The organism is Psychrobacillus soli, assembly GCF_006861775.1.
Taxonomy (GTDB): Bacteria; Bacillota; Bacilli; order Bacillales_A; family Planococcaceae; genus Psychrobacillus; species Psychrobacillus soli.
In genome coordinates this window covers 57,672-115,342 of the sequence record NZ_VDGG01000001.1, presented here as the reverse complement: position 1 = coordinate 115,342, position 57,671 = coordinate 57,672, and the positions used below count along the sequence as shown (strand labels likewise).

Sequence of the window (57,671 nt, the reverse complement as noted above, 5' to 3'; positions counted from 1 at the left end):
AATATTCCATTTTACGTGCCTACGATTTCATTATGTACAGATAATGCAGCAATGATTGCTGCGGCAGGAAATTCTAAGTTTTCTGCAGGAAAAACAAGTGATATGTCGATGAATGGTCGACCAGGAATGGAATTAAATAGTTGGAACTAACGGAAATCCTCTTTTCTTCGACAAGAAAAGGGGATTTTTTAACAGGTATATTTCAACTTGTCAATAGGGAACATTCGTACTTATGCACAGACTGGGGATAAGATGTGCATAAGTTTTGTATTTTCTATATATTGTGTCTCATTTGCACACAACTATGTGGATAGTCTAGTTTGAAATCTGTGGATAATGTGTATAAGTCTGTTGATATGTTGGTGTTACTAGTTTTTTCATGTGAATAAGATTGTGGAAAATGAAATCGAGAAAAAAAGTACTTGACCAACATATATAGACAAAATTCGACATTCAACTTTGCAATAAATAGTTGAACGTGACAAACTACAAAAAAGAGATTCCCTTCATAGGAATCCCTTTAGTTTGAAGCTATTTCTTCTATTAATTCTTGTAACTCTAGCCATTCATTTGACAATTCATCTTGTGTTTCTTTTAATGCATCCAGTTCTACTTGCAATTGTTGTACTGCTTCGTGGTCTTGGAATATTGCTGGATCACAAAGTTTTTCTTCTATAGAAGCTATCTTGGAATCCACTTTTGGAATCTGTGCTTCTAGCTCTTCCAGTTGACGACGTAATTGACGTTCCTTCTTTTTTGCTTCTTTATCAATTGTGGAAGTGTTTGCCTTCACAACAACTGTTTTCTCTATAACAGCATTTTCCGCTGCAAGCTCTTCTAGTTCTTCTTTCTTTTCCAAGTAGTAGTCATAATCTCCTAAGAAAAAGGTCGCTTGATCGCTAGATAACTCAATCACTTTAGTTGCGATTCGGTTAATAAAATAGCGGTCATGTGATACAAAAATAATGGTCCCTGGAAAGTCGAGTAATGCATTTTCAAGTACTTCTTTACTATCTAAATCTAAATGGTTTGTCGGCTCATCTAGTACAAGTGTATTCGCTTTTAGTAGCATTAATTTAGCTAGTGCAAGTCTTGCTTTTTCTCCGCCTGATAAGGTAGCAATTGTTTTTTGTACATCATCGCCGCTAAATAGGAAGCGTCCTAAAACAGTTCGGACATCTCTTTCATTCATCAGTGGCCATTCGTCCCACAGTTCTTGTAATGCGGTTTTATTGCCAGTGAGTGCGGCTTGTTCTTGGTCATAGTAACCAAATTGAACGTTTGTCCCATATTGGATTTTCCCAGCATTAGTATCCAATTGTTTCATCAGTGTTTTCAGTAGAGTGGATTTTCCAACACCATTCGGTCCGACGAGTGCAATTCGATCTTGTTTATAGACGGAAAATGAAATATTCGATGAGACTGTTTTGTTTGGATATCCAACGGAAACTTCCTCTAATCGTAATACATCATTACCACTTGGGCGATCGATTGAAAATCCAAAAGTAGCCGATTTTTCATCGCCATCTGGGGCATCCATCCAGTCTGTTTTTTCAAGGACTTTCCGTCTAGATTGTGCCATTTTTGTCGTGGAAGCACGTGCTAGATTTTTGCTCACAAAGTCTTCTAATTTTGCTTTTTCTTCCTGTTGTTTCTCGAATTTCTTTTTGTCGAGCTCATAGTTTTTCGCTTTGTCATCTAAATAAGCACTGTAATTCCCTACATATCTAGTTACATTATGGCGAGAAACTTCATATACAAAGTTCACGACTTGATCTAAAAAGTATCGGTCATGGGAAACGATTAAAATGGCCCCATTATAGTTTTTTAAATAATTTTCTAAAAAGCTAAGTGTTTGGATGTCTAAATGGTTCGTTGGCTCATCTAGGATAAGTAAATCAGGCTTGCTGAGTAACATTTTCGCGAGTGCCAGTCTCGTTTTTTGCCCACCAGATAATGCTTGTACAGGTTTCTCATAATCTTCAGGGAAAAACTGCATCCCGTGTAAAATAGAGCGAATGTCCGATTCGAATCGGTAACCTCCTGCTTCATTGAAAGCAAGTTGTAATTCATCGTACGCTGCAGTGACGCGTGCATAGCTTTCGGCATCTTCATATATAGAAGGATCTGCCATTTGTGCTTCTAGTGAACGCAGTTCTTTTTCCGAATCGATTAAATGGCTAAAAATAGATTTCATTTCATCCCATATGGAAAGCTTCGATTCAAGTCCTGCATGCTGCTCTAAATAGCCGAGGCGTACAGTTTTTGGCATGATGATATCGCCGGAATCATACGACATTTCACCGGCAATTATTTTAAGTAAAGTAGACTTTCCAGCACCGTTTCGTCCGACGAGTGCAACACGATCTCGGTCTTGCACTTCTAGCTTTACATTTGTTAATATATCTTCTCCGTTAAAGGATTTTGTTACTTGATTGACTTGTAAAACAATCACAATTATTCGCACCTCAATTCTATCCTAAGTGTAATAGATAGGACGGTACGTTGCAACGACCTAGCTTTACAAGGAAGGAAATGTCTAGTAATATAAAAACGATTTGTACCAATGAAATAGGAGGGTTTTTCATGAGACCTGAACTTCCAAGAATTCCTCAAGCAACAACGAAAAGACTTCCCTTATATTATAGATTTTTACAAAGCTTTCATAATGCAGGGCATAAACGAGTTTCTTCCCAAGAGCTAAGCGAAGCAATGAAAATAGATTCCGCAACGATTCGAAGAGATTTCTCGCATTTTGGTGCACTCGGTAAAAAAGGATACGGCTACGATGTGCAGACACTCCTAGAATTTTTCCGAAAGACTTTGGATCAAGACGAAGCAGCGCATGTAGCATTAATAGGTGTAGGTAGCTTAGGGACAGCATTCCTTAAGTACAATTTCCAGAAAAATCATAATACTAAAATTGTCGTTGCTTTTGACACGAAAGCACCAGTAGAAGGAATAATTAAAAGTGATATTCCTGTTTTTCATCCAAGTGTGATGGAAGCGAAACTTGCCGAGTATGGGATTGAATTAGTAATTTGTACAGTTCCAAGCCGCTCTGCACAAGAAGTAGCCGATCGTTTAGCGAAAACCGGTATTAAAGGTATTTTGAACTTTACTCCGGTTAGATTAGCTGTTCCAGAAACAATACGTGTTCATACGATTGACTTATCTGTCGAGGTGCAAACACTGATCTACTTAATACGAAACGAACATACTGAAGAATGAAAGAAAAGCCTTCCAACTGCTTGATGGAAGGCTTTTTTTAAGGCATTTGTGAATAGGTTTCTAGAAACTTTTGTATCGTTTCACCGTAAAATTGGACAATTACCACAAATCCATTCAGTAACATATGGGAAATAATTGATGCAATAATGCGTTTTGTCTTGTAATAAATAAACGCGAATATAAACCCAGACACCGCATATAGTAGGAGGTGTGTAAACTCAAAGTGTATGACTGCAAAAGCAATTGCACTAACAAGCGCCGCAACAAAAAAGTTGGTTTTAGGCAATAAAGAACCGAAAATGATACGGCGGAAAATTAATTCTTCTAATATAGGAGCGAAAATAACGATAGAAAAAATGGCAAAAGGGACACTATGCGCAATCTCTATAAATTGCTCCGTATTTGCAGAACCTGGTTCAACTCCAAGTACAAGCTCCAAATTCGCTGCAATAATTTGACCAAAAAAAACAAGGAAAAACCCAATGATACCCCACCCGATTGCTTTGCCTAAAGTAGCTTGCTGTCCTTTTAATGGGCGTAGGAACGTCTTATCTTTACGAATAATGAGCAGTGTAACGAGGGTGGCGATTCCCATACTGATGAATACCCACCAACCGAAAGTGGTAAGCACAGGATCTTTTACATCCATTGTTTGCATTAATTTATGGAGGAGTGGTACAAAAAGAGCTCCTGAAAGCTGCATCACACAGTAGATGATTAAAATGTATAATCCGGTTTTTTGTTGTTTCATGTAAAATGATTCCTCTCTATATTAACAATCTTCTTTTATTGTAAAGGAAATAAGAGATAAAAGAAAAAGTTAGCCTTCTTACTTGCAAAATGTTCTGTAATTAATTATTATTATAAGTGTGTTAGCACTCGAAGAGTAAGAGTGCTAATAATATAAAATTCGACAAATTTAGGGAGGTTGTTTCACTTGTTAAGACCATTAGGTGATCGTATCGTAATCGAATTAATCGAAGTAGAAGAAAAAACAGCATTCGGCATCGTTCTTCCAGACTCTGCTAAAGAGAAACCACAGGAAGGGAAAGTAGTTGCTGTAAGTTCTGGACGAGTACTTGATAACGGCACTCGTGTAGAATTGGACGTAAAAGAAGGAGACCGCATTATCTTCTCTAAATATGCAGGTACAGAAGTAAAATATGAAGGCACTGAATATTTAATATTACGCGAAAGCGATGTTCTAGCAGTAATTGGCTAATAAAAAATAGAGACAAAACTTAGGAGGTAACTAAATCATGGCAAAAGAAATTAAGTTCAGTGAAGACGCTCGTAGTGCAATGCTACGTGGGGTGGATAAACTTGCAGACGCTGTAAAAGTAACGCTTGGACCAAAAGGACGTAACGTCGTTCTTGAAAAAAAATTCGGTTCACCACTTATTACTAATGATGGTGTAACAATTGCAAAAGACATCGAGTTAGATGATGCATTTGAAAACATGGGTGCAAAACTAGTTGCAGAAGTTGCTTCTAAAACAAACGATATCGCTGGTGATGGTACAACAACTGCTACTGTTTTAGCTCAATCAATGATCCGTGAAGGATTGAAAAACGTAACAGCTGGAGCAAACCCAGTTGGAATCCGTAAAGGAATCGACCTAGCAGTTGCAGCAGCAGTTACAGAGTTAAAAGCAATTTCTAAACAAATCGAAGGTAAAGAATCGATCGCACAAGTTGCGGCTATCTCTTCTGGAGATTCTGAAGTTGGCGAATTAATCGCAGAAGCTATGGAACGCGTTGGAAACGACGGAGTTATTACAATTGAAGAATCTAAAGGATTCACTACAGAGCTTGACGTAGTAGAAGGTATGCAATTCGACCGTGGATACGCATCTCCTTATATGGTAACAGATTCAGATAAAATGGAAGCAATTTTGGACAATCCATATATCTTAATTACAGATAAAAAGATCTCTAGCATTCAAGAAATTCTTCCAGTGTTAGAGCAAGTTGTACAACAAGGCAAACCACTTTTACTAATCGCTGAAGACGTAGAAGGGGAAGCATTAGCTACTCTAGTTGTAAACAAACTACGCGGGACATTCAATGCTGTGGCTGTAAAAGCTCCAGGATTCGGAGATCGTCGTAAAGCAATGCTAGAAGATATTGCTATCCTAACTGGCGCTGAAGTAATTACAGAAGATTTAGGACTAGATTTAAAATCTACAGATATTACACAACTTGGACGAGCTTCAAAAGTTGTCGTTACAAAAGACAACACTACAGTTGTGGAAGGTAACGGAGAATCAGATCGTATCGCTAGCCGTGTAGGTCAAATCCGTGCGCAATTAGAAGAAACTACTTCTGAATTCGACAAAGAAAAACTACAAGAGCGCTTAGCTAAACTTGCTGGTGGTGTTGCAGTAGTGAAAGTCGGAGCAGCAACAGAAACAGAACTAAAAGAACGCAAACTTCGTATTGAAGATGCGCTAAACGCAACTCGCGCAGCTGTAGAAGAAGGTATCGTTTCTGGTGGTGGTACTGCACTAGTAAACGTGTACAACAAAGTAGCGGAAATCGCTGCAGCTCAAGAAGGCGACGTAGCAACTGGTCTAAAAATCGTACTTCGTGCGCTTGAAGAACCAGTTCGTCAAATCGCAAACAACGCTGGCTTAGAAGGTTCAATCGTAGTGGACCGTCTAAAACGCGAAGAAATCGGTACTGGTTTCAACGCAGCTAACGGTACATGGGTAAACATGATCGACGCTGGAATCGTGGACCCAACTAAAGTAACTCGTTCAGCACTTCAAAACGCTGCATCTGTAGCTGCATTGTTCTTAACGACAGAAGCAGTAGTAGCAGACATTCCAGAACCAGCAGGCGGCGGAATGGGCATGCCTGATATGGGTGGCATGGGCGGCATGATGTAATAAGCCGCTTCAACCCTTGATATGTATGGGTTTGTATGTAAGGTGAGAGTGAAATGCTAACATTTTGCTAACATAGAGGATAATTTAGAGGCTTCTCATGAGTTGTGCAAACTTTTGGGAAGCTTCTTTTTTCATTTCTTTTGTAACGTGGAGATAGACGTTTTTGGTGATTTGATCATCTGAATGACCAAGTCTATCCATAATTTGTTCAAGTGCTACACCCGCCTATACAAGAAGTGATGTATGGGTATGTCGTAAAGAGTGTGGGGTTAATTCAGGATTTAAATTTGCCCGTTTCAGCAGTCTTGCCATTCTAAGTTGTACCATTTTGATAACGATTGGATATCCAGGCTGTCGTTCAGTTTTTGCAAAGATAAAGTGCTGATTATTATAAGCATCTCCTAACTGTTCGCTGATTTTTTCTTGTTTTTCTTTGTGATCCTTTAAGGCCTCTATCACAACCTCATCGACAACGACTTTTCTTCTGGATTTTTTCGTTTTTGGTGTCACCAATAGAAACTTAACTGTATTATTATTGGGATTGCAATATGTTTTGGTAAAGCTGATTGTCTGATTCACGAAATCAATATCTTTCCACTTGAGCGCTACTAATTCCCCAACACGAATTCCTGTGTATGAGAGGATAAGGAATATTAAGTAGTCTAACTCCAACCCCTGCTTCTTAGCGGTTTTTAATAATATTGCAAGCTCTTCCTTTTCCAAGTACTTTGGTATTTCTTCTTCCTCCAATTGCTCGATTGTTTTTTTATCCTTTTTTAGATAGGCAAACTCAGTAGGGTCTTTCTTGATTAGCTCCAGCTCTAATGCTTTCCGAAAAATCATTTTTCCAGTTAGGTGTATTCCCTCCCTTGTACTATCAGAATATCCTCTGTCCTTTAAATCGTTCAATGCATCCTGGTATCTCTTACTTGTGATGTCCTTCAATTTCAGCTGAGAAAAGTAGGGCAACAACTTATTGATTTCATAAATCCGGACTCGAATCGTTCCGGGCTTCACATCTTTTGCTTCCTTTTACCAGTAATCGGATCTATTCCAATGTCGATTGTAAAGGCCCATTTGGAACCACAAGTACATCTTTTCTTCTTGCACGAACAACCTCTTTTGTAGAAATGTCCTTTCATTGAATGACCTCGCTTTCCATAGTATTTTTATTACTGATATCCATTATTTCCATTTTGAAGGTTAACGATTCCTATGATTAAAGTATTAATTAGCTAAAAATGTTAGAAAGAGAACAGACAAGTAAAAAAGAACATGTTTCAATGAAAACATGTTCCTTCTCTTCACTCGTATTCCGATAATTCTTCGTAATGTTCTTCTTCTGGGTATGAACCGAAAATACGTTTTGGGTAGTCCAATCCGCCATCAATACCTACTGCCTCACATGTGCATAAGTGAAAGTCATGAGTAGTTTTCGATTGTATCTCCACAATGTTTGCACCGTATTCGATTTCTTTTTAATTTTTTCTTCATCGTCTCTGCCACAGCTACTCTCTCTAAGTATAATTGTATTTTAAAATTAATGTAACTTAGTTGTACACAATAAATATTTTCTTTGAAAAGCTATTTTAAATACAAGGCTCATTAATCAGTTGTGGTCAGCCTGTGAAAAAGTATACTTAAAACTAACGGTTAGTTGAAGGGTGTTGTTTAACTTGTGTTCAACAATCGGGCCAGATTGTTGAGGAAAGTAAACACATATTTATAGCTAGTCAAACTATAAATTCGGTTTTTTATTGGATAAGCATAAAACTAATTTTTGTTATTGGTTAGGGACGTACCTAAAACAGTAGCATATGATAGTAAGAGAAATCTGTGAAGGGAGTGGGAAAAATGTATTATAATCCTTATGGGTATCCATATCAAAACCCTTACTATGTTAATGTGCCAATGTATAATTTTAGTGTAAAATCGAATTGCTGGACTAATCCTAATGAGATGATTCATGCAACTCAATTTGGTTCTCTTCATGCCCCCGTAGGTAATAATAGAATGGTATTAAGAGATTATGGACCAAACTCATTTGTCATTAATATTAATGAAGCAACGAAACAAAACAATACTTATAGAACTGCTATATGGACTGGAGATTATTTGCAGGTTACATTAATGAGTCTAAATCCAGGAGAAGATATCGGACTAGAAATGCATCCAGATGTTGATCAATTTTTACGTATTGAACAGGGGCAGGGTTTTACTCAAATGGGCAGGAATAAAGATAATTTAAACTTTAAAAGAAATGTACAGGATGATTCGGCAATCATGATACCTGCTGGAACATGGCATAATCTAACAAATACAGGTAATATTCCATTAAAGCTTTATTCAATATATGCTCCGCCTAACCACCCATTCGGAACTATTCATGTTACTAAAGCAGATGCGATGGCTGCGGAACAAGGTGAAGGCCATAGCAATGGAAATACAGTTATTTCTGGCAAGACTCCAGATGAATGGGTACGGTACATTGAATTTTTGGTAAATGAAGGATTAGAGGATGTTTCAAGAGGAATAAATGCTACTCATATTCTTCAAGAATTTATTCTAATGGGGGTTCTTGTAGGAAAAGGATATTCTCCTGAAAAAGCATATGAAACAGTGGAAGAATGGGAACGGACAGGGAATTCTAAACTTCTTCAACAAAGTAAAAATATGTAGAAAAAATGTAATAGATATAGCCAATAGATGAATTAGAATGTTAGAGTTTTATCTATTTGGCTAAACGTTTTAAATGCAGAAGATATTTTGAAGTAATTCATTTAAACAAATAAGTGCAATACTTGAACAGAGAAACACTTTTATCTTGTGTTTCTCTGTTTTATACTTAGAACACTTATTTTATGAGGATACCTTGTCACACAAAATTTGCTGAATACTGTTGGTGATTTTGATACATTTTACTGAGTATTCTGAATAATAAACTTTAACAACTTCTTTTGTTTCTCATATGTAAACAATTGTATGGTCCAAGCCACAATTAGTACCAATAAATTATCTAAAGATATTAGGTGTATTAAAATTAATAATTTAATTTGTTGACATTATACCTACAGGGGTATATTATGTGTATATCAGCAATGAGTAAATCTGTTAAGGAGGCAACTTACTTGAATTCATATGACGATAAAGTAAGAAATCGAGTGAAACGTATGGAGGGTCAACTTCGAGGCATCTTAAAAATGATGGACGAAGGAAAAGACTGTAAGGATGTAATCACTCAACTTTCAGCTGTCCGTTCAGGAGTGGATCGTTCAATTGGTTTAATTGTTAGTCAAAACTTAATTGAATGTATCCAAAATGCTAACGGTGATGAGGAAGCATTAAATGAATCGGTACAAGAAGCTGTAAATCTATTTGTAAAAAGTCGTTAATTTATTTTAATCGACTTTTAATTTTTAAATCATAAAATACCCTTGTAGGTATAAAGGAGAGATTAAATGGAAGCCTGGATAATCATAATAGTTGCGATTCTATTTATTGCTTGGCGAATGATACCAACGAAAGGTACAAAAACCATTTCAACTGATACTCTAAAGGGTATGTTGAATGATAAGGATAGAGTATTTGTGGATGTTCGTACTCCTACTGAATATAAAGGCAGAAACATACATCAGTTTAAAAATATTCCTTTAGGATCTGATTTATCGAAGCTCCCAAAAGACAAAGAAATAGTGGTGATTTGTCAGAGTGGGATGCGAAGCGTACAAGCATGTAAAAAATTAAAAAAGTTAGGTTATGAAAAAGTTACGAATGTCCGTGGGGGCATGAGTTCTTGGAGAGGTTAAAAGAAAATAAAGGAGGATTTAATCAATGAAAGAAATTAGTGCAAAAGAAGTTCAACAACATATAGAAAATGGCGAGAAGCTAAATCTAATTGATGTGCGTGAAGTGGATGAAGTGAATGCAGGGCATATTCCTAGTATTATTCATATTCCGCTGGGATTACTTGAATTCCGTACGCATGAACTTGATAAAAGTAAACCTTATATTATGGTTTGCCGTTCTGGTGGACGCAGTGGCCAAGCTACACAATATTTAGAAAGTCAAGGTTTTGACGTAACAAATATGACTGGTGGAATGCTTTCATGGGAAGGTAAAGTTGAATAAACTTTGTCTTCAATAATTTTTTGAATAAAATAATACCCTTGCAGGTATAAAGGAGTTGTGAAATATGGCTATTAAAGCTGATGTACAATTAGACGCAAAAGGCTTGGCTTGTCCAATGCCAATTGTGAAAACGAAAAAAGCAATTAGCAATCTAGCGGATGGTCAAATATTAGAAGTGCAAGCAACAGATAAAGGCTCAATGGCTGATTTAAAAGCATGGGCTGAAAGTGTTGGCCATCAGTATATAGGAACAGTAGATGAAAATGATGTGTTACTTCATTATATTCGTAAAAGTAGTAACGAAGAAATAGAAGAAAAAACATTTGAACAAACAATTTCAAATGAAGAGATTATAGACCGTGCATCTAACGGTGGTATGATTCTAGATGTTCGTGAAGAAGCTGAATATGCATTTGGTCATATCGAAGGTTCTAAATCAATTCCCATGAGTGATTTAGAAGCTCGTTTAAATGAGCTGGATAAAGACAAAGAAATTTTTGTGATTTGTCGTACAGGAACTCGCAGTGATTTAGCTGCACAAAAATTAGCTGAAAATGGATTTACGAAAGTATATAACGTCTTACCAGGAATGAGTTCTTGGAACGGCGATTTATCAAAAAAATTATAAAAAATTAAATTAACTGGAGGAATTTTATTATGTCTAACAAAGTAGCAATTATCGCAAGTAACGGTGGTCTTTTTGACGCATATAAAGTATTTAATATAGCAACAGCAGCAGCAGCAACAGAAAAAGAGATAGCTATCTTCTTTACATTTGAAGGGTTAAATTTAATCCATAAACAAGGAATGCAACAACTGCCTATGCCTGAAGGTCGTGAACACTTTGCAGAAGGATTTGCGAAAGCAAACGTACCAAGCATTCCACAATTAGTAGAAATGGCTCAAGAAATGGGTGTTAAATTCATTGGTTGTCAAATGACAATGGACGTCATGGGCTTAACAAAAGAAGACTTTATTGATGGTATTGAAGTAGGTGGCGCTGTAACATTCCTTGAATTCGCTAAAGATGCAGCTCCTACTTTAACATTCTAATACCAAGTATAAAATTATGAAACGCTTAATTTTAAATCGTTAGAAAGACTAGTGGAAGGGTAAACCCCTTCCACTTAAAAAATCACAAAAATAATACCTGTGGGGGTAATTTGATATGACAGTAATTAAAATGACAGCAGCAGAAGTAGCTCGTAAAGTTATTGAAAATAAAGAGTTATTTATTTTAGACGTACGGAACAAAGATGCTTTTGAAGACTGGAAAATTGAAGGACATAGCTTCGATTATTTAAATATTCCTTATTTCGATTTATTAGATGGAGTAGATGAAATTTTGCCGAAACTTCCAACAGATAAAGATGTATTAGTGGTATGTGCAAAAGAAGGATCGTCTCTTATGGTGGCTGAAATGGTTTCAGAAGCTGGAAGCGACGTGTTCTACCTTGAAGGTGGTATGAAGTCTTGGAGTTCTTACCTTGAACCAATTAAAGTTGGTGATTTAACGGGAGGCGGGGAACTTTACCAATTCGTTCGTCTAGGCAAAGGTTGTCTTTCATATATGGTCATTTCGGAAGGGGAAGCGGCAATTATAGATGCGGTTCGTTTCACAGGTGTATTCACAAACTTCGCAAAAGAGAAAAATGTTGATATCAAGAACGTATTTGATACACACTTACATGCCGATCACATCTCAGGTGGTCGCCATATCGCAGAAGCAACAGGGGCAACATATTACTTGCCGCCAAAAGACGCAGAAGAAGTCGTATTTAATTACACACCTCTAGAAGATGGTTTAACTGTGAAAATTGGTGCATCCCAAATTGAAGTAGGCGCACTTTACTCACCGGGTCACACAATTGGTTCAACCTCATTTATCGTGGATGGCAAATATGTATTAACAGGTGATATTTTATTTATCGATTCAATCGGTCGTCCTGACTTAGCAGGTCTTGCAGAGGACTGGGTAGGCGATCTTCGCGAGACATTATACCGTCGTTACCGTGAACTAGCAGAAGATTTAATTGTGTTGCCGGCTCACTTTATGATTATCGATGAGATAAATGAAGATGGTACAGTTGCAAAACGTCTAGGTGATTTATTTGCAGAAAACCACGGTTTAAATATTGAAAGTGAAGAAGAATTCCGTCACACAGTAACAGAAAATTTACCACCACAACCAAATGCGTATGAACAAATTCGTCAAGTAAACATGGGTAAAATCACGCCAGAGAATGAGGAACAAACAGAAATGGAAATTGGTCCAAACCGCTGTGCAGTACGTTAATGTAAGAATTAGACGTGTGTGATCGTTAAGCAAAAATTTCGGCAAGCAATTAAGAGCATTCTTTCCTTGCCACTACATTTTATGAATCTAAAGGAGACTGATTAAATGGAAGTAAATCAAGTTTTAGACGCAAAAGGTTTAGCATGTCCTATGCCAATTGTACGAACAAAGAAGGCAATGGATACACTGGAATCAGGTCAAGTATTAGAAGTGCAAGTAACAGATAAAGGGGCGCTAGCTGACTTAACTGCTTGGTCAGCTGCAGCAGGCCATACCCTTTTAGAACATAAAGAAGAGGCGGATGTATTAACGTTCTATATAAAAAAAGCGTAAAAAATAAAAGACTAAAGCGATTTGCTAATTTTAATTGAATAGAAAGAGGGAACAACATGGATATAAATTATGTGATTCTCCTTTTCGTTATAGGGTTTATTAGCTCATTTCTTTCAGGGATGCTCGGTATTGGGGGTGCAATTGTTAAATACCCGATGCTTTTAATGATTCCACCGGTGTTCGGCTTTCAGGCGTTAACAGCACATGAAGTTTCCGGTATTAGCGCACTTGACGTACTATTTGTATCAATTGCAGGTGTCATCGGATTTCGGAAGGGTGGCTATTTAAATAAATCATTGATTACTGTGATGGGGGCATCTGTTTTAGTTGGTACATTGCTCGGTAGTTTTGGGTCACAATATTTAACGGAAGAACAAGTAAACATTGTATACGGAATATTAGCATTATTAGCAGCCATCATGATGTTCATTCCAAAAAAGAAAATTGATGATATTCCTTTAGACGAAGTCACTTATAACAAACCGCTTGCCGCAATACTCGCATTTATTGTTGGGATTGGTTCTGGTGTGGTAGGTGCTGGTGGAGGATTTTTATTAATTCCTATTATGCTATTAATTCTTCGGATTCCTACGCGAATGACCATAGCATCCAGCTTAGCGATTACTTTTATATCCTCCATTGCAGGTTCGATTGGTAAAATATCAACAGGGCAAGTAGAATATCAGACAGCGGTTATTGTGATCATTGCCGGACTGATTGCAGCTCCTATTGGTACTAAAATCAGTAAAAAAATGAATACAAAGATCTTACAAGGGATTTTAGCAGTTTTAATTTTAGGAACAGCAATCAAAATATGGATGGATATATTGTAGAAAAAACAGTTGTGTTTGGAATGGAATCATAGGGATCTATATACTACGCTTCTGAGAAAGAAAAATAAAATAATAGGAGGATTTTATGGAATTTCACTATACAGTTCTAACAACTAAAACGATTGATGAAGCGATTGCATCTATTGAACAAAATCTTAAAGAAAATAAATTTGGGGTTCTTTGGCAACTTAACTTGACTGAAACTTTCAGAAAAAAGGCGTAGATAGTTATAAAAAGCCATACCGAATTCTCGAAGTTTGCAATCCAGTAGAAGCGGCACGTGTAATAGAGCATAATCCTTTAGTGGGTTATTTCTTACCTTGTAAAATTACCGTTTATGAAGAAGAGGGAAAAACAAAAATAGGGCTTCCTAAGCCAACTGCTATGATAGGTTTATTAAACGATGCTGAATTAATTTCAATAGCAGAAAAAATTGAAAAAATCCTCATAGATGTATTAGAAAAAAGTAAATAATTAATAATAGGACAGGAATGCAATGAAGTAATGCATACCTGTTTTTTCTTCTTATTAGCAAATGAACAGTTAAATCTATAAGAATTTGAAATTTAGTTGATATAAGTATATTACGGAGGAATGTACTTAGATTATGCCAGCTAATAGAAGCTGATTGTTATTCAATTAAAGGGCGCGATTGTGGAATAAGCATCTCAATTCTTCTAGGGAGAGGAATTTTATAATAAGTGATGCATTAAAATTCCTCAAGTAGATTATAATAGTTATACACAAAGTTATGACGGGTGGTTTTTAGGATTTAGCCTAAAAACCACTATTTTTTATCGTTAAATTTTTAATACGGATAATAAATGTATATAGAAAGCAAAAATAACTATTTTACTTTCTACTGCTTAATTTTCTATGCGAGTTTTTTTCATTAATTCACTAAATTTATCGGCAGCTTCTGTTTTCATGTCAGTTGTTACATGAAGATATACTTTTCTTGTCACGTCATCATCTTGATGACCTAATTGATCCATAATTTCTTCAAGACCTACTCCTGCTTCAGCGAGAAGTGATGTATGGGTATGGCGAAGAGAGTGTGGCGTGATATCAGAATTGAACTCAGTTTTTCCTAATAATCTAGTCATTCTAGTCTCCACCAATTTAAATAAAATTGGAAATCCGGGATGACGATTTATATTGGCAAATACATAATCACCATTGTTATATGAGTTACCATAATGCATAATGGGTTTTTCTTGTTCTGCTTTATGTTTAATTAATTTACCTATAATTTCATGGTCTACTACAATTTTGCGTCTGGATTTCTTTGTTTTAGGAGGAACTAATACATATTTTTTAGTATTATTATCAGGATTATAGTAAGTCTTTGTAATACTGATAGTTTTCTTTTTGAAATCGATATTTCTCCATTTAAGGGCTACCAATTCACCTACTCGTATTCCGGTATATGATAAAATTAAGAAGATTAAGTAATCCATATAGAGTCCGTATTTCCGAACTGTTTTCAAGAATAATGCGAGTTCATCTTTTTCAAAGTATAATGGCAACTCTTCCTCATCGTCTTCAATAATGACCTCTTCATCAGGCTTGATATAAGCATTTATTGTGGGATTGAGTATAATCATTCTCTTATCTGTGGCTAGTTTAAAAATTAATTTTGCAGTAGTATGATAACCTTCGATTGTATTTAAAGCATAACCTTTTTCTTTTAAATCATCTAATATTGCTTGATACATTTCTTCGGTAATATCTTTTAGTTTCACATTAGAAAAGTATAGTAAGAATTTATTGATACTATATTTTCTTAAACGAATTGTTCCAGGTTTGGGGGCGGTGCTATGGATATAGTAAGTCAACCAGTCATTGGTAAAGTCTTCAAATAATATATTCGATTCTTCTATATAGGTTCCTTTGTTTATTTTATTCAGCAAATCTGCTGCAGCAATTTCTGCATCTTGTCTAGTATTAAAACTTCCTTGAGATTTTTGACGTCTTTCCCTTGTGAGTGGATCTTTCCTAATATCAATTACAAATGTCCAAGTGCATCCGCAGTTTTCAATTTCACAAGTACAATCTCGTTTATAATAATGTCCCTTCATCGTTAAGCCTCTCTATCATTCTTTTGTTTATTTTCCTTTTTCATAGTGATCCAATTTTTAAAATCTGTTTTTTCATCTCGTTTAGATGCACCAATTTCAAAATTTGGTATTCCTCCGAAATCAGGATGAATTTGAAATAGCTCGTAGACTCTTCTTCTTGAGATTCCAAGAAATTCAGCAAGATGTTGAGCTGTTAATGTATCAGGTAAAGATTCCTAAGTTGTGTATTGTTTTGTATTTTATATATGCTCCATATTTGTGTTTGTAAATAAAAATTCCCGCATAAGGACAAAGCTAGCTTGTAGCTTTGTAACCTCTGCGGGATTCGCTTATTCTCGAACTTGTACGAAAATACTTAATTGCGATATTCTTATAAGTCATCATTTTTTTTTATTATTGCATCACTTGTTGTAAAAGTGCATCAAAAATAAATAGAAAGAACCATTATTGTTTATTTTATACGAAGAAAAGTTTGGCACAGAATATGCATTATATAGATGCAAAATGGAAGGGGTTATAGCTCTTAGAGTTATTGTAATATTTTATCCTAAAAGTAGGATGAAACTGGTAAAAGAGGATGATTGGGTTTATTCATTATGAAATCACAATGAAAATTCGGGAAACGCTTTGGACTTTTATGTAGACTTACTTGGTTTAAAATTGTTATCAACTTGGGTTGCAAATGGCAATTATATTTTCGATATCGCAGAAATTGCTTAAGGACACATTATTGAGAAAAGTTGACGTGTTTTGTGTACAAAAAAAAAATTCAAAGAACAGTTTTCATTCATTTTAATTAAAATTGGATACAATGTTTAAGAAAATTACCGTTGAATAAGTCAAAATTATCTGATATCGTTATTTTTGTATCCAATTTAAAGAGGGTGATGAAGATTTTGGAAGAGGGAAATAAAAATTCTACAGTCGTGTCTGTAGTGAAAAAAGAATTAAGGAGAGCAATTTTGGATGGCTCCTTAAAAAAAGGAGATCGTGTTATTCAATCTAAATGGGCCGAAAGATTAAATGTAAGTAGAATGCCGATACGTGAAGCTCTTACTCAATTGCAAGGAGAGGGTCTCGTTGAAATCGTTTCGCATAAAGGAGCGGTTGTTACTCCGATTACCCGGGATGATTTTGAGGAAATTTACCAAACAAGAGCTTTACTGGAAGGTTTGGTTGTTGAAAAGTCCTTGCCGTTTTTAACAAACGAAGATAAAGAGGAACTTGGACGGATTCTTAACCAAATGGAATCACTAAAACTAACTGATGAGACAAGCGATCAATACATTGCATTGAACGCCGAATTTCATGAAAGGATTCGAAAAGGTTGCCCATGGAGGCGCGTTCATAAAATTGTCGAAACGCTTGGTATTTCACCAATAGCACCGACTTTATTAATTAACTATTATGATAAAACTCAACAAGATCATCGAAGGATATATGAAGCAGTCATGAGAGAAGATCCGCTAGAGTTAAGATTGGCAGTGGAATACCATATTTTACGCACGAAAAATAATTTGATGGAGTATATGGAGAAATTGAATCAAGCAAAAAGCCTTGAATGTAGTGAAGCTGGACCGGACTAGCCGGTATGAACAATAATTTAATTATGGTGAGGGACAAATTGGATTCATAGAAACACTAACCAGGGGGAGTTCAATGTGTATGATTTTGCAGTAGTTGGTGGTGGCATTGTGGGTTTATCAACTGGAATGGCAATTTATAAGCGATTTCCGAATGCGAAAGTAGTAGTTTTTGAAAAGGAAGATAAACTGGCATTTCATCAAACGGGACATAATAGTGGCGTTATTCACTCGGGTATTTACTATAAGCCAGGCAGTTATAAAGCTCGTTTTGCCCGCGAAGGGAACAAGTCCATGGTCGCGTTTTGTGCTGAGTATAATATTAAACATGATATTTGTGGGAAAGTCATTGTTGCAACGAAGACAGAGGAGCTACCTCTACTAGAGGAACTGTATGAACGCGGCATTCAAAATGAATTGTTGATTGAGAAGCTGACAAGAGAGCAAATAAAAGAAGTTGAACCGCATGTAAAGGGCTTGGCGGCTATTCGCGTACCATCGGCGGGAATTGTGAATTATCGACAAGTAAGTGAGAAATTCGCTGAAATTATTAAAGAACACGGCGGAGAAATTCGATTGGGAACTAAAGTTGAAAAAATGGTGGAAGAAGATGATGGAGTAACGATTAAAACAAGCAAGGGAACCGAAAAAGCACGTATTTCGATCAATTGTGGCGGACTCCAAAGTGATCAAATTGCCCTAGCGACTGGGTATAAGACAGAAATGAAAATCGTTCCCTTCAGGGGAGAATATTTCAAGCTGAAGCCGGAAAAAAGACATCTCGTGAAGAATTTAATTTATCCAGTTCCGAATCCTAAATTCCCTTTTTTAGGTGTTCACTTCACAAGGATGATTGACGGAGAGGTGGATGCGGGGCCGAATGCGGTGCTGAGCTTGAAGCGGGAAGGTTATAAAAAAACAGATTTGAATGTCAAGGAATTAATGGATGTCTTAACTTACGGAGGGTTCTGGAAACTGGCTAAACAGTTCATGAAAGAAGGGATTAGGGAATATAGCCGTTCATTTAGCAAGTCTCGCTTTACAGCAAGTCTGCAAGAGTTGATTCCTGAAATACAGGTAGGTGATTTGATTGCTGCCCCAGCTGGTGTGCGTGCTCAAGCCGTCAGAGATGATGGGAGTATGGTGGATGACTTTCAAATCATTACCGGAAAGAAAACAATACATGTGTGCAATGCACCTTCGCCAGCAGCAACCGCGTCTATTGAGATTGGAAAAGAAATTGTCAACAGGATTCCTGCTCAACAACATTTGATGGATCTACTTAACTTTCAGAAGGTATAAGTATATTTCATAAACAAGGAGCGAAAATGAATTCCAATATTTCAATAGAATGATGATTATTTAGTGGCCATACTTAATTTTTAGGAGAGAAAAAGATGCAGAAATTCGTTTTTTTTTTTAACTTCACACAAATTACATATGGGGTGGAAGTGATTTATCTAGTTAAAAAATCGTTCTAGAACAGCAATTTAAAAATGTACTGATTATTACTGAGCCAGGAATTAGGAAAGTTACAAAATGCGAGCTAGGAGCTGAAGTAATAGTTAGCTAAACACAATGGTATCTAGGGTGACATGGAATTTTAAATAGGAATTTTCTTCATAAAATTTATTGCAAGTTTGTAATGAGAGAATTGAGATGACTATAAAAGGAGTAAGATATGAGCACAGAAAATTTTTTGGAATGGGATATTGAGACACTGTCCAATGCTTTTGCGAGTAGAACGCTTTCTCCTGTTGAGGTAACGGAAAAACTGTTAGCGAATATACAAAAAGATAACGAACTTTCAAATACCTATATTACCGTGTTGACAGAAAAAGCACGGCAAGCAGCTAAACAAGCTGAAATAGAAATACAGCAAGGGCGTATAAAAAGTATTTTTCATGGTGTACCTATTGCTATAAAAGACCTGATTGATACAAAAGATATTCGAACGACGATGGGTTCACGTATTTTTAAAGACCGGATTCCAGGTGAGGACGCTACAGTTGTCACAAAACTTAAAGAGGCTGGTGCTATTATCATTGGGAAAACAAATACGCATGAATTTGCTTATGGTGCAAGTGGAGATAGGTCGTACTTTGGCTCGCCCGTTAATCCGTTTAACCCGAAGAAAATGCCTGGTGGTTCTAGTAGTGGCTCGGGAGTAGCTTTAGCTAAGAATCTTTGTTATGCAGCGTTAGGCACAGATACAGGAGGATCCATTCGAATCCCAGCATCCTACATGGGGATTGTCGGTATGAAACCATCTTACGGCAGAGTAAGTAAATATGGTGTATTTCCTTTAGCGTGGACTTTAGATCATGTAGGCCCAATGACTCGAAGTGTAAAAGACAATGCTTTATTGTTAAATGTTTTAGTTGGTCAGGATAAACGAGATGCATTTGCACTGCCCGACGCAACCGAAGATTTCACACGTTTTTTAAATACAGGGATAGAAGGAACAAGTATAGGTGTGCTTGAACTATCTGGTTTTGTAGAGAATGAAGTACGTATGCAATTTGAGCAAGCAATTCAACACTTTCAGCAGTTAGGCGCTATGATACGTGTTATAAAAGTAGAGGAGTATGACGCGCTATTAGCAGCTTTTCGAACGACAATGCAAGCAGAAGCGTATGCAGTTCATACGACAAATATCAAGAATTATCCCGATGGCTGGGACGCAGAGGTAAAAGAGCGGATTGTCAGTGGTGTGACTGTGACGGCGAAAGATTATATCGAGGCACAGCTATTAAAGCGACAGATGATACAAACTTACACTGAGTTCTTTCGGGACTTGGATGTCATAATTACACCAACAGTACCTATTGTAGCGGCAGATGTGAATCAACGAATCGTACAAGTGAATGGTATAGAGTATCCTATTGGTTTAGTACTCAATCATTACACAGGGCCATTAAATTTGACAGGGTTTCCTGCACTCTCATTGCCAATAGGGATATCTACATCAGGATTACCTATCGGGCTGCAAATCATTGGTCGTCCATTGTCAGAGGCGAACATATATCGTTTCGCTATGGCACTAGAATCAGTTATAAATAATAATTAATAAGGTTATCTTTCTGATTGATGACATGACTGGAAAGCATGAACACGTATCTAAAAGGAAAATCATTAAAAAGGAGGTTACATAGATGAAAGGGTTAGTTAAATTTGAAAAAGGTCCTTCGGGCGTTAGATTGATAGAAATAGAGTCAAAGCCATTACGTGAGAAGGAATTACTAGTAAAGATACATGCTGCCGGTATTTGTGGGACAGATCTTCATATTATGGAGGATGAATATCCATATAATGCGCCGGTTGTTCTTGGGCATGAGTATTCCGGAATTGTCGTTGAAGTAGGTAGTGAAGTAATGGATTTTTCCGTGGGCGATAGAGTAGTTTCTTTAACGGCGGCTTCTACGTGTGGTAATTGTGTTTATTGTGATCAAGGCTTACTTATGCTTTGTAAAGAAAAACAATCCATTGGTTCGCAAGTTGATGGTGCATTCACGGAATACATCACAATACCTGAAAAAATAGCATTTAAAATCACGAGCGGAGTTTCATTGGATGAAGCAGCCTTGACAGAGCCTTTAGCATGTGCGGTACGCTGTATTATGGAACGGGGAAATGTGCAAGGAGGCGATCTAGTCTTAGTGTCGGGTCCCGGAACAATTGGAATGCTTGCATTACTAGTTGCGAAAGCAAATGGTGGTCGTGTCGTTGTAGCAGGTACACATGCGGATCGTGAGCGATTAGAGTTTGCAAAGAAATTAGGTGCCGTTGACACGGTTGTGATAGATAGTGAAGAAAGTATGCAGCAAGTGATGGCAAAATATCCATTTGATGTTGCGATTGAATGTGCTGGTCACGAAGTTTCTTTAGATAATTGTATTCGTTTATTGAAAATGCAAGGGAATTTAATTCAAATGGGCTTATTTGGGAAAAAAATCAAATTCAATTCTGATTTGGTATTGATGAAAGAACTTCATTATTCGAACGGTTTTGCTACTGAACCAACGTCTTGGCGTATTGCGTTAAACTTGTTGGAGAATAAGTTAGTAGATGTGAGACCGTTAATTTCGAATAAGGTAGAACTTAGTGACTGGGAAAGAGGTATTCAATTAGTGAAGGATAAAGTAGGATATAAAACATTGCTTATTCCAAATGTATAGAAACTGATGCAGGGCATTAAATGGATTTGTGTTAGTTGGATACTTCATCACTGATGTTTTTTTACATCGTTATATCGCAGAGGCGCATCAATTTCTGTAAGAGTTATCTGATGAAGGAAATAAAAAGTGATTTATTCGGGAGTCAATTATTCATGTATTGGCTTTTATCGTATAAATTTCAGCAATAAAAAAATAAAATAGTGATTTATTCAACAAAAACTAAAAAACTAATAAAGTTGGCATAATATTTGCATTGATGTATAGGTGACAAATATTTTAGGGGGGAGAAAGACTTTAAGGAATAAATTCATTAAAAGTGTTGTCCATATGAGCATAAGGGATAAATCTTACTGTACGTGAAAATCGAAAGCGTTTACAAATCTACTTCTTCGAATTAAGGTTCGGAAGTAATTTATTTAGTAAATTAAATAGAGGTTTTCGAATTACGGCGAATACCAAACGCTCTAATGAACTAATGGAAGCAGAAGTATATCATCAAATGGGAAGATAACTAAATAAGAATTCGGAAAAGAGGAAAACAAATGAAAAAATTACTTTTTTTATTAACGTTATTGCTAGTATTCGTATTAGCGGCATGTGGACTGAGTGGAAATACTGATGGTGATGCAGGATCATCAGAGAATACGGATGGGGAAAGTTCAAATAAAACAAGTACGAAAGGCAGCATTGTGCTAAACATGAGCTTACCTGAAGGACCAGGTACAAAAAATGATGCAGGTGCTCAAGCGTTCAAATCAAAACTAGAGGAAATAACAAATAATGAATTGACAGTAAAAATTCATTACAGTAATGCTTTCGGTGGGGAACGTGAAGTGTATGAAATGATGGGGCAAAATACATTGGAACTAGCGCTTCAATCCAGCGGACCAATGGGAGTTTTTGATAAGAAAATGTATATTTTCGACTTACCATATTTGTTTAAAAACAGTGCTCATGCACGAGCAACTTTAGATGGAGAAGTGGGAGAAGAATTAGCGAAAACATTTGAGGAAGCAGCTAATGTTAAAATCCTTTCTTGGGTAGAAAATGGTTTTGTAGTTATTGGTAGCTCCGGCAAAAAAATCGAAAAAGTAGAAGATTTAAAAGGATATAAAATTAGGGTCCAAGAAAGTGAAGTACAAATTGATACTTGGAAAGCAGTTAACGCTATTCCTACACCAATGGCTTGGCCAGAAGTATATACAAGTTTACAACAAGGAGTTATCGATGGTCATGATCAAGCACTTATGGTTTTAGAAACAGGTGGTTTCGATGATATCCAAGATTCTGTAACCATTTTGGATGCGCGTTTTGTTGCTGCACCAATTTCAATGAGTTTAGATAAATTTAATTCACTATCGGAAGAGCACCAAGCAGCCCTTTTAGAAGCAGCTGAATACGGAAAAGAGCAAGGGAGAATAAAAATTGACGAAATGTACGCTTCATCTAAAAAGTATTTAGGAACTGAAGGTGGCATGGAAATTATTGAATTCTCGGATGAGGAAAAGCAAAAGTATTTAGATCAAGTACAAGATGTTTACGCAAAATGGACGTCAGTTATTGGTGAAGATTTAATTAAGAAAGTGCAAGATGCTAGAGACGAGTATTAATTAGTAACCTAGCAATCTTTATGAAAGTATACGAAGGTATTAAAGGGGGAATGTGAGGATGAGTAAGTTTTTTAGAATCCGTCTCCCTTTTTGCTTTTATCCAAAAAATTCTTCATTTAAGCGGATAGACCATACATAATGAAGTAGATAGTGGAAGATGAGTGAAATAAATTTTTGTAATAACGAAAAAACTAAGATATTTGTTTCATACTCAAGGTGGAAAGAAGGTGCATTCAATGGGGAAATTATACTCAATATGTAGTAATGCAATGGATAGACTGAACAAAGTGATCGGGTATGTACTAGCCCTTTTTTTATCTGTCATGGTAGCAGTTATATTTTATCAAGTGTTCAGTAGGTTCGTGATGGGAAGCTCTACATCGTGGTCGGAGGAATTAGCTAGGATTTTAATGCTCTATATCATCTTGCTGGGTGCTGCTATTGCTATAAGACGTGGACAACTATTGGCGGTAGAAGTACTGCCAGACATTTTGAAAGGTAACGCAAAGCGTAATTTAAGTATTATAACGAACGTATTTTCGGCGCTGTTTTGTGCAATTTTAGTATTTTATGGATATGGATTAGCGTTGAATGTATCTAGTCAAACATTACCTGGACTTGGCGTTTCTATGTTTTGGATGTATTTCGCATTACCATTTGGTGGTTTGTTGATTTTGGTGAACGCCGTCTTTAATATTTGGAGTATAATACGGGAGGTGAAAAAATGATTGCAGTATTCTTTATTTCACTTATTGCACTACTATTTTTAAGTGTGCCAGTTGCGTTTGCCTTGGGGCTTTCTTCTGTATTCGGCATTCTGTTGCACCCGTCATTAGACTTATCCGTTGTACCCCAGCGCGTTTTAATTGCAGTTAACTCATTTCCACTGATGGCTATTCCGTTTTTCATTTTAGCGGGTGGTCTGATGCAATCTAGTGGTATAGCGAGACGACTTGTAAATTTCGCGATGTCATTAGTAGGGCACTTAACAGGCGGATTGGCGGTAGTAGCCATAATTACTGCAATGTTCTTCGCGGCGATTTCAGGTTCCGGTACGGCGACAGTTATCACGATTGGAACGATTCTAATTCCAATAATGATTGCGAAAGGTTATCCGAAAGGCTTTACAAGTAGTACTTTAGCTGCTTCGGGTGCTCTAGGGATTATCATACCGCCGAGTATTCCGCTGATTTTATATGGTATCTCAGCACAAGTATCTGTAAGTGATATGTTCTTAGCTGGTATTTTTCCGGGTTTCATTATTACCGCCTCTTTAATTATTTTATCTTATTTCTTCTCTAAGAAAAATAAATTACCTAGAAGTGAAAGAAGTTCATTTAAGGAAATTGTAAGAGCGTTTGTAGAAGCAATTCCGGCTTTAATTATGCCAGTGATTGTTTTAGGTGGTATTTATAGTGGGATTTTTACACCGACAGAAGCATCTGTAATCGCGGTTGTATATGCTTTAATTGCAGGCATTATTTACCGTGAGTTAAGCATTTCAAATATAATCAAAACATTAGTAGATTCATCTGTTACTACTGCTATCATTATGATCATTATAGCGACCTCCGGGTTATTTAGTTTCTTTATTCAAATTAACTATATCCCAGATCTGATTGCAGATTTATTATCTACTGTAACAGGTAACCCATATGTATTCATGATTGTCATTAACCTAATTTTACTAGTTGTTGGTATGTTTATGGAAGGTTCAGCTGCGATTTTGATATTAACACCATTATTCTTACCATTGGCATTAACTGCTGGTATCGACCCGGTACATTTCGGGATTGTAATGGTTGTAAACTTAGCAATTGGTTTAATTACACCTCCTGTCGGACTGAATTTATTCGCTTCCGCGCAAATTTCGGGAATTTCGATAAAGGATATTACAGTATCCATCATTCCGTTCGTTATCGTGATGTTCATCGCAACGTTACTTATCAGTTTTATGCCGGTCTTCTCAATTTGGTTTAAGTTCTTCTAAGAGTCGCAATATGAGTAGTACTATCGGTTTGATGGATACTATTACAATATTTCTTCTGAACTTATTGGGAGGTTAAAGTAAAAAGAGCATCGTCCTTTTTCGACGATGTTCTTTTTTATTTCTCAATATTATACTTTTGCATTTTTCGTACAAGTGTGGATTGGTCAACTTTTAATGCGGTGGCGGCCTGTCGGATACTCGGAAAGTTGCCTATCGTATCTTTTATGATTTTTGCCTCAAATGACTCTATCCGGAGTTTTAGCGGCTCTACTTCATCTATATAATTTGATGGTTCGGATGCCGTTAAGCTAAATTGCGCCCCTCTATTAAATTGGAGTTCTTTTTGTAAATCATTAATGTCTATTTCAGAATTGACGCTCATTAAAGCGATTCTCTCAACTAAATTTTGTAGCTCACGAACATTACCAGGCCAGTCATAGTTAGCAAAGGAATTTAAAGCATCAATTGAAAATTTTCGGTTGAGTCCGTACTTATGGTTAATTCCATTTAAGAAATGGTAAATGAGCGGAATGATATCATCTTTTCTTTCTTTTAGTGCTGGAATTGTAATAGGAATGACGTTGAGGCGATAGTATAAGTCCTCTCTAAACATTCCGTTTGCAATCATCTCGGACAAATCTCGGTGTGTTGCAGCAATAATTCGAATATCCACAGGGGTCGGTTTTGTTCCTCCCACGCGCGTAATTTCATGTTCTTGCAGCACCCGTAGTAGTTTAACTTGTAATGGAAGTGGCATCTCCCCAATCTCATCTAAAAATATTGTACCTTTATTAGCAGCTTCAAACAATCCTGCTTTCCCTTTTTGGTTGGCACCCGTGAAAGAGCCAGATTCATAACCGAATAATTCCGACTCCAATAGTGATTCCGGTAACGCACCACAATTAATTTTAATTAATGGGTAGTCTTTTCTAATACTATGACGATGTATTAATTCAACAATCTTTTCCTTACCTACACCTGAAGCGCCTTGAATGAGAATGCCAGAATCGATTTGTGCTACTCTCAATGCTCGTTCCAGTACATCTTTCATCATATCCGAATGAGCGATAATAGATAGCTTCGGATCATTCTGTCCCTTCAGTAATTCCAACTCTTGATGAATTTTCTGGTTTTGTTGTTCTAATTGCAGAATTTCTGATTCAAGTGTATTGAGAAGTGTCAGATCTCTGACATTATTAACGATTTTCTCAATTTCACCATTTTTGTTTCGTATGGGAGCGGCAGAAACAAGAACGGTAGACCCTGTACTGATTTTTTGAATAATGGTGACTTCTTTATTTTCAGACAAAGCTTTTAAAGATGCTGAAGCATCAATTACGTTTTCGTCTTCTAGTTCTTTTAAACTCCGGCCAATGCAATCTTTTGCTGATAAGCCAGTAATTTGTTCATACGATGGGTTTTGGTGAATGATAATTCCATCTTTATCGGAAATAACGATACCATCAATGGAGGAATTGATCACTTCATTTAATTCATTTCTTACACTTTGGAGGGATTCCGTTTCCTTTTTTAATCTAACTAATTCATTCATCGGGTTAATTAAAACCACAATTTGATTATCTTCCGTAAAGCTTGTAACTTCGGCTGGATAATTTATCAAGCTAAAAGAGTGAGCACCTTTCAAAATTGTCTCCACAATATCCTCTAAATAGTAATTATAATTTTTGGCTAATGCATTGGAAAACAAAAGATCTCCTTTCTTATTTAATATGAGGACACCGATGACATTGATTTTAGTAAGTAAATTCTTCATAGTTTTTCCTCTCTGCATCACATTTTGAAAAACGATGATATTTTGCATCATTTTCATCGATTATACATCATTTTGTATTGAGAAAGTAGATAAACAAGGATTAAAAAGTTGGCACGGAAATTGCATTATATAATAATTGATAAAATTAAAAAGAAAATGTAGGAGGTAAATATATGTCCATCTCGATTAAAGAAACATCTCATTCACCAGAGCAACTAAAAACAATGTTATACGACATGATGGTAATTAGAAGCTTTGAAGAAACAGTAGAAAAACTCTTTCAACAAGGAAGAATTCATGGGACGATGCATTTATGTATCGGACAGGAAGCAACAGCAGTCGGTGCATGCGTACCATTAACAAATGAAGATAAAATCACGAGTACTCACCGTGGTCATGGCCATAGCTTGGCGAAAGGAACGAAGGTCAAGGGTATGATGGCCGAGCTACTCGGAAAAGAAACTGGTTATTGTAAAGGCAAGGGCGGTTCGATGCATATCGCTGACTTGGATGTAGGGAATCTAGGTGCGAACGGGATTGTTGCTGCAGGTTTACCTTTGGCAACAGGCGCAGCTTTAACGTCAAAAATGAAAAATCTAGGTTATGTTGTTGTGTCATTCTTCGGTGACGGGGCGACAAATGAAGGCGCTTTCCATGAAGCCATTAACTTGGCATCCGTTTGGGATCTTCCTGTTGTGTTCTTCTGTGAAAACAATTTATACGGCATGTCAGGTTCCATAAAAGAAATGACCAATATTGCAAACATCGCCGACCGTGGTGCAGCTTACGGCATCCCAAGTGAAACAATTGATGGCAATAATGTACTGGAAGTTGCCGAAGCGACGGAAAGAGCAGTTGCAAGAGCAAGAGAAGGGAAAGGTCCTACGTTAATCGAAGCGCACACATATAGATGGAGAGGGCATTCACGAAGCGATGCGAGAAAGTATCGGACACGGGTTGAAGAAAAAGAGTGGAGACAAATGAGAGATCCAATTGCATCATTCAAAGAGCAACTCGTTGCAGAAAACATCCTAATGGAAGAAGAATACGAAGCGTTAGATAAAAAAGTTCAAGCAGAAATGGATGAGGCAGTAAAATTCGCAGAGAACAGTAAGGAACCAAGTCTAGATACTTTAATGAACGATATTTTTGCATAATTGAAAGGTGATGAGGAGCATGAGAGAAGTTACGTATTTAGAAGCAATTAGAGAAGCGATGAGTCAGGAGATGCGCAAGGATGACAACGTTTTCATTATGGGTGAAGATATCGGTATTTATGGGGGCGCTTTCGGTTTAACAAATGGCATGATTGAAGAATTTGGTCCGGAACGGGTACGAAATACCCCTATTTCTGAAGCTGCTATTAGTGGATGTGCAGTTGGTGCGGCGATGACGGGCATGCGACCTATTTTGGAGATTCAGTTTTCAGACTTTATTATGATTGCGATGGATAATATTGTGAATCAGGCGGCTAAAACACGTTATATGTACGGTGGTAAGGCGCAAGTTCCTATCGTCATAAGACTTCCAGGGGGTTCAGGTGCAGGGTTTGCTGCACAGCACTCCCAAAGTTTAGAAGCGTGGATGACACATGTGCCAGGCTTGAAAGTTGTACAGCCATCAAATGCTTATGATGCGAAAGGGTTAATGAAAGCTGCGATTAAAGACAATAATCCGGTGTTATTTTACGAGCATAAGCTTCTTTATAATACTAAAGGGGAAGTGCCGGAAGAAGACTACGAGATTCCGTTGGGTCAAGCAGATATAAAAAAAGAAGGCTCAGATATTACAATTGTAGCGACAGCGATTATGGTAAATAAAGCACTTGAAGCAGCGGTGGAACTTGAAAAAGAAGGAATTAGTGTGGAAGTCATTGATCCGCGTACGTTAGTACCTCTGGATACAGCGACAATTTTGGAATCGGTTAAGAAAACAAGCCGAGTCCTTGTTGTCTATGAAGCAGTAAAAAGAAGCGGATATGGTGCGGAAATCGTAAGTATGATTGCAGAAAGTGATGTCTTTGATTACTTGGATGCACCAATTAGACGTTTAGGTGGGCTAGCTACCCCAATTCCATACAATCCGGTATTAGAAAAAGCGGCAGTTCCACAAGTAGATGACATCGTACAAGAATGTAAAAAACTAATGAATAAGTAGGAGGTGTTCGTATGGCATCAGAAGTCGTTATGCCTAAATTGGGAGCAACAATGGAAGAAGGGACGATTGTCTCCTGGTTAGTCCAGGTTGGTGAACTGGTAGAAGATGGGGATCCTATCGCAGAAATCCAAACGGATAAAATTGTCATGGAAATTGAGGCGGAGACAACAGGCGTTTTGTTGAAAACATTGTATGATGCGGGAACAGCGGTAAAAGTGCATGAGGTCGTTGCTTATCTCGGTGATGAAGGTGAAAGTGCTGAAGGATTGGGGGACGATTTGTCAAAATCTACTAAAGCATTTGGAGAAAAACTAGAACAAACGGTGAATGAAACAACAGCAATAAACGAAGTATCTGTATGGGCATGCGATAAAATTAGAAGAACGCCGGCTGCAAGAAAACTGGCCGAAGAAAGCCAACTTAATCTATATGATATTGCTGGCTCTGGTCCATTGGGGCGAATTCAAAAAATTGACGTTGAAAATTATTTGCAACAACAGGATACAAAGCGAATTACTCCATTGGCAAAGAAAATCGCAGATGATCAAGGCATCGATTACAAACAGATCGAGGGAACAGGTTCACATGGGAAAATTCGTAAAGAGGATCTTGTTTCCACACCTGTTACGAATGAAAAGGTGATGGTTTTAGCAGACAAGCGGATGCCGTTTAAAGGTATGCGTAAAGTGATTGCGGATAGAATTTCGGCAAGTGCTTATACAGCTCCGCATGTAACACTTTTATCAGAAATAGATATGACGAATTGCGTAGCTCTTCGTCAGGATTTGCTGCCGATTATTGAAAAAGTGGAAGGTTTAAGAATTTCTTTTAATGAAATTTTGATTAAGGCAACGGCATTTGCTTTAAAACAAAACCCCAATATAAATATTTCATTAGAGGGACAAGAGATTGTCTATCATTCGCATGTAAATATAGGTATGGCTGTGGCGGTACCGGATGGCTTAGTCGTTCCGGTACTTAGAAATGTAGATCAAAAAGGTCTGGCGGCTATTACAAGTGAAGCTAAGGGTATTGGAAAGCAGGCCCGCGATGGAAAACTTTCCCCTGATGATATGCAGGGGAGCACATTTACAATTAGTAATTTAGGAATGTACGCCATTGATGGGTTTACACCGATTATTAATAGTCCAAATGCTGCTATCTTAGGCATAGGACGTATTCAGAAAAAAACGGTCGTTGTAAATGACGAATTAGCGATTCGATCCATGATGAATTTAAGTTTATCTTTCGATCACCGAATTATTGACGGCGCACCGGCTGCTGCGTTCTTAACAGACTTAAAAGATGTACTAGAAAATCCATTCAAATTAATGATATAAGGCGGTGACAGCATGACGTTGTATGATGTGATAATTGTCGGCGGCGGTCCAGGTGGATACGTTGCCGCGCTTAGAGCTGCCAAAAATGGTAAGCGGACAGCGCTTGTGGAAGCAAATCATTTAGGTGGGACATGTCTGAATAGGGGGTGTATTCCCTCTAAAACATTATTAAAGCATGCAGAAATTATAGAAACCATTGAAAAAGCGCAAAACTGGGGAATTAAAACAGATAATCTAACTTTATCATTGGAAGAGATGTTTGCGCGTAAAGATCAAGTGATTGCTACTTTACGAAGCGGTATTGACCACTTATTAAGAAATGGGAAAATTGACGTCTACAATGGATATGGCACCATTCATGCCGCTAAAAAAGTAACTGTTCAATTCGGAAATGAGTCAAAACAACTTACTGGTAAGAAAATCATCATTGCGACAGGTAGCCAGCCTGTTGTGCCGCCGATTAGCGGCCTTGAGACTGCGAATTATCACACAACCGATACGATTTTTGACATCACGGAAATACCTCAATCGATTGTGATTGTAGGCGGTGGTATTATCGGGGTAGAGTTTGCTAACATCTTTGCCAGTTTAAAAACAGCGGTCACAATTGTTGAACTTGGCAATAGAATTATACCAACAGAAGATGAAGACGCTTCAAAAATATTGCTCAAAAGCTTAAAGAAAAAAGGAATTAAGGTGTTAACGAACTATCAAGTAGCATCCATTCAAGAAAGTAATCATGAAAAGATGGTACGTATTGTTTCGCAAGAAGGAAAAACAGAGGACCTGAAAGCGGATCAAATACTACTAGCAGTCGGTCGTAAACCTAATCTCTCTGCCGTTTCTGAACTGGGTCTTAAAATGAATGGCAGATATCTCGCAGTAAATGATTATCTTGAAACGAGTGAAAAAGATTATTTTGCTGTAGGTGACGTGATCGGGGGACTACAATTAGCGCATGTAGCCAGCGCCGAGGGGTTAACAGCTGTCGAGAATTTAGATGAAGAAAAAGAAAAGATGAATTACAAAGTGATGCCTCGCTGTATTTATACAAATCCGCAAGTTGCTAGCGTGGGAATGAGTGAAGCAGAACTGAAAGAAAAAGGAATTATGTATAAGGTAAATAAATATTCTTTTTCAGGTAATGGAAAAGCATTGACAATGGGTGAAACAGAAGGATTTTCCAAAGTGATGATCGATGAGAAGTATGGTGAGATAGTGGGCGTTGTGATGGTAGGCGCTCATGTCACGGAGATAATTGGTCAATCCTCGGCTTATATGTATCTGGAAGGAACTGTTGACGAGCTTGCACAAATGGTTCAGCCTCATCCTTCTCTCTCAGAAGTATTAATGGAGTCGGCAAATGCGTTAATTGGTAAAGGAATTCATTCTTAATCAAAACAAGGAAGGTGACCCCATGTTCAATTTGAGTGGTAAAAAAGCCATTATAACCGGTGGTGCTCAAGGATTAGGATTTTCAATGGTAGAGGCTTTTCATAACGGGGGCGTTGAGATTGCAGTAATCGATATTTCAGATGAGATAACTACAATCTCCGACAAATTAAAAGCCAATGATGCAAAAATTCATGCTGTTAAAGGAAATTTATTAGATATAGACAGTTTAAGACAGTCTTTTAATGAGGCTTTGGAGAAACTAGGTGGAACAGTTGATATTTTAATTAATAGTGCTGGATTAATTGAAAGAAAACCAGCTTTTGAAGTGTCGCTCGAAAGTTGGCATAGAATTCTGGGTCTGAATGTCACTTCCGTTTTTGAATTATCCAGACTGGCAGCAACAGAAATGAAAAAGCAGGGATCAGGGAAAATCATTAATATGGGCTCCATTCTTTCTGTATTAGGCGGTTTTAATGCGGTTGCGTATTCTACGAGCAAGGGGGCCGTCTTGCAATTGACAAAGTCTTTATCGAATGAGTGGGCAGAGTATGGTATCCAAGTGAATGCCATTGCGCCAGGTTATATGTTAACGACGATGAATACGGATCTTATGAATGATCCTGTGAGAGGACCGCAAATGGAAGCTAGAATTCCTGCTAAAAGATGGGGGACACCCGAAGATGTTGCAGGCGTTGCATTATTTTTAGCCGCAAATGCTTCCGATTATGTGACGGGTACATTAATTCCCGTAGATGGCGGTGTATTAGGAAGGTAAGTAAATTCTAGTAGGAGGCGAAGTTGAATGAAGAAAAAATTATTTATTAACGGTGAATGGATTGAATCCGAACAGTATGCAGATTTATTTTCCCCTTACACAGAAGAGAAAATCGCAGAAATCCCTCTAGCATCTGAAAAACAAGTGGATGCTGCTATTGATGCTGCTTATAATAATCGAGAAGTAATGGCAAAGTTAACAGCTTATGAAAAAGCTGAAATACTGGAGAAATTAGTTGATTTACTAAAAGAAAACAGAGTAAAGGCCGCTCAAATTATTGCAATGGAATCTTCAAAGCCGTTAAAGTTCTCTTTAGGAGAAGTGGACAGAACGATTGAAACATACAAGTTCGCTGCAGAAGAAGCAAAGCGCATTCATGGTGAAATGATTCCTTTAGATGCTGCGAAAAACGGGGCGGATAGGCTAGGTTATACATTAAGGGAGCCTATCGGCGTTGTAGCTGCGATTACCCCTTTTAATTTTCCAATGAACCTAGTTGCTCATAAAGTAGGACCTGCCATTGCAGCAGGGAATACAATTGTATTAAAGCCGGCATCTCAAACTCCTTTGTCAGCTTATTTTCTTGCTGAGTTATTAGAGGCAGCGGGATTACCGAAAGGTACCTTTAACTTAGTAACTGGAAGTGGACGCAAAGTCGGCGATCGGCTTGTAACAAGTGATAAGGTGAGCATGGTTACTTTCACTGGAAGTCCAGAAGTAGGGATAGGAATTAGAAATAAAGCGGGTTTGAAGAAAGTGGCATTAGAACTAGGCTCTAATGCAGGTCTTATCATAGATGATAAGGTACATATAGATAAAATCGTCCCGAAATGTGTTACAGGTGCATTTTCTAATCAAGGACAAGTCTGTATCTCTCTTCAAAGAATTTATATTCATGAAAATTTATTTGAAGCATTTACAGCAAAATTCAAAGAGGAAACGGAGAAACTAGTATTGGGAGATCCGTTGGATGAAAATACAGATGTATCGTCACTCATTTCTAGAAAAGAACAGGATAGAGCAAAAGCTTGGATTGATGAAGCGGCTAAAGAGGGCGCCCAAATCATTTCTGGTGGTGTGATTGAAAATAATATCTTGTTACCAACTGTCATCGTTGGTGCAGAACCTCATTTAAAAGTATCCTGTCAAGAAGTGTTTGCGCCGATTGTCACGATTAACTCTATTAAAAATGTAGAGGAAGGTATTGACTACATCAATGATTCAAAATATGGATTACAAGCGGGGATTTTCACAAAGGATATTCACACGGCAATGAATGCTTCTAAGCGGCTTGAAGTAGGCGGTGTAATGATTAATGATATTCCGACTTACCGAGTAGATCAAATGCCATATGGAGGTGTCAAAGAAAGTGGTAATGCGCGTGAAGGGTTGAAATACACAATTGAAGAAATGACAGAAATGAAATTAGTCGTTTGGAATCAAGAACAATATTAATTTGATATAGAGGGATTTAAATGAGCGAATTATTGGGATAATAGGAAATCCGATTGTATACTCTCTATCTCTATTACATCAAAATGAAGTCTATGAATGAAATGAAGTAGCTGCTTACTTTCAAACTTTTCAAGTAGAGTCTGAAGATCTAGAGACAGCTATTAAAGGGTTCATGATGACAGTTCCTTATAAAAATAAAGTGATTGCTTTTTTACCAGTTGGATTCAATAGCTGAAAAAAGAATGTGGTGAATGTTGTACAACTAATTGACAATAAATACGAGAGATACAACTTTGATGGGGAAGTATGGCTTGAAGGGGTATTAAAAGACATGAACAGACAAAAACCTATTAGAGGAAAGTATTCTCTTTTTACGTACAGGAGGCGCTGCTCAGTACATTTATCATACGCTTTCATAATATAAAGATGTACGTACTGATATCGCTAATCGAACGATTAAAATAGCGGAAGCAGAATTTCACCTATTTACAGATACTACTTCACAAAATGCAACAAATACTAAATTTTGAAAGAACGGCTTTGTAACTCGTTCAGCACTTCAAAACGCTGCATCTGTAGCTGCATTGTTCTTAACGACAGAAGCAGTAGTAGCAGACATTCCAGAACCAGCAGGCAGCGGAATGGGCGGCATGATGTAATAAGCCGCTTCAACCCTTGATATGTATGGGGTTGTATGTAAGATGAAAGTGAAATACTAATCCAGAGGATTAAACCTGAGGCTTCTCATGAGTTGTGAAAACTTTTGGGAAGCTTCTTTTTTCATTTCTTTTGTAACGGGGAGATAGACATTCTTGGTGATTTGAACATCTGAATGGACGAGTTATCCATGATTTGTTCGAGTGCTACACAAAGGAGGTGAACCTGATGGGTCACCTCTTATTTGTGGTAGGATGATTATTATTGATGCGATATGCTTGAAATATCTTTTTGAATAATATTGTTGTCTTAAGCAGAATGTTCGAGTTACTTATAGTTATTGTCTAATCAGTCTGAAAACTGTATTCGCTCACTATTATCGATACATCAGAAATTCAAGTCACACTTAAACCTAGTATTAAGTATGATCGATGTGTTGGTTATTGTATTATGGATAATAGAACGACTGCCTCAATAAATATTTATAAAATAAAAATTAAGGAGAATTATATGGTCTGGAGCAAATTGAAGCAAAATCTGGAGAGTTTTCTCTGTCCTGCATTATATGGAAGGGTTGAATACCGTGCAACCAGCTACCGTTATTTACCTGATAAAGCAGGGATTTGTTATATTATGGTAGATAAAAAGAATGTACTCAATATGAGTGATATAACTACCTTAATCAGATGGTATCAGACGGAGCTGGAAATTAAGAATGATTCAGATATCCAAATTCCTATCAACAATGAGGAAATTGAAGCGGTAAGAAAAGAAACCAAGGGGATAGTTCCGGAGAATCGTCTACAAGTAATTGCAAGGAGTAGAAAATTATCAGAATATGCAAAGGAGCTTTTGTCAGCTCAGTCATCATTAAGTAAATCAAATTTTATCGTTGTAGCTAATAAGTTTTTATCTACTTCTATAGAGGAAAGCATGGAGAGCAATGATATCCTATTGAATATTCTAGCTTTGGTGGACAGACGGGTTGGAAAAAAACGAATTTTAAACATGGCCGAGAAGATAAAGTTAAAGCATCCAATTGTGCAGTATTTTTATAAACTACGGCTTAGTACGTTATGATAATAAATAACTCATCACCAAGAAGAACTACCAATAAATCCAATATATAGTCGAGTGCCATTTATATAATTTGCCCGATAGACGACTAAATAGACATATTACAACGAACAAAGCCTGCTCAAACGCTATTCTGAGCAGGCTATTTAATTTATCTATAAAACAGTGGTTTTGTGGATTTATATAAAGATGAAATGGATCGGGTAGTAAAAGAGTTTTCGGATGGTCGCATGGAGATCATTGAAGAAGCAGATCAATATTAATGGCTCTTTCTTGTGCTTTAGGAAATTATAAAAAATCTAGACATGTGGATGATTTTTTTCAAGTAGTATAAGGTATGCCATTTTTTGTATCGAACGCGATATAGGGATACTGTGTCCTAAAATCCCGGCGGATACTTCATTCAGCTCACTACGTCGCAGTATCTCTATTATGTGGGACATTCCATTCATCGTTAAAGGGACTGGGAAAAAATGAACTATCTAATACTAGTTTTTTTGCCTAATTCGAGTTCGTCTTGCATCGCTTTTCCTGATTTATCAAGAAGCCAATACCTTACAAATAACCCACGTATATAATATATTCCTACCTAACCTAAAAACTTACATTTGTATCCATTTGAACTTTGTAACTTTGGAAATTCCTACGCTCGAACATTCTCGATAAAGACATCTACATCGAGACGACAGAAGGTGCGGTTATATCACAATTCATTATCTACGTGTTAAACTATTCTTAGATTACACTACAAATGTATTGATATTCATCGAAGCTGATGCCAACCGGTTATGGTTTGTATGATTGTACATATATGTGCATTAACGCGAATGTTTGTAAAACTGGTAACCTGCAAGGATTTATATAGAAAATAATAAGGTGGTGCTTCCATGATTGGTATGGGCTATCGGACGATAAAGACTGCTATAGGAGCAGGGTTGGCAACTTGGATTGCGAGTTTATTGGATTTGGAATTTGCAACATTTGCAGCAATTATTGTTATTATGTGTATCGAGAAAACGAAGAAAAAGACATTAATTACAATTAAGGATAAATTCTTTGCCTCTCTTTTATCTTTGATTCTTGGTGCTTTGTTGTTTGAAGTGTTAGGTTATTATCCCATTGTCTTTTCCTTATTTATTTTATTATTTGTTCCAATCCTCGTAAGAGCTCACATCCAGGGTGGTTTTGTCACAAGTATGGTTGTCGTATTACATGTTTATACGGTAAAGGATGCTAACTGGTCTATGTTTCTGAACGAGCTCTATATTATTTTCATCGGTATGGGAATTGCTCTTCTCGTCAATAGTTTCATGCCAAATTTCAAGCGAGATATTGAAATCTTTAAGAAGGAGATTGAACAAAAGTTTGAAATTATTCTCTTTGAATTCTCTGCCCATTTAAGGGATAGTATGCGAAGCTGGGATGGGAAAGAAATACTTGAGGTAGAAGATTTGATTAATCAATCCAAAAGCATTGCCATCCAAGATGTAGAAAACCATCTGTTGCGAAAACAAAATAAACATTATTATTATCTGGAAATGCGAGAGGATCAACTGGAACTCCTAAAACATATGATGAAAATCGTTGCTATTTTCTCTTCATCTAGCCCAGACGTCAAACAGAAAGAAATGTTTGCAGAGTTCTTGGAGAATTTAAGCCGGAACGTTCATTCGGGAGATACAACGGACATTTCATTAAATGAGTTAGAGGAATTAAATGCCTTGATTCGCAAGATGGAGTTGCCGAAGACAAGAGAAGAATTTGAAGTACGGGCGAATCTATTTTATTTGATTTTTGAAATGAAAAACTACTTAAACATAAAGAGAAAACTTTTTACAAAAAGAAGTCGATAGTGGAAGGAGCCTGTGAGAGAGGACATTCAGATGATTTATTTTTACAAATGTTGATATACCGCACTTTTTTGCAAACATCGTTAAAGATATAACACACTCTCACCTTTCGGGCAGCATGATGTAAGTCAGCCGTCAAATGCCTGATGTAACAAGTTAAGGCATGTGACTAACCTTTTGACCACGATTTAGAATTTTAATCCCCTCAATTTGAATATTGAGGGGGTTTTTCGTTTTCTCAAAAATGCTAAACAGGAAATGATTTTATGTCTTACTATTCATTATAAAATGCATTTATTTTTCCTATAAGTTCTCGTCGACTGTTTACACCAGTTTTAACAAAAATAGATTTTAAATGATTTTTGAACCGTATAGCTAGATATATGTAGTCTATCTGCTATAACTTTGGTTGATTTCCCTTTTAATAATTCTTCTACTAATTCATGTTCTCTTTTGGTTAAATCAAAAAGCTCTAAAAAAGTCTATTCATTTCATGAGGACTAATACGTTCAATGAGTAATGCAATTTGAGTGGAAGAAGTGAGTAAGAGACTTACTTTAATCGACATAAATAAATGGTTAAAAGCATGCAAAATAACTTTGGAATCGGATGGTGTAACTTGAGAGCAGATTGCACGATTCGCCTTTAGCAACGAAAGGTTTACATATCTTGAAGAAAACGGAGCTTATACATTGGATACCAATTCAATTATTAACCTATTTATTTTCTAAAATTCATATAGGAAAACCAAAATTCATTGTGAAGGTAATTGGTAAAGACAATAATAATCACGTAGAAGAAACGATGATTCAGGGAACAGAAGAAGCAACGTTTACAGCTATCATAGCGTGTCATATATCACAAAGCCTTTATGGCAGAAAAGTACTGTTTGTAAAAATGTTTTTGTTGAAGATTGTAAATATATCCACTATAATGGACTAATGACATTAAACATATAAAATTAGTAGGGATTAATGGAGGGAATAAACGAGATGCAACTTAAAGATAAGATGGATGAACTCCAACCGATTTTCACGGAATTGGATGATCAGTTTGATGACGTTGTTACATGGAGACGATATATGCATCAACATCCCGAGCTTTCTTTTCAAGAAGAACGGACTGCAAAATTTATTGAAGAAAAATTAGTAAGCTTTGGACTTGAAGTCAAAACGAATGTTGGTGGACGAAATGGTCTTATTGGGATATTAACAGGTGAACAGCCTGGAAAGACAATTGCATTAAGAGCGGATTTTGATGGTCTACCAATTAATGATGAAAAGGATGTTCCATACAAATCACTAAACCCTGGTGTGATGCATGCTTGTGGACATGACGGTCATACGGCTGCTTTATTAGGCACGGCGAAGGCTTTAAGTAAATTTCGCCAAAAAATAAAAGGTAGAATCATCTTTATTTTCCAACCAGCTGAAGAATTGCCACCAGGTGGAGCTAAATTTATGATTGAGGATCATGTGCTTGATGGAGTCGATTATGTGTTTGGTGCACATCTTGCATCGGGAATTCCATTAGGAAAAGTTGCCGTTGGTGCAGGATATAAGCAAGCTGCTGTTGATAAATTTGAAATTCTGATAGAAGGACACGGTGGGCACGGGGCAAGACCACATAATACGATTGATTCAATCGTTATTGGTAGTGAAGTAGTAAACTCATTGCAAAAAATTGTGAGTCGTAGGGTTAATCCATTGCAATCTGCTGTAGTGACAATTGGTGTTTTTCAAGCGGGAAATGCGTTTAATGTCATTGCGAATACTGCAAGACTTGAAGGTACGGTTCGGACTTTTGATGAAGATGTTCGGAAACTCGTAAAGGAAGAAATTTATTCTATTGTCCAAGGAATTACAGATGCATTTCATGCCGGGTTCAAAATTGATTACCTTCATGGCTATCCCGCTCTATATAATCACCCGCAAGAAACCGAAGTCGTTCGGAATCTTTTCTCGGACGTATTTTCGGAAGATGCTGTAATCGAACTAGAGCCATCAATGGGTGCAGAAGATTTCGCCTATTATTTATTAGAAAGGCCAGGAACTTTCTTTTCAGTAGGTTCTCAAAATGAAAATGAGAATACTCATTTTCCACATCATCATCCTAAATTCGATATTGATGAAAGAGCCTTATTAACTATTGAAAAAGCATTTGTAAAAATCGTATCACACTATTTATTTTAATACGTAAAACTTATTAAACTGAGTTAATAAATATGAATAATTGTATTAAGATGCTTAGCATTTTAAATAAAAAAATGGATCTAAACTGAATTCGGTAAATAGAAGGGAGCTATTAGTAAATTCAACTATCGGAATAATTAGAACCATACATATATGAAAAGGAGATGGAAACGATGAAACTTAAAAGCATGACGATTTACATAACGATTTTATTAGTAAGTTTTCTGATTGCCGCTTGTAGTGATGAAGATTCAGGTACTGGCAATGAATCAGAACAAGCAACAAATACAGAAACTCAAACAGAAACTGAAACATCCATTGTTGTAGAAGATGCAAGACATGAAGCAACAGAACCTGCTGCATCTCCAGCGCTTGCAATCAATCGAGGAGATACAGTTGTTGTTGGATTACAAGAACCAGGTGGAGTATTTACTCCTTATTTTAATACAAGTGGTTATGATGGAAACGTCCAAGCTGTTATGTTCCCACCCTTAGTTGAGATCAATGAAGCTGGTGAAGCTGTTCCGGGTCTTGCAAAGTCTTGGGATATTTCGGAGGATGGATTAACTTATACTTACAATTTACAAGATGATTTGCTTTTCGATGATGGTACACCACTTACTGCTGCGGATGTAGCGTTTACTCTAACATTACTACATGATCCAAGCTATGGTGGCGGGACTGATATTACAGAAGCAAAAATTGTAGGTGGATTAGATTATAAAAATGGCGATGCAGACACTATTTCTGGTATCAATGTCATTAACGAGAAAACAATTGAAGTGACAACCGAAGTAGTAAATGCACGTTCTCTTCGTTTAATTGGTGGGCAAGTCTTGAAAAAAGACTACTATGGTAAAGATTATCAAAAAGGTCAATTGGATTATTTAAATGCTTTACATCAAAAACCAGTTGGTGCTGGACCATTCCGTTTTGTGGAGTATTTACCAGGTCAAGAAATTCGTTTTGAAGCAAATGAGTATTACTATGATGGTAAACCAGAAGTTGCGCAATTTATTTATAAAACAACAGAAGGCGATTCCCTACAATTTTTCCAAACAGGTGAGCTAGACTATAGTGCACTAAGTGCAAACCAAGATAACTTTGAATTTTTACAAACACTAGGATTTGCTGATATTAATGTATACACATCTTCTGCATATGGATATATGACATTCAATCATGAAAAAGAAGTATTTAAAGATCCGAAAGTACGACAAGCATTCGTACTTGGGTTAGACCGACAAACAATTATTAGTACTCATTATCAAGGATATGCAGAAGTAGCGAATATCCCAGTATCACCGACATCATGGGCTTATACAGATGAAATTGGTAGTACAAAATATGATCCAGAAAAAGCTAAACAATTATTAGAAGAAGCAGGCTGGGTTGAAGGAGCAGATGGCATCCGTGAAAAAGATGGTAAGAAACTGACTGTTTATTATTTCACATCTGCAGGTGGACTTGGAGATACATTAATTCCAATTGCGAAAGAAAATTATAAAGCGATTGGGATTGATCTTCAAGTTGAACAAATGGACTTTAATGCATTACTTTCACGTGTAGGAAATGGCGATCATGATCTTGCTTCCTTCTCTACGACGATGTTGACTGATCCATATAATGGTATCGAGAATTTCCATTCGAAAAGTGCATCTTCCATTATAAAAGGTTTTGGAAATGAAGAAATTGACGCTTTAATCGAGGCGACAATTGCGACGAATGATCTTGAAGAACGCACAAATGCATTCCACAATTTGTATAAGGCACTAGATGAGAATCCACCAGTGATTTTAATGGACTATAAAAAAGTATTAAGTGGAACAAATGCACGCGTGGATGGATTTGAACCGAATGGTTATCGTGGGATTGCATCAAGCTTGAAAGATTTAAAAATAGTAGATGTAAATAAGTAAGATTCATAGAATAACAGACATCATGAGTAAATAAAAAGCGTGCGTAAGGCGTATCCAGATGTCATGGTCTTGGATACGCCTTAATTGATTGCTAGAAGTATTAGTGCAAACAGTTACATATGTTTGGAGGGATGGAAGCTTGAGAAACTACGTGTTAAAACGACTTTTATACTTAATTCCAACGCTGATTGGAGCATCTATGCTCATTTTCTTCTTATATTCTTTAGTTCCTGGGAATTTCGTCGACTCAGATCCCAATTTGACGACAGAACGGAAAGCAGAGTTATATGCTCTTTATGGCTTTGATCAACCTGATATAGAAAGATATTTTATTTGGATTGGAAATCTCCTTCAAGGAGATCTGGGCTATTCTTTACAATTTCAAAGACCTGTTACGGAGGTTCTTGGAAATTATATTTGGAGTTCCTTTTTTGTTGCGTTAGCCTCACTTATACTCACATGGTTAATTGCTGTAATTATTGGTGTTGTTTCTGCAACTAAACAATATTCTTTTTTTGATTCATTTATTACGATTATTGTTTTTGCAGCGATGGCGACCCCATCCTTTTTCCTCGGGTTGATATTGATTAAGTTTCTTGCTGTTGATCTCGGTTGGTTCCCAGCTGGAGGAATGATTACGACTGGGAGTAATTTGACTGGATGGGACTATGTGAAAGATGTTGCAGAACATATGATTTTGCCTGTCCTTGTGCTAACAATGCTTGGGATTGGTGGGTTAACACGTTATTTTAGAACAAATATGTTAGAAGTTATTAAACAAGATTTCGTACGAACAGCAAGAGCAAAAGGATTGAAGGAAAGAGTTGTTATTTATAAGCATGCGCTTAGAAATGCACTTCTTCCAGCGATTACTCTTTTTGCCTTTGAATTACCAGCTTTGTTCAGTGGTGCGATAATTACGGAACAAATCTTTAATTGGCCAGGAATTGGTGCGATCTATATGCAAGCATTCACTGTGCGCGATTATCCACTCTTAATGGGCTTCACCATGTTTATTGCGTTATTGACAGTCATTAGTAACTTATTAGCTGACTTATTATATGGTGTAGCTGATCCAAGAGTTCGATTGAAATAAGAAAGTAACCATGAAAGACATAGATGTATGCACTACATATAGTAAGGAGTTGAAAAAGGTGGAGAATCCTCCAATTACGATTGCTAGTAAGAGTAAAGCTGAGAAGAGGAAAAAGTCTTCTTTATGGGGACAAGTATTGCAGCGCTTTTTAAAGAAGAAAATAGCGCTTGTTGGACTAGGTTTTCTCCTATTTATTTTTCTGTTTTCACTTATTGGCCCTTTCTTTTCTCCCTATGCAACAGAAGGAGTTAATCCAACGCAAATTAATCTACCTCCGAGTAGCGAACACTGGTTAGGAACTGATAAATTGGGACGTGATGTATTAACGAGGCTCATGTTTGCCGGCAGAATATCGTTAACAGTCGGTGTTGGTGCAATGGTACTATCTGTTACATTTGGAGCATTGTTAGGGATTTTAGCAGGCTATTATAAAGGGATTATCGATCAAATCGTCATGAGGATCGCTGATATATTAATGACATTACCTAGCCTGCCTTTGCTTTTTATAATGGCAGCAGTCATGTCAGAGTGGAAAGTTCCGACAGAACAGCGCCTTTACATTGTTATGTTAATGCTAAGTTTGGTCGGCTGGCCAGGACTTGCTAGACTTGTACGTAGTCAAGTTCTTAGTTTGCGAGAAAGACAGTTTATCCAGGCTACAGATGCTTTAGGATTACGGGATCATAGAAAACTATTAAATCATTTATTGCCAAATATTGTCCCATTATTAATAGTTTCTGGAACTTTGAGTATAGGCGGTGCAATTTTGAGTGAATCTGTCCTAAGTTATTTTGGGTTAGGTGTTGTCCCTCCAACTGCTTCGTGGGGAAATATGATAAATGCAGCTAACTCACTAATCGATTTTCAAAAACGACCATGGCTATGGATACCGCCGGGAATTGCTATTTTCCTTACTGTTATTAGTATCAATTTACTTGGTGATGGATTGCGTGATGCGATAGATCCAAATATGAAGAGGAGGTAACCGTCATGGCAAAGGAGCCTATACTGCAAATAAATCAATTACTCACTCAGTTTTATTCAGATGGTGGAAAAGTGAACGCGGTGAATAATGTCAGCTTAGAAATTAGGGAAGGCCAAACGGTTTGTCTTGTCGGAGAATCAGGATGTGGAAAAAGCGCTACAGCTATGTCTGTTATGGGATTAATTGATCCTTCTTCAGGACAAGTAAGTAATGGTGAAGTATTATTCGAAGGGCAAGATTTATTAAAAATGAAAAAAGGTGATTTGCGCCGATTACGTGGAAAAGATTTCGCGATGATTTTCCAAGAACCGATGTCATCGCTCAATCCCGTTTTAACAATTGGTGAACAGATTACGGAATCGATTATAGAGCATGAATTATTATCCAAGAAAGAAGCGAAGCAAAGAGGATTAGAACTAATCAATCTCGTTGGAATTGGTCGCGGTGAAGAGATCTTTTCTTCCTATCCACATCAGCTAAGTGGTGGAATGCTACAACGAATTATGATTGCGATTGCGATTTCTTGTAATCCACGGTTATTAATTGCGGATGAGCCTACGACTGCATTAGATGTTACAATTCAAGCGCAAATTCTTGATCTACTAAGGAATTTAAAAGAAGAAAGAAACATGTCAATGCTGCTCATCACGCATGATCTCGGTGTTGTCGCGGAGGTTGCTGACTATGTGATTGTGATGTATGCTGGCAAAATAATTGAACAAGGTCCGGTTGTGGAATTATTTAAAAATCCGAAGCATCCATATACGAAAGGGCTGCTCGCAGCTAAGCCAGTGATCAATCAAAGAAGAGAGAAACTCTATACAATCCCTGGCCAAGTACCAAACTTAATAGATTTGCAGCCATCTTGTTATTTTAGTGAGCGCTGTGAACATTGTATGAGCATTTGTACAACTAAACAACCACCAATGAAGCAAATACGAGATAGTCATGATGTTGCCTGCTGGCTGTATGAGGAAGAGGTGAGTGTATGAGTAAAGCTTTGCCTTTACTAGAAGTGAAGAATCTAAAAAAATATTATGGTGATTCTAGTAATCTATTCAGACGTAATCCGGAAGTTGTGAAAGCTGTTGATGGAGTAAGTTTTACGATTGAAAAGGGAGAAACTTTTGGCTTAGTTGGAGAATCAGGAAGTGGAAAAAGTACAATTGGAAAAAGTATTTTACGCCTTTCTTCTATTACAGATGGAGAAGTTTTATATAAAGGACAAAATATACATAAGCTTTCAAAGAAAGATATGAGAAACTTACGACCAAAATTGCAATTCATATTTCAAGATCCATATAGCTCATTAAACCCTAGAATTAGAATTGGGGATGCAATTGGAGAAGCTTTGATCGACCACGGTTTAGTAGATAAAAGTGAAATAAGAGAAAGAGTATTAGAAGTTTTAGACATCTGTGGTCTAGCTCCTTATCAGATTGATCGCTACCCTCACGAATTTAGCGGAGGGCAAAGACAGCGAATTGGAATTGCACGGGCGATTATCTTAAATCCAGACTTTATTGTTGCAGACGAGCCTGTATCAGCATTGGACGTTTCGATCCAAGCCCAAATTATTAATCTATTTAGCGATTTGCAAAAAGAACGAGATATTACATTTTTATTTATTTCCCATGATTTAAGTGTAGTGGAGCATCTTTGTTCCAAAATTGGTGTTCTTTACCTTGGGACAATGATGGAATTAGGCAGTCGTGATCAACTGTACGGTAACCCACTTCATCCTTATACAAAGGCATTACTTTCTGCTGTCCCAGTTCCAGATCCGACGTTAAAACGCGAGCGAATTATTATCAAAGGGGATATACCAAATCCAGCGGATCCTCCGAAAGGTTGTAAATTCCATACACGTTGTCCGATTGCTACTGATATGTGTCGCATAGAAGTACCTGAATTTAGAGAAGTGGAAGCGAATCATTTTGTCGCTTGTCATTTCGCATAACAGAAAAAGGTTCCTTTGGATTAATCTGGAGGATCTTTTTTGTATAATAAGCTAATTCAAAATTAATCTTTTTTCATGATTACTATTTTATGAAGAAAAGTAATGATATCAACTTTTGGAAAAATGTATCAGTGGTCAAATACAGTTTCGCCTACCTTTTTCCCCTAAAATATATCTCCAACCCTACGCTATCAATGACAAGAATTGCAGGACTGAGGGAGTGAAAATAACGTCTGTCTATGCAATTTTAACTTCAAAATTTCATGTTGGAAAAGCACACAAAACGTAGACATAAATGGCCAATTCGTTATCATATACTCCTAAGCTGGGTGTTGAAATGAATTGGAGGAGATGAAAGGATTGTCCATCGTAAGCTATGTGGAATTGCTGGATTTATTGAACTCGTTTGAGAATGAGCTTAAGCAGTTGATGACAACGGCCAATAATGCTCCGGAAGGATTAGAACTATTAGGTGCAAAACTGGATAGCCTTTGTGAATTTATAGTTTGTGAGGAAAATGAGCAACTTTGGAAACAGTGGGGGGAGCGTGAAGATGTCAAGCAAAGCGCAGAGAGGTTAAGAGAAACATCCTCTGTAGCATTATGCATGGTCGAAAAAATGAGAGCCCTTTACGTATATACGGAAGAATTGGATATGGACCTGTATCTTTCCTTTTATCTGCATCTGTTAACGAAGAAAGGAGTTATGCTCAAATTGACGGAACATCTAAAGTTTGGTTTATAGGCGCCGGAGCTTATCCTTTAACGGCTTTTACTATTGCCAAGGAAACTAGTGCGGAAGTAGTTTGCACGGATATTGACAGTGAAGCCGTTCACTACGGGAAAGAGTTAGCGCAGTTTCTGGGCTTACATGGAATCCTTCATTATTCGGACAGTCACTTGAGACACCCTGAATTTCTAAAAACAGCTACCCATATATACATTGCATCGCTTGTGCCAGAGAAGCAGGAGATTATAGAGGAATTAAAATCTAAAGTCCATCCAGATTGTAAAATAATCGTACGTTACGGAAACGGTTTGAAGTCCTTGTTCAACTATCCTTTGGAGTTAAGCTTATTAAAGGAATGGCAAGTCAAATCGATTAATCAGGATAAGTGCATCTATGATACGATCGTTCTGCAACCTTATAAAACGTTAGCAAAGTATATTTAATCATTAATTGGTAATTAGTTCATTTTATTAAGGTTAAAAGATGTTAAAATTTTGTTAATGCAATCTCATAATAACGGCAAATTAATATTAAAGATGTTGTAGTTAACAATATCCAATGCGCTGATTTAACAAACTTTTACCTTATAGGCGGCATGATGTAATAATCCATTACCATATAAAAAAGAAGCTTCTCACAAGTTCAATGGACTTGTGGGAAGTTTTTTTATTTTATTATTTTTTGTTCATTACTTACAAAACGTTAGACGAAATGAACAAATCCTGCTATAATTTTGTAGTGCATTCTGGGCGGTTAAGACCGTGTTTTTCGGTGCATACTTAGGTTAGAAAATTTTTATCAAGAAGGGAAATCGTATCATGAGCAACTATAACGCAGTAACAGCAAAAAATACGGAAAATGCTCCAAGCGGAAACGGTTTATATTCACAAACTGTAGCATTCTCTCATTACAATAATCTTTCAGCACAATTACCTATCGAACCAAAAACTGGTAAATTGATAGCTGGAGGTATAAAAGAGCAAGCAGAACAATGCTTTAAAAATATCGAGGCAATTGTAAACAGCATCGATCATGTTATGAGTGATATCGTTAGAATCACTGTATTCGTTAAGGATATTAAAGATGTTGACGCTGTAGACGAAGTTTATAAAACTTTCTTCCCAACTTATGTTCCTTCAAGAACAACAGTTGCAGTTGCAGCTTTACCTATGGATGCTTTGGTACAAATTGAAGCACTTGTTTCACACGGCGAAGGTACAATTCCAAACGCACCGCAAGCAGGCGACCTCATCAAACTTACAAATAACACGCCAAATGCACCAATAAGTCCACTATCTACACAAACCGTGTCTTTCTCTCATTACAATAACCTCTCAGCTCAATTGCCTATCGATCCAAAAACTGGTAGATTGGTAACTGGCGGAGTAAAAGAGCAGACTGGACAGTGTTTGAAAAATATCAAGGCAATTTTAGAAAGTATCGACGTTCCTTTTGACGATATTGTTAAAATTAATATCTTCCTTAAAAACCTATCGGATACTGAAGCTGTAAATGAAGTTTATTCAACATTTTTCCCGGATTCAGCTATTGCTAGAGCCGTAGCTTATGTCCCTGCACGAACAGTAGTTGCAGCTTCAGCTTTACCTATGGATGCTTTGGTACAAATTGAAGCAGTAGTATCACACGGAGATGGTACACCTCCACAAGCTATTGAAGACAGACATGGTATCGTTATATGGGCAAACAACACTGAAAATGCACCAAAGAGTTCTCTATCTACACAAACTGTAGCGTTCTCTCATTACAATAACCTTTCAGCTCAATTACCTTTAGATCCAAAAACAGGTGAATTGGTAGCCGGTGGTGTAAAAGAGCAAGCTGAACAGTGCTTGAAAAACATTAAGGCAATTGTAGAAAGTATCGACCACGTTATGGACGATGTTGTTAAAGTGAATATCTTCCTTAAAAATATCGCGGATATTGATGCTGTAGATGAAGCTTACAAAACATTCTTCCCAGGCGGTGTTCCTGCACGTAGAACAGTTGGCGTATCAGCTTTACCTCAAGATGCTTTAATCCAAATCGATGCAATTGTATCAAATGCTGAAGGAACTCCTCCAAAAGCATAAGAGGCATTTGTTTGTAGATACAGGAACTATCAAAGTTACTTGTTAATGTCGATGGTGAATGCGAAATCGCATATCTTATTCATAAGAAGAGGCTGTCTCCAATGAAAATGGAGACAGCCTCCTTTTTTTACAGTGATGTAATCAGGTACTTAAAAGTCTGTTAAATAAACGCTTTATATGTATCAAAATAGTAATTTGAAACCAAATGATTGCTATATTTTAAAAACACATAAGTAATAGAGGTTTCTCATAAGTTCCCGAACTTTTGAGAAACCTTTTTTGTTTCTTTTAATGTTCCTTTAAGTGTTTATTCCTTTTCTAGAATTGCAATCGAGTATGAAAAAAACATATTGTGAATTATAAAAATTTAACTAATTTTCTATTTAAATTAAGGGGAAATTGGTATTTTCGATGTATTCTTTTCAAGAATTATTAAAATACGATCCTAAAGTACTATGTTTTAATGATGCTTAAGACTTGTAAAATCAATTATAATTAATAAGGAAGATTTACTACAAAGTATAAGTTTATGTATGGAATGAGTCATCACTAACATTGGAATCGATTCAAACAACTTGGATTATCCGAAGAAATGGATGAGATATGCCTAATTTCAACGTAATTATAGATATTGATCATCTTTCAACTGAGGATAACAAAGTCCAAGGTGATTTATGTAAGTATCTCTTGTTTATGGGGAAGGGGAAAATGTAACGATGCTGTAAAATTTTAAAAGATGAATTCCAGGGTTAAGTTATTATGTGTACTAGAGAAGGAACAACAAAGTATGATTTTGGAGACTATACAAGCTGTTTATATTGATTTTGTCGTAAACTTTTAACGAAAATATAATGAAGAAAGTGTTACTCAAAGCCTTATAAAAGATACTAGTTATAGCTACAAGGATAGGAAGGAATATATTAATGGGTAAAAAAGATAATGAAACGAAGTTAAACTTGTTTTCTTGGATAAGAAATAGTATTTCAACAAAAGTAGCTTTTGTACTTTTTATAGCTATCATCATTGTATTTTCAATTACAGGGTTTCTAATTAACTCCTATACGAAATCCATATTAGTTCAAAGTGTAGAAGAAAATGTATCGACGAAAAGCGAGGCAATTGCTGATCAAGTTAATAATATGTTTGCGGCTAAAGAAACGATTGTAAGGCAAATTGCAACAAACCAGGAGATACTAAAATACTTGAATACAGCTGCATCAAGAGATGAAGCAACGACAAATGCTTATTACGATGGGGTTTTAAAATCACTTGATGAGATTGTTAAAATAGATGATGCTGTTGCAATGGCTTGGATTGCCAGTGATAAATCCAATTTTCTAGTTGGAAGTAATAATATAGTATCGGATCCAAGCTTTGATATAAAAAGCAGACCTTGGTACGAACAAGCCATAGCGGAAGATAACGTATATTTTACGGAGCCATATATGGATGAAGTATTTGGGAAAATGATTTTAAGTGCTATGAAACCAATTAAAGAAGGTGAAAATACGGTTGGTATCGTTGCGATAGACATATTTTTAGATGAATTACCGCAATTAATGCAATCTTACAAGATGGGTGAAAATGGATACTCGTTTTTACTTTCCAACGATGGAACCATACTATATCATCCAAACAGTGAGTTGATTCTAGAGCAAAAACTTCAATCAATTTCTGGTGAGATAGGAAATGTCGGTAAGAAAATGGTTGATGGTGAAAAGGGACTTGAACTAACGCAAGTAAATGAGGGTTTAGAATATATCGGGTATTCACCAGTTCCTACAACCAATTGGTCAGTTGGAACATCTATACCACAAGATGAAGCATTAAGCAGTCTTAATACATTCACGTTGATGATGAGTTTATATTTTGGTATTGCTTGTCTCATCCTTATTATCTTAGTATTCTTGCTGTTAAAACGTATGTTAAGAGAAATTCCGCATGTTACAAATGTAATGGAGCAACTAGCTTTAGGTAATTTAAGTAAGGAAGAATTAAAATCTAAATCTAAAGATGAAATAGGTCAATTAGTGACATCTACAAACCAATTGAATCGGAACTTGCGAGAAATAGTAAGTCAAATCAATACAGTTTCTGAAACAGTAAGTAGTCAAAGTGAAGAATTGACTCAATCAGCAAACGAAGTGAAAATGGGAGCAGAACAAGTGGCAATTACTATGCAGGAATTAGCGTCTGGTTCTGAAACCCAAGCCAATAGTGCGAGTGATTTATCATTTGGTATGAATAATTTTGCAGAAAAAGTTCAAGAAGCAAATGAAAATGGTTACCGTATCGAAACAAATTCAAAAGTAGTTTTAAACATGACAAAAGATGGATCTGAGTTAATGAAGAATTCAATTGCTCAGATGGACAAAATAGATAAAATAGTGCGGGACTCAGTCCATAAAGTTCAAGGGCTAGACAAGCAATCACAAGAAATATCCAATTTAGTAACCGTGATTAAGGACGTTTCTAATCAAACGAATCTTCTAGCTTTAAATGCTGCAATCGAAGCTGCAAGGGCTGGAGAACATGGAAAAGGTTTTGCTGTAGTAGCAGATGAAGTAAGGAAACTTGCTGAACAAGTATCGGATTCTGTAACGAATATAACAGATATAGTAGGTAATATTCAAAAAGAATCTGGTCTTGTATCGGAATCGTTACAAGGTGGCTATGAAGAAGTGGAAAAAGGTAAAGCACAGGTTGAATCCACTGGCGAGACTTTCCGTGGAATTAGTGAAGCTGTAACAGAAATGGTTTATAGTATTACAACTATTGCTGAAAACTTAACTGAAATTGCAGCAAATGCACAGGAGATGAATGGAGCAATTGAAGAAATTGCTTCCGTTTCGGAAGAATCCGCAGCCGGTGTTGAACAAACATCTGCATCTTCTCAACAAATAAGCAGTATTATGGAAGAAGTGGCTGGAGGATCTGGTCAACTAGCAAAATTAGCTGAAGAGCTAAATGATTTAGTCAGACATTTTAAGTTATAGATGATTAGATGTACAGATAGTTTAATATAATCGATACTGGAAACATAAAGAAATAACTTCAGCTAACAGTCGGCATGATGAAATAACTTAGTTAACTCCACCATTAACTTTTTTGTTAATGGTGGAGTTTTTTTGTGAAAAGAAAAGTGCGATAAAAATGTCCTTTCAATGAAAATACTCACATTCTCTTAGAATTTGTTGCATGTCCAGTGCTACTCGGTCCTTGCAGGAAGTGAGATACATGTGTCTACTTAATTTGAGATTTAAGTTTGTAAGAGCAAGCAGTATTGCTACTATTGATTATGCCGTCTTAATTACTATAGGATAACCGGATGTCGCTCTGTTTTAGCAAAGATGAAATCATACACTCTACACATGTAAAGTTTTGTGCGTTACTTGTATGAAAAGATGCCGATGATGTTATAGCCAATTCTCCATTTAACTATAAAGCTTCTATTACTTCCATTTAATCCATATTTAAAGCCTCTTACCAAATGTACATACAAATAAGGGTTAATACTTATTTCATTCATTACATGTCACCTTCGATTGGATTTGTAATTATTTATAGTAACTACTCTTATTTGATAAATTGAAGTTCTTCCCTCTAATTTTATTATATTTTTAATAATGATTATTTAGAATCATTTTAATCGTTTATTTTGCAAATCATTGCTTTTTACAGTGTTTGAATACCATTTTAAGGACTTTAGGAGTGTTACTAATATCGTGTTTTTTGTTATGATTCTGTAATTTAACGTTCATGCTAGTGTAATATTTTTCCTCTATACTGATACATGGAATAGTTAGCAAGGGAGAGAGCAAGTTGATAAAAATAATTATATTAAAATAATAATTGACAAATAGATAGTAAGGGAGAATTAAGATGATAAAACGAATTAGTTCAATTTTTTTAACAGCAACGATTTCCATGTCTTCGTTAGTAAATCCTGCTAACGCGATGAACGATGGAACAGAAAGGAACAACCCTTGGATGAACACCCAGCTATCTGCTGAGAAGCGCACAGAGCTGCTTATCGAGGAGCTGACGATGGAGCAGAAAATCCAGCAAATTGCCATTTCGCGCTTCAATGAGAATGACACTGGTGAGACGGTTGTTATCAACAAGGGTGGTACTAGTAAGTATCAGAACGGTGAATTTGCGCCAGAGGGTACCTTGCCTGGGTGCGAATGGCAAGACACTGGCCGTCAGATCCGTGGAATCGAGGAGCTAGGCATCCCTACAATCCGAATGACCAACGGTGGTACAGGCGTGAAGGGTGGATCCTGTGGTAATGACCCTGAGGCGACGGGGCTACCGTCTACCCCAGCGTTGGCTGCGACTTTCGACCGCGAGCTGAACTACGAGGCAGGTAGAATTCTCGGCGAGGAGACACGCGCCTTCGCGCATCACGTGTTGCTCGGACCAGGTATGAACCTTATTCGTCACCCATACGGTGGGCGTAACTATGAATATTTCAGTGAGGACCCATACTTGACTGGTATTCTGGCGACCGAGCAGGTCAAAGGCATCCAGGCCCAAGGAGTTCAGGCCCAGCTTAAGCACTTGGCCGGCAATGAGCAGGAGACTGAGCGATGGACGATGGGTGTCCAGGTTCCCTCAAAGGCTATGAACGAACTGTACATGCTGCCTTTCGAGATGACCGTCAAGGATGCTGATCCAGCCTCAGTGATGTGTTCATTCCCGGACGTTAACGGCACATATGCTTGTGATAGCTCTGAATTGCTACAAGATGCCCTGCGGGACAACTGGGGCTTTGACGGGTACGTCATGAGTGACCGTCGAGCAATTCACGACACAGTTGCTGCCATCAAGGCAGGCACGAATGTTGAGCTCGACTGGGCACCACAGTACTACACGGAAGAGATAATCCAGGATGCCCTTGATTCAGGTGAGGTGACAGAGGACGACATCGACAATCTTCTTCGTCCGCGCTACATTAAGATGATCGAGTATGGTCATATGGATGAGCCTTACGATGAGTTCCTACCAGAAATCGTGGATCCGATTGCTAATGGTGACAGTGCAAGAAAGATGGCTGAAGAAGGGGCCGTACTGCTTAAGAACGAAAATAACTTCCTGCCACTTGACGGTGAACCGGAGTCTATCGCACTGATTGGTGTTGAATGGTTTGCTGGTGAGGCAAAGATGTCCCCGCGCTCCATTCGAGACAATAATGAGAACGTAAATGCTCCTTACACGGTCACTCCGCAAGAAGGACTAGAGAACGTCATAGAGGAGCTAGGCTATGACACTGAAGTAACATACAATGATGGCCGTGACCCGAAGGCTGCCGCTAAGCTTGCTGCTGAGTCTGACGTTGTGCTTCTAATGTTAGGCGACAACCCTCATGAGACTGTGGACCGTGATACCCTAGGATTCCCGGCTATCGACCTTGATACAAACCAGGACCGAGAGGATTGGGTGGAGCAGGAGCCGCTAATTGATGCAGTCTTGGAGGCAAACGCGGAGCACACCGCTGTGGTCTTAAAGACTTCTGGTACGGTGCTAATGCCGTGGCTGGATGAAGTACCTGCTGTGCTTGAAGCTTGGTTCCCAGGTATGGAAGATGGAAATGCTGTGGCCAACTTGCTTTACGGTAAAGTAAATCCTTCCGGAAAGCTACCTATGACATTCGGGGCGACCGAGCGAGAAGCTGCCTTCGCGACTGAGGAGCAGTTCCCGGGAACGCGTCAAGATACTGGCAAGGCAGGCGGACCAGGCGCATACGGTGACGGTTCTGACCAGCTAATCGCCAAGTACACGGAAGGTCTAGAGATGGGCTACCGCTGGTATGAAGCAAACGATGTGAAGCCAGTCTTCCCATTTGGATACGGTCTATCGTATACGACTTTCGAGTATGATGATCTTAAGGTGAAAGAGGTCCACGATGAAGGCAAAGGCAATAACGGTTCGTTATCCGGTATTGACGTGTCCTTCACAATCACGAACACTGGTGACGTTGCCGGCAAAGAAGCGGCACAGGTCTACATGACACTGCCGGACGAGGCGGGGCAACCGACCAAGCGACTTGTCAACTTCGAGAAAATTGACCTTGAACCAGGTGAGAGCCAACTCATGACTGTAAGAATTAAACAGGCAGACTCCAACCACCCGTTCTCTTACTTCATTCCGGCAGAACCGGACAACCTAGCGAACTGGGCTGATGGCCAGTGGGCTACTGTTGATGGAAAATACCGCATACATGTGGGTGGTTCCTCTGCAGACACTCCGTTGGAAAAAGACATCCCGTTGAACTTCAAACTTAACAAGGACAACGGCAAAGATAACAATGGCAACAACAAAGACAACAACAATGGTAACAATGGCGACAACAAAGACAACAACAAAGGTAACAACGGCGACAACAAAGACAACAACAATGGTAACAACTCCGACAACAAAGACAACAACAAAGGTAACAACGGCGACAACAAAGACAACAACAAAGGTAACAACGGCGACAACAAAGACAACAACAATGGTAACAACGGCGACAACAAAGACAACAACAATGGTAACAATGGCGATAACAAAGACAACAACAATGGTAACAATGGCGACAACAAAGACAACAACAATGGTAACAATGGCGATAACAAAGACAACAACAATGGTAACAATGGCGACAACAACTATGGCCACAACCAATGGCTACACCAATGGCTACAAAAATGGCAACAAAAATGGCAACAACAATGGAAAGGGGAACTCTAATCGGTTGGCCCCTAGCTGTGGGATGAAGTCGACGGCCTGGTAGGGGGCGTCGAGGCATCCCAAAGGCGGTGAGCGAGTGGGCTCACCGCTTTTCTCGTCACCTCATGTGCAACGAGAGGGACGAAAAGAGTGCAGAAAGGAAGTGAGATGTTTGATGAAGGAATCTGTTCGAAACAGCCGGCGAGGGGTGGCACATATATGGTGGGTGGCCCTTGGTCTAATGGTCCTCTTGACCGCATGCACCGTCGAGAAATCCGACGGACCGGTAGAGAGCGATGAAGCTGTAGAACGTCCACCGTCCGAGAGTGATAAAGGCGTAGAACCTGCACCATCCGAGCAAGGTGACTGGCAGCTCCCAGGCTTGGTGGACCGGTCTGGCAAGCCGATTGAGGTACCGACACCGGGTCCGGCCACGGGCAAGACTCTGAATGTTACGGATTTTGGGGCAGATCCGGATCCGGACTCACACGACGACGCAGCAGCCATCCGAGAAGCCCTGTACGCGGCTGAACCGGGTGACGAAGTCCTGCTCCCAGCCGGCACATATGACCTGCGCTCCACTGACCCGGACGACGAGTCAACGAACATCGTGTTGCATAGCGGGGTAGACCTGCGCGGTGAGGGCCAGGAGAGCACAGTCCTGCTGACCTCGCTCGACGGAGAGGATGATAGCCGAGTGATCCGCGGCTCTGGTGTCAACGACGTCGTCGTCGCTGACTTCACCATCACCTCCCGTTATGAGGGGAAACTCGGTGACAATCCCGAAGATGACGATGCAGGTGGCGGCCCGATGTACGGGATTCACCTCGGAGCCAAAGAAGGGAAAGGTAGCTCCCAAATTCTGGTGAAGAACCTGGGCATCCGCAGGTTCGAGCGCCATGGTATATCGGTCAAGGCCAGCTGTGAAGTGACCCTCTCTGGAAACTACATTAGTGAAGCAACTGGCATCGGTCCCGGCGGACAGGGCTACGGTATCGCTATCGAGGGTTCAAGGAATCAACACGACCCGGATGCCGCCAATGATTCCCGGCACAATGTGGTCATCGGCAATACCTTCGATGGCAGACATCTGCGGCACGCTATACTGCTTCAGTTCCCCACGCACAACAATCTCGTGGCGGACAACATCATTGTTGGCAGCCACCTCGACGCCATTGACCTGCATGGCGAAGGTGAATACCTGAACGAGGTACGCGATAACACGGTCGTTGGCGGACAGCGGGCAGGCATCGCGCTAGGCAATTCCGGAGGGGTCAAGAACAAACATGACGCCTCAGGATTTGGAAACTGGGTGCACTCCAACGACCTGATTGGAAACCGTCAGGGAGTCCTCGTCATCCTAGGAACTCCGGACACCCTTATAGAGGACAACTGGATCACCGCTGGGGAGGATTCGAAGGTCGGCATTGAGGTTCGTAATGGGCCGGGCACGGAGTTGCACGGTAACCACATCACTGGAGGGACTGACGGGTTCTGGGCCATTCTACTCACTGAGGATCGCGGTACTGACGGACGGGGAAAAGGAATCCCTTCTGGCATCAAGATTGAGTCCAACGTTATTCGACAGTCCACTAACGGTATCAGGATTGATGCAGGGGAGGACCTTAACTTGGTGGAAAATGTAGTCGAGGGCATTGACGGAGCCAAGCTAAGAGTAGCAGACGGAATCAACGGCGTGAAAGTTGAATAACTAGTAATTCTTATTCTAACTTCTATCATTAACCCAGCCATCATCAAAACGAGGGCTGGGTTCCACTTAAAGAATATGGTTTATATACTGATTAATAGTAGGATAAAACTTAATTATTTTAGATTGCTGAAGAGCAGTCAATCACCCTAACGGCTATCATAGCATAGGGTGATTTTTTCATTTATTGATGACTTTTTTTTACTTAATATTGTTTACTTCCCTTAAAATTCTTAGTATGGATATTTTGGTTTAATTAATCAATTTTGACTTAGAAAATGAAATGGTTTGTCTAATTTTATAGCATATTAATAACAATTTGTGTATAAATATCTAGTGTAATTGGAAACTATTATTAATTAACTTTTTGAATTATCCGTTGATTATAGCGGTTTATCCTGTTAAAATAAATTATTACTTTTAAAAAAGATATTGTTTAATCGAAAATACTTTCATAATTATTCATTTGATTTAAAATAAATTCAAAGTAGGAGTTAAGATATATGACAAAGTACAAAGATTTAAATGTCCCGCTTAGAACAATTATGACACCTGGGCCGGTGGAAGTAGATCCAAGAGTATTAAGGGCGATGGCTGCCCCGATTTTAGGACAATTTGATCCGGCATTTACGAATATCATGAAT

The 57,671-nt window shown here is 37.8% G+C and carries 47 protein-coding genes and 4 pseudogenes (2 of these 51 cut by a window edge); 44 read left to right on the top strand and 7 right to left on the bottom strand.

What is annotated here, in order from left to right; genetic code table 11:
* Positions 1-150: the final stretch of a tRNA (adenosine(37)-N6)-threonylcarbamoyltransferase complex transferase subunit TsaD gene (gene tsaD / locus FG383_RS00465; RefSeq protein WP_142604877.1), read on the top strand. The gene continues 870 nt to the left of window position 1, outside the view; 150 of the gene's 1,020 nt are visible here — the last part of the coding sequence; its start codon lies off the left edge, out of view; it ends in the stop codon at positions 148-150.
* A 370-nt stretch (positions 151-520) separates the two neighbouring features.
* Here tsaD and FG383_RS00460 read toward each other — a convergent pair whose 3' ends face one another.
* The gene (locus FG383_RS00460) at positions 521-2,455 is read right to left on the bottom strand and encodes an ABC-F family ATP-binding cassette domain-containing protein (RefSeq protein ID WP_142604876.1); all 1,935 of its coding nucleotides are present in this window, start codon (positions 2,453-2,455) and stop codon (positions 521-523) included.
* 131 nt (positions 2,456-2,586) lie between these two features.
* Between FG383_RS00460 and FG383_RS00455 the strand changes: the two genes are divergently transcribed.
* A complete protein-coding gene (locus tag FG383_RS00455) occupies positions 2,587-3,231 on the top strand; it encodes a redox-sensing transcriptional repressor Rex (RefSeq protein ID WP_142604875.1) in 645 nt (214 codons plus the stop codon).
* A 37-nt stretch (positions 3,232-3,268) separates the two neighbouring features.
* Here FG383_RS00455 and FG383_RS00450 read toward each other — a convergent pair whose 3' ends face one another.
* Positions 3,269-3,982: a CPBP family intramembrane glutamic endopeptidase gene (locus tag FG383_RS00450; protein ID WP_142604874.1), complete on the bottom strand. Its 714-nt coding sequence runs from the start codon at positions 3,980-3,982 to the stop codon at positions 3,269-3,271.
* A gap of 186 nt (positions 3,983-4,168) precedes the next feature.
* Here FG383_RS00450 and groES point away from each other — a divergent pair, with 186 nt between their 5' ends.
* Together groES and groL are read left to right on the top strand one after the other, a co-directional pair.
* A complete protein-coding gene (gene groES / locus FG383_RS00445; protein WP_093274211.1) occupies positions 4,169-4,453 on the top strand; it encodes a co-chaperone GroES in 285 nt (94 codons plus the stop codon).
* 37 nt (positions 4,454-4,490) lie between these two features.
* Positions 4,491-6,122, top strand: coding sequence for a chaperonin GroEL (groL, locus tag FG383_RS00440; protein WP_142604873.1), 1,632 nt, complete (start codon positions 4,491-4,493; stop codon positions 6,120-6,122).
* An 84-nt stretch (positions 6,123-6,206) separates the two neighbouring features.
* On the opposite strand, the pseudogene FG383_RS00435 reads toward groL, so the two are convergent.
* Together FG383_RS00435 and FG383_RS00430 are read right to left on the bottom strand one after the other, a co-directional pair.
* Positions 6,207-7,264 (bottom strand): annotated as a pseudogene (locus tag FG383_RS00435) (tyrosine-type recombinase/integrase).
* Between the two features lie 162 nt (positions 7,265-7,426).
* Positions 7,427-7,573, bottom strand: coding sequence for a DUF7695 domain-containing protein (locus FG383_RS00430; protein ID WP_246096770.1), 147 nt, complete (start codon positions 7,571-7,573; stop codon positions 7,427-7,429).
* A gap of 403 nt (positions 7,574-7,976) precedes the next feature.
* On the opposite strand from FG383_RS00430, the gene FG383_RS00425 reads away from it, so the two are divergent.
* The 10 genes and pseudogenes from FG383_RS00425 to FG383_RS00380 all read left to right on the top strand — a co-directional run bounded on the left by FG383_RS00425 (position 7,977) and on the right by FG383_RS00380 (position 14,186).
* The gene (locus tag FG383_RS00425) at positions 7,977-8,801 is read left to right on the top strand and encodes a cupin domain-containing protein (RefSeq protein WP_142604872.1); all 825 of its coding nucleotides are present in this window, start codon (positions 7,977-7,979) and stop codon (positions 8,799-8,801) included.
* 449 nt (positions 8,802-9,250) lie between these two features.
* Positions 9,251-9,514 carry a metal-sensitive transcriptional regulator gene (locus tag FG383_RS00420; RefSeq protein ID WP_036197604.1) on the top strand — a complete coding sequence of 88 codons (264 nt, stop codon included), beginning with the start codon at positions 9,251-9,253 and terminating at the stop codon, positions 9,512-9,514.
* A 66-nt stretch (positions 9,515-9,580) separates the two neighbouring features.
* Complete coding sequence (locus FG383_RS00415) at positions 9,581-9,928, top strand: rhodanese-like domain-containing protein (RefSeq protein ID WP_142604871.1); 348 nt, start codon at positions 9,581-9,583, stop codon at positions 9,926-9,928.
* 25 nt (positions 9,929-9,953) lie between these two features.
* Positions 9,954-10,250 carry a rhodanese-like domain-containing protein gene (locus FG383_RS00410; protein ID WP_142604870.1) on the top strand — a complete coding sequence of 99 codons (297 nt, stop codon included), beginning with the start codon at positions 9,954-9,956 and terminating at the stop codon, positions 10,248-10,250.
* A 64-nt stretch (positions 10,251-10,314) separates the two neighbouring features.
* A complete protein-coding gene (locus FG383_RS00405; protein WP_142604869.1) occupies positions 10,315-10,878 on the top strand; it encodes a sulfurtransferase TusA family protein in 564 nt (187 codons plus the stop codon).
* A 29-nt stretch (positions 10,879-10,907) separates the two neighbouring features.
* Complete coding sequence (locus FG383_RS00400) at positions 10,908-11,303, top strand: DsrE/DsrF/DrsH-like family protein (protein ID WP_142604868.1); 396 nt, start codon at positions 10,908-10,910, stop codon at positions 11,301-11,303.
* Between the two features lie 115 nt (positions 11,304-11,418).
* Positions 11,419-12,546 carry an MBL fold metallo-hydrolase gene (locus FG383_RS00395; protein WP_142604867.1) on the top strand — a complete coding sequence of 376 codons (1,128 nt, stop codon included), beginning with the start codon at positions 11,419-11,421 and terminating at the stop codon, positions 12,544-12,546.
* A gap of 105 nt (positions 12,547-12,651) precedes the next feature.
* Positions 12,652-12,879 carry a sulfurtransferase TusA family protein gene (locus tag FG383_RS00390; RefSeq protein WP_142604866.1) on the top strand — a complete coding sequence of 76 codons (228 nt, stop codon included), beginning with the start codon at positions 12,652-12,654 and terminating at the stop codon, positions 12,877-12,879.
* 56 nt (positions 12,880-12,935) lie between these two features.
* Complete coding sequence (locus tag FG383_RS00385; RefSeq protein ID WP_142604865.1) at positions 12,936-13,712, top strand: sulfite exporter TauE/SafE family protein; 777 nt, start codon at positions 12,936-12,938, stop codon at positions 13,710-13,712.
* Between the two features lie 85 nt (positions 13,713-13,797).
* A pseudogene (locus tag FG383_RS00380) lies at positions 13,798-14,186 on the top strand (DUF302 domain-containing protein).
* Positions 14,187-14,578: 392 nt separating this feature from the next.
* On the opposite strand, the gene FG383_RS00375 reads toward FG383_RS00380, so the two are convergent.
* Positions 14,579-15,793, bottom strand: coding sequence for a site-specific integrase (locus FG383_RS00375; RefSeq protein ID WP_142604864.1), 1,215 nt, complete (start codon positions 15,791-15,793; stop codon positions 14,579-14,581).
* A gap of 830 nt (positions 15,794-16,623) precedes the next feature.
* Here FG383_RS00375 and FG383_RS00365 point away from each other — a divergent pair.
* The 7 genes from FG383_RS00365 to FG383_RS00335 all read left to right on the top strand — a co-directional run bounded on the left by FG383_RS00365 (position 16,624) and on the right by FG383_RS00335 (position 25,154).
* On the top strand, positions 16,624-17,379 hold the full coding sequence (locus tag FG383_RS00365; protein ID WP_246096769.1) for a GntR family transcriptional regulator: 756 nt from the start codon (positions 16,624-16,626) through the stop codon (positions 17,377-17,379).
* Between the two features lie 75 nt (positions 17,380-17,454).
* The gene (gene lhgO / locus FG383_RS00360) at positions 17,455-18,678 is read left to right on the top strand and encodes an L-2-hydroxyglutarate oxidase (RefSeq protein ID WP_142604863.1); all 1,224 of its coding nucleotides are present in this window, start codon (positions 17,455-17,457) and stop codon (positions 18,676-18,678) included.
* Positions 18,679-19,057: 379 nt separating this feature from the next.
* Entirely contained in the window at positions 19,058-20,446 is a 1,389-nt protein-coding gene (locus tag FG383_RS00355; RefSeq protein ID WP_142604862.1) for an amidase, read from the top strand.
* Positions 20,447-20,531: 85 nt separating this feature from the next.
* Positions 20,532-21,554, top strand: a complete 1,023-nt coding sequence (locus FG383_RS00350; RefSeq protein ID WP_142604861.1) for an alcohol dehydrogenase catalytic domain-containing protein — start codon at positions 20,532-20,534, stop codon at positions 21,552-21,554.
* Positions 21,555-22,096: 542 nt separating this feature from the next.
* Positions 22,097-23,164 carry a TRAP transporter substrate-binding protein gene (locus FG383_RS00345; protein ID WP_142604860.1) on the top strand — a complete coding sequence of 356 codons (1,068 nt, stop codon included), beginning with the start codon at positions 22,097-22,099 and terminating at the stop codon, positions 23,162-23,164.
* A gap of 236 nt (positions 23,165-23,400) precedes the next feature.
* Positions 23,401-23,892, top strand: coding sequence for a TRAP transporter small permease (locus tag FG383_RS00340; RefSeq protein WP_142604859.1), 492 nt, complete (start codon positions 23,401-23,403; stop codon positions 23,890-23,892).
* Positions 23,889-25,154 (top strand): TRAP transporter large permease, encoded by a 1,266-nt coding sequence (locus FG383_RS00335; protein WP_142604858.1) that lies wholly within the window; start codon positions 23,889-23,891, stop codon positions 25,152-25,154. Before FG383_RS00340 ends, FG383_RS00335 begins: the two co-directional genes overlap by 4 nt.
* Positions 25,155-25,269: 115 nt before the next feature.
* Here the strand turns inward: FG383_RS00335 and FG383_RS00330 are convergent, their stop codons facing one another.
* Positions 25,270-26,985 (bottom strand): sigma-54 interaction domain-containing protein, encoded by a 1,716-nt coding sequence (locus FG383_RS00330; RefSeq protein ID WP_246096768.1) that lies wholly within the window; start codon positions 26,983-26,985, stop codon positions 25,270-25,272.
* Positions 26,986-27,101: 116 nt separating this feature from the next.
* On the opposite strand from FG383_RS00330, the gene FG383_RS00325 reads away from it, so the two are divergent.
* The 9 genes and pseudogenes from FG383_RS00325 (at position 27,102) to FG383_RS00290 (ending at position 37,637) form a co-directional block, all read left to right on the top strand.
* The gene (locus FG383_RS00325) at positions 27,102-28,085 is read left to right on the top strand and encodes a thiamine pyrophosphate-dependent dehydrogenase E1 component subunit alpha (RefSeq protein WP_142604857.1); all 984 of its coding nucleotides are present in this window, start codon (positions 27,102-27,104) and stop codon (positions 28,083-28,085) included.
* A gap of 19 nt (positions 28,086-28,104) precedes the next feature.
* Positions 28,105-29,085, top strand: a complete 981-nt coding sequence (locus tag FG383_RS00320; RefSeq protein WP_142604856.1) for an alpha-ketoacid dehydrogenase subunit beta — start codon at positions 28,105-28,107, stop codon at positions 29,083-29,085.
* 11 nt (positions 29,086-29,096) lie between these two features.
* Complete coding sequence (locus FG383_RS00315) at positions 29,097-30,425, top strand: dihydrolipoamide acetyltransferase family protein (RefSeq protein ID WP_142604855.1); 1,329 nt, start codon at positions 29,097-29,099, stop codon at positions 30,423-30,425.
* Positions 30,426-30,437: 12 nt separating this feature from the next.
* Complete coding sequence (gene lpdA / locus FG383_RS00310) at positions 30,438-31,820, top strand: dihydrolipoyl dehydrogenase (protein WP_142604854.1); 1,383 nt, start codon at positions 30,438-30,440, stop codon at positions 31,818-31,820.
* A 22-nt stretch (positions 31,821-31,842) separates the two neighbouring features.
* The gene (locus tag FG383_RS00305; protein ID WP_142604853.1) at positions 31,843-32,595 is read left to right on the top strand and encodes an SDR family NAD(P)-dependent oxidoreductase; all 753 of its coding nucleotides are present in this window, start codon (positions 31,843-31,845) and stop codon (positions 32,593-32,595) included.
* 27 nt (positions 32,596-32,622) lie between these two features.
* Positions 32,623-34,050: an aldehyde dehydrogenase family protein gene (locus tag FG383_RS00300; protein WP_142604852.1), complete on the top strand. Its 1,428-nt coding sequence runs from the start codon at positions 32,623-32,625 to the stop codon at positions 34,048-34,050.
* A gap of 542 nt (positions 34,051-34,592) precedes the next feature.
* Positions 34,593-34,709, top strand: a pseudogene (locus FG383_RS21570) (TCP-1/cpn60 chaperonin family protein); the annotation flags it as partial.
* Positions 34,710-35,217: 508 nt separating this feature from the next.
* A complete protein-coding gene (locus tag FG383_RS00295) occupies positions 35,218-35,787 on the top strand; it encodes an SF0329 family protein (RefSeq protein WP_142604964.1) in 570 nt (189 codons plus the stop codon).
* A gap of 884 nt (positions 35,788-36,671) precedes the next feature.
* Positions 36,672-37,637, top strand: a complete 966-nt coding sequence (locus FG383_RS00290) for an aromatic acid exporter family protein (protein ID WP_142604851.1) — start codon at positions 36,672-36,674, stop codon at positions 37,635-37,637.
* A 332-nt stretch (positions 37,638-37,969) separates the two neighbouring features.
* Here FG383_RS00290 and FG383_RS21565 read toward each other — a convergent pair.
* Positions 37,970-38,050 (bottom strand): annotated as a pseudogene (locus tag FG383_RS21565) (hypothetical protein); the annotation flags it as partial.
* A 253-nt stretch (positions 38,051-38,303) separates the two neighbouring features.
* Here FG383_RS21565 and FG383_RS00280 point away from each other — a divergent pair.
* The 14 genes from FG383_RS00280 to FG383_RS00220 all read left to right on the top strand — a co-directional run.
* Positions 38,304-38,576, top strand: coding sequence for a hypothetical protein (locus FG383_RS00280; RefSeq protein ID WP_142604850.1), 273 nt, complete (start codon positions 38,304-38,306; stop codon positions 38,574-38,576).
* 50 nt (positions 38,577-38,626) lie between these two features.
* Positions 38,627-39,826, top strand: a complete 1,200-nt coding sequence (locus FG383_RS00275; protein ID WP_425467605.1) for a M20 metallopeptidase family protein — start codon at positions 38,627-38,629, stop codon at positions 39,824-39,826.
* 173 nt (positions 39,827-39,999) lie between these two features.
* On the top strand, positions 40,000-41,745 hold the full coding sequence (locus FG383_RS00270; protein ID WP_142604849.1) for an ABC transporter substrate-binding protein: 1,746 nt from the start codon (positions 40,000-40,002) through the stop codon (positions 41,743-41,745).
* Between the two features lie 139 nt (positions 41,746-41,884).
* Entirely contained in the window at positions 41,885-42,841 is a 957-nt protein-coding gene (locus tag FG383_RS00265; RefSeq protein ID WP_142604848.1) for an ABC transporter permease, read from the top strand.
* 58 nt (positions 42,842-42,899) lie between these two features.
* Entirely contained in the window at positions 42,900-43,826 is a 927-nt protein-coding gene (gene opp4C, locus FG383_RS00260; protein WP_246096766.1) for an oligopeptide ABC transporter permease, read from the top strand.
* 5 nt (positions 43,827-43,831) lie between these two features.
* Positions 43,832-44,818, top strand: a complete 987-nt coding sequence (locus FG383_RS00255; protein ID WP_142604846.1) for an ABC transporter ATP-binding protein — start codon at positions 43,832-43,834, stop codon at positions 44,816-44,818.
* Positions 44,815-45,786, top strand: a complete 972-nt coding sequence (locus FG383_RS00250; RefSeq protein ID WP_142604845.1) for an ABC transporter ATP-binding protein — start codon at positions 44,815-44,817, stop codon at positions 45,784-45,786. Before FG383_RS00255 ends, FG383_RS00250 begins: the two co-directional genes overlap by 4 nt.
* A 342-nt stretch (positions 45,787-46,128) precedes the next feature.
* Positions 46,129-46,530, top strand: coding sequence for a hypothetical protein (locus tag FG383_RS21195; RefSeq protein WP_246096764.1), 402 nt, complete (start codon positions 46,129-46,131; stop codon positions 46,528-46,530).
* Positions 46,422-46,958 carry a nicotianamine synthase family protein gene (locus FG383_RS21560; RefSeq protein ID WP_425467607.1) on the top strand — a complete coding sequence of 179 codons (537 nt, stop codon included), beginning with the start codon at positions 46,422-46,424 and terminating at the stop codon, positions 46,956-46,958. The genes FG383_RS21195 and FG383_RS21560 overlap by 109 nt, the downstream gene beginning before the upstream one ends.
* 375 nt (positions 46,959-47,333) lie before the next feature.
* The gene (locus FG383_RS00240; RefSeq protein ID WP_142604843.1) at positions 47,334-48,605 is read left to right on the top strand and encodes a RidA family protein; all 1,272 of its coding nucleotides are present in this window, start codon (positions 47,334-47,336) and stop codon (positions 48,603-48,605) included.
* Positions 48,606-49,528: 923 nt separating this feature from the next.
* Positions 49,529-51,601 (top strand): methyl-accepting chemotaxis protein, encoded by a 2,073-nt coding sequence (locus FG383_RS21190; RefSeq protein ID WP_246096762.1) that lies wholly within the window; start codon positions 49,529-49,531, stop codon positions 51,599-51,601.
* A gap of 886 nt (positions 51,602-52,487) precedes the next feature.
* Positions 52,488-55,340, top strand: coding sequence for a beta-glucosidase (locus FG383_RS00230; protein WP_142604842.1), 2,853 nt, complete (start codon positions 52,488-52,490; stop codon positions 55,338-55,340).
* A 154-nt stretch (positions 55,341-55,494) separates the two neighbouring features.
* Positions 55,495-57,030, top strand: coding sequence for a right-handed parallel beta-helix repeat-containing protein (locus tag FG383_RS00225; RefSeq protein ID WP_246096782.1), 1,536 nt, complete (start codon positions 55,495-55,497; stop codon positions 57,028-57,030).
* A gap of 500 nt (positions 57,031-57,530) precedes the next feature.
* Positions 57,531-57,671, top strand: partial view of a pyridoxal-phosphate-dependent aminotransferase family protein gene (locus FG383_RS00220; RefSeq protein WP_142604840.1) — the 5' portion only. 1,134 nt of this gene lie beyond the right edge of the window; the window shows 141 of its 1,275 coding nt (coding positions 1-141); its start codon is at positions 57,531-57,533; its stop codon lies beyond the right edge, outside the window.

What these genes read in the sequence shown, in the direction of transcription:
- FG383_RS00405 (WP_142604869.1), top strand. Translation starts at nt 10,315, where the DNA reads ATGGCTATTAAAGCTGATGTACAATTAGACGCAAAAGGCTTGGCTTGT.
- FG383_RS00275 (WP_425467605.1), top strand. Translation starts at nt 38,627, where the DNA reads ATGCAACTTAAAGATAAGATGGATGAACTCCAACCGATTTTCACGGAA.
- lpdA (WP_142604854.1), top strand. Translation starts at nt 30,438, where the DNA reads ATGACGTTGTATGATGTGATAATTGTCGGCGGCGGTCCAGGTGGATAC.
- FG383_RS00410 (WP_142604870.1), top strand. Translation starts at nt 9,954, where the DNA reads ATGAAAGAAATTAGTGCAAAAGAAGTTCAACAACATATAGAAAATGGC.
- FG383_RS00400 (WP_142604868.1), top strand. Translation starts at nt 10,908, where the DNA reads ATGTCTAACAAAGTAGCAATTATCGCAAGTAACGGTGGTCTTTTTGAC.
- FG383_RS00270 (WP_142604849.1), top strand. Translation starts at nt 40,000, where the DNA reads ATGAAACTTAAAAGCATGACGATTTACATAACGATTTTATTAGTAAGT.
- FG383_RS00425 (WP_142604872.1), top strand. Translation starts at nt 7,977, where the DNA reads ATGTATTATAATCCTTATGGGTATCCATATCAAAACCCTTACTATGTT.
- FG383_RS21190 (WP_246096762.1), top strand. Translation starts at nt 49,529, where the DNA reads ATGGGTAAAAAAGATAATGAAACGAAGTTAAACTTGTTTTCTTGGATA.
- FG383_RS00225 (WP_246096782.1), top strand. Translation starts at nt 55,495, where the DNA reads ATGAAGGAATCTGTTCGAAACAGCCGGCGAGGGGTGGCACATATATGG.
- groL (WP_142604873.1), top strand. Translation starts at nt 4,491, where the DNA reads ATGGCAAAAGAAATTAAGTTCAGTGAAGACGCTCGTAGTGCAATGCTA.
- FG383_RS00375 (WP_142604864.1), bottom strand. Translation starts at nt 15,793, where the DNA reads ATGAAGGGACATTATTATAAACGAGATTGTACTTGTGAAATTGAAAAC.
- FG383_RS00290 (WP_142604851.1), top strand. Translation starts at nt 36,672, where the DNA reads ATGATTGGTATGGGCTATCGGACGATAAAGACTGCTATAGGAGCAGGG.
- FG383_RS00355 (WP_142604862.1), top strand. Translation starts at nt 19,058, where the DNA reads ATGAGCACAGAAAATTTTTTGGAATGGGATATTGAGACACTGTCCAAT.
- FG383_RS00415 (WP_142604871.1), top strand. Translation starts at nt 9,581, where the DNA reads ATGGAAGCCTGGATAATCATAATAGTTGCGATTCTATTTATTGCTTGG.
- FG383_RS00240 (WP_142604843.1), top strand. Translation starts at nt 47,334, where the DNA reads ATGAGCAACTATAACGCAGTAACAGCAAAAAATACGGAAAATGCTCCA.
- FG383_RS00315 (WP_142604855.1), top strand. Translation starts at nt 29,097, where the DNA reads ATGGCATCAGAAGTCGTTATGCCTAAATTGGGAGCAACAATGGAAGAA.
- FG383_RS00335 (WP_142604858.1), top strand. Translation starts at nt 23,889, where the DNA reads ATGATTGCAGTATTCTTTATTTCACTTATTGCACTACTATTTTTAAGT.
- FG383_RS00390 (WP_142604866.1), top strand. Translation starts at nt 12,652, where the DNA reads ATGGAAGTAAATCAAGTTTTAGACGCAAAAGGTTTAGCATGTCCTATG.
- FG383_RS00300 (WP_142604852.1), top strand. Translation starts at nt 32,623, where the DNA reads ATGAAGAAAAAATTATTTATTAACGGTGAATGGATTGAATCCGAACAG.
- FG383_RS00330 (WP_246096768.1), bottom strand. Translation starts at nt 26,985, where the DNA reads ATGAAAATGATGCAAAATATCATCGTTTTTCAAAATGTGATGCAGAGA.
- FG383_RS00455 (WP_142604875.1), top strand. Translation starts at nt 2,587, where the DNA reads ATGAGACCTGAACTTCCAAGAATTCCTCAAGCAACAACGAAAAGACTT.
- FG383_RS00255 (WP_142604846.1), top strand. Translation starts at nt 43,832, where the DNA reads ATGGCAAAGGAGCCTATACTGCAAATAAATCAATTACTCACTCAGTTT.
- FG383_RS00325 (WP_142604857.1), top strand. Translation starts at nt 27,102, where the DNA reads ATGTCCATCTCGATTAAAGAAACATCTCATTCACCAGAGCAACTAAAA.
- FG383_RS00350 (WP_142604861.1), top strand. Translation starts at nt 20,532, where the DNA reads ATGAAAGGGTTAGTTAAATTTGAAAAAGGTCCTTCGGGCGTTAGATTG.
- FG383_RS00320 (WP_142604856.1), top strand. Translation starts at nt 28,105, where the DNA reads ATGAGAGAAGTTACGTATTTAGAAGCAATTAGAGAAGCGATGAGTCAG.
- FG383_RS00340 (WP_142604859.1), top strand. Translation starts at nt 23,401, where the DNA reads ATGGGGAAATTATACTCAATATGTAGTAATGCAATGGATAGACTGAAC.
- FG383_RS00385 (WP_142604865.1), top strand. Translation starts at nt 12,936, where the DNA reads ATGGATATAAATTATGTGATTCTCCTTTTCGTTATAGGGTTTATTAGC.
- FG383_RS00450 (WP_142604874.1), bottom strand. Translation starts at nt 3,982, where the DNA reads ATGAAACAACAAAAAACCGGATTATACATTTTAATCATCTACTGTGTG.
- FG383_RS00230 (WP_142604842.1), top strand. Translation starts at nt 52,488, where the DNA reads ATGATAAAACGAATTAGTTCAATTTTTTTAACAGCAACGATTTCCATG.
- FG383_RS00295 (WP_142604964.1), top strand. Translation starts at nt 35,218, where the DNA reads ATGGTCTGGAGCAAATTGAAGCAAAATCTGGAGAGTTTTCTCTGTCCT.
- FG383_RS00250 (WP_142604845.1), top strand. Translation starts at nt 44,815, where the DNA reads ATGAGTAAAGCTTTGCCTTTACTAGAAGTGAAGAATCTAAAAAAATAT.
- FG383_RS00305 (WP_142604853.1), top strand. Translation starts at nt 31,843, where the DNA reads ATGTTCAATTTGAGTGGTAAAAAAGCCATTATAACCGGTGGTGCTCAA.
- FG383_RS00345 (WP_142604860.1), top strand. Translation starts at nt 22,097, where the DNA reads ATGAAAAAATTACTTTTTTTATTAACGTTATTGCTAGTATTCGTATTA.
- FG383_RS00395 (WP_142604867.1), top strand. Translation starts at nt 11,419, where the DNA reads ATGACAGTAATTAAAATGACAGCAGCAGAAGTAGCTCGTAAAGTTATT.